This window comes from Arthrobacter sp. AQ5-05 (assembly GCF_003287975.1).
Classification (GTDB): domain Bacteria; phylum Actinomycetota; class Actinomycetes; order Actinomycetales; family Micrococcaceae; genus Paeniglutamicibacter.
In genome coordinates, this window is sequence record NZ_QMKQ01000025.1 from 1 (window position 1) to 53,184 (window position 53,184).

Here is a 53,184-nt window from a genome sequence, read left to right on the forward strand (position 1 = left end):
TCATCACCCGGGTGGCCTTCGGATTCAAAGCACCCGAAGCCCTCATCGGCCTGGCGATGCTCAGCCTCGGAGGCCGGAAACCGGTACTCCCGGGACGGGGATGACCCACGGAAGAGTCAGTAGAGCCCAAATTCAGGTCAAGGGGACACTGTTGTCGTACCTGGAAGCAGGGGGCGGAAGTGCCGTTCCGTTGTTTCTGCTGCACGGCACTTTCTGGAGCCGCGCCTGGCTCCCGGTGCTTCCGGGGCTGGCCGCACATTCCAGGTGTGTGGCACTTGACTTGCCGGGGTTCGGTGCCAGCGATGGAGAGCTGGACGTTCACAACGCCACGGTACCGGAGCTGGCCCGGACGGTGCTGGCTGCAGCGGACGCACTGAGCATGGCACGTTTTGACCTGGCCGGCCATGACATTGGCGGAGGAATTGCCCAGCATCTGGCCGCGACGTCCGGCCGCCCGCGCCGAAACTACCCGCAAGGCAGTGGGCAGGCCACTGAGTGAGGATGAGGTAGCCGACTATGTCTCTCCGTGGAAGGACCCGGCCAAGGTCAGGTCCTGGATGGCCATGGCGGCCGCGGCGGATGCCCGTTACACCATGGACCTTGTCCCTGCCCTGAAAGAAGCTGCCATCCCCACCCGCCTGGTCTGGGGCCGCGAGGATGAATTTCAGAAGGTTACGTTCGCCCGCCGCTACACGGCACAAATCCCGGCATCCGACCTCCGGGAAGTCCCAGGCAAACACATTCCGACCGAGGACAGCCCGGAGCAGGTAACCGAAGCCATCCTCGACCACCTGGCAGCGTAAACCGGGCCGTTTTTTGAAAAGCTACGCACCCTGCGCTCTGACGTGCCAGGCTATCGCATCACGCGAGGCCTTTGTCCTTGACCCAGGCAGCTGCAGCACGCCGGGGGTTTGCTTCGCGTCTTCGGAAACCTTTTCGTTGAGCTGCATGAGGTCTGCGGTGCGGGGCATCCGTGAAGCCTTGCGGGGAATGTCCTTGCCCTGGGTCCCGGCCGTGTTGGTGCGGATCAGGGGCAGTACCTGCTGGGCGGCGACGATATCCCCCGGATCTTCAAGGGTGATGAGGTTGTTGCTTGCGATCAGCGGGGGCGTGCTGAAGATATCGGCCGCCCGAACCCGGTCACCGAGCAGCGCCCTGAGAGTGATGGTCCTGCCACCATCGGTGAACGGGACGAGCTCCTTGGGCACGCACCCCTAGGCGGCCTTGGGTCCGGGCGAACCTGATTCCTTTAAGCCCTCCCGAGCGGGTTGATGGTGAATTGCATCCGGCCAGGCCCAGGACGAGCAGGATCCGGGCATGAGAATGGCGGATGGTGCCAAGGGGTTCCTATCAGGTACGTCCTGCTGCCTGTGCTGCTGCTCCGGATGCAGCCGCGCAGGGGGCGGCGGGATGCACCGTGATGCCGGGGCTGGAAACCCGGTCATCAGGGCGCCCCCGGGCTAGGCGCTCAGGGACGGTGCTGCCGGGACGTCAAGTTCCGTCTTGGCGTAGTGGTTGAAGTAGTTCGTGAAGAGGTTCGCGGCGATGTGCGCGAAGGCTTCAGTCAGTTCCTCGTCGGTCCAGCCGGCGTCGAGGGCAACCTGCCAGGCGGCGTCGGAAACATTTCCGGTCCTCGCCGCGACTTCGCGTGCCACCTCAGTGATGGCGGCGAGCTTCGGATCAAAGTCCACCTCCCCTGCGCGCACTGCGAGGATCTGTTCGTCCGTGAGCCCGGACTTGCGTGCCGAGAGCGTATGGGCGGCCTGGCAGTAGTCGCAACCGTTCTGGTTGCCTACGGCCAAGGCGATGGCTTCCTTGGTCTGCGCATCGAACGACCCATGGGCGGCAATGGCCTGCGAGATGCCCTCGTAAGCGCCGAGCACAGCCGGGGAGTGGGCCATGCCGGCATGGATGTTCAGCAATTTTCCCATGCGTTGTTTCAGATGGCCGGCCATTTCCTTGGATCCTTGCGGGGCGCTGTCGAGGGTGTGGGCAGGAATGCGGGGCATAGTGGCTCCTTGTTTTGCGGTTGGTGTGTCGGATCAGTGAAGGCTTTTGCGTTGACGGCGGCCTCGAAGGGTGCACCCTGCCGGGCATTTGTCTTGATTCCCGGTCACGGTCTGCTGCTCGCTGCCGCCGAACGCAGGGCTGCGGGGTTCTGGATCGTGATGCGGCCTCGGCCTTGGCGGATGATTCCCTGGGCCGCGAAGTCTGCCAGTGCTTTGCTGGTGGCCTCCCGGGTGGCACCGAGCAGGCCCGCGATCTGTTCATGGGTGAGCCTTATGGCCCGGCTCTGCCCGAACCGGCCGCCGGGTGCCGAGGCGTCGAGGTTGATCAGGGTAGAGGCCACGCGGGCTGAGAGTGGCCGCAATGCCAGGTCCGTGAGGCGTTCCTCCAGCCGGGCCACCTGCTCCCCGAGCAGCCGGGAGATCCGGATCGCGATGCGGGGGTCAGAAATCAGGTATCTTTCCACGTCCTTGAGTCCCAGCCGGCAGATGACGGAGTCCTCGATGGATTCCGCATAGTTGTCGTACATGCGCTGGCCGACCAGCATCATTTCCCCGAAGACGGCTCCCGGTTCCAGGATGGCCATCGTGAGGGCTTTGCCGTCCTCTGCAACACGGAAGACCCGTATCCGGCCCGACTTGAGGATAAAGAGGGCGGTGACAGGCTGGGACTGGCTGTAGACGAGCTCTCCTCGGCGGAACATCCGGGCCGGGGCCATCATGTCCATCGCGTGCATCTCTTCAGCGGAAAGGTCAGCAAAGAGATCCACTTCGTTCAGGCAAGTGAAGGGGTCCTCCGGGCCTGCCGTGAGTGGATATGGTTCGCGTTGGCCCGGAGACCAAGGCTGGAGGCCGCCCACGGCGGCTTCCAGCCCTTTTTCCCAGTTATCACTCATGTGCGGACTTCAGGATGCGGAAGGCCACCGGGGCCAGGATGACGCCGTAAATCAGGTGGCCCATGAGGGACAGTCCTGCGGCCGCATCAATCATGAACAGGGGCATGCCCAGCATCATGGGCATGATCAGCAGCGGGCCGAGGACCCACCAGAGCGCCCCGTAGGCAAGGCCGATCAGCGCAGCCCGGCCATAGGAGGTCAGGAGACCGGCGAAGGGCACGGTCAGGCCCCAGCCGATCAGCACTGAGATCACGAGGTGGATTCCAAAGCCCACCACGGCAGAATCCGAACCGACCATCGAGGCAATCATGGGCAGCATGCCCATCATGGCCATCAGGACGCCGAAGACGAGACCGCCGGCAATACCGCCGATGGCACCCGCGGCGATGCGCCGGGCAATTTGATGACTGAAGGCGTGTGGCTGGTGTGCCACGGGAGATGTTGCGGACATCGTCTTGCTGCCTTTCGTTGAAACGGAACTGCTTACCCTAGAAAGGTAGGCCTCTGGTCGCTCCTTGTTCTGTGAACGCGGACACATAACGTGCGCCGGTTCTGCTTCTCCCGCCATTTGGGCGCCGGGCTGCTCCCTCCGGTTTCAGTCCACTTTTTCCATGCTGTGTCCGCAGCAGCAGACCGGGTCCTGGTCTCCGCCGTGACCCGGGGCTGCCCCTTTGGTGACCGTTATTTCACACCCGCAGGCGGTATCCGGGCAGCGGTAAACCTCTCCTTCTTGCAGGGCCATGGCCATCTCCTTCACTTCAGTTTTTGGTTGCTGATACTGTCACGCTAAAACCTTCCCGTCGGGGGAAGTCAAGGGCGCACTGCGGTGTTCTGACGTCCCGCCGACTACTGCCAATGCGGGCGTGGGAAGTTGGATACGGATGGCATCCCCTGTGGCGAGGGCGGGGCTGGCGGTGGCTTCTGCATGCAGGTTCACGCCGGCGGCTTCCATGGTGACCAGTTTCCGGGGCCCGCGGGTGCGGATCCGGGTTACCACCGCTAGCAGGCCCGGGCTGTGTTCGTCCAGGAGGATGACGTGTTCCTGGCGGATGACCATCGTGGCGGGTCCTTCCGGCCATTGGTGGTTTCCGGGCAGCGCGTGGGCGCCCAGTGCGGAGTAGTGCACGCCCTCGCGTACCGTCCCGGGGATTTCGTTGGTTCCTCCCAGCAGGCGGCTGACCTGGAGTGAAGCGGGCCGGGTGTACATCTCTTGGACAGTGCTGTGCTGGAGCAGCTTGCCTTCACTGATCAGGGCGAGATGGTCGGCCACTGCCGCAGCCTCGTCCCGGTCGTGGGTGACCATCAGGATCGTGGGGTTCAGTTTCTCCCGCACCTGTGCCAGCAGTTCGTGCATGGCTGAGCGCAGTTCGGGGTCCAGGGCGCTGAAGGGTTCATCCAGAAGCAGCACCTCGGGGCGGGCGGCCAGGCCGCGGGCAATAGCCACCCGCTGTTGCTGGCCTCCGGATAAGTCAGAAACTGCCCGCTTGCCCGTCCCTTCCATCTGGACCAGGTCGAGAAAAGTTTCCGCATCCGTGCGGGCCCGCCGGCGGGGAACACCACGGATTGTCGCGGCGAAAGCCACATTGTCAAGAACATTCAGGTGCGGGAAAAGCAGCGGCCGCTGGAAAACCATCGCCATCCCCCGGCGTTCGGGCCGGACCGCTGCAAGGTTCTGGCCGTCCAGCAGAACACTGCCGCGGTCCGGAATCTCCAGGCCCGCCACCGTCCGCAGGAGCGTGCTCTTACCGGACCCGGACGGCCCCAGTACGGCGGTGCAGGAACCGGGCGCCAGCGAAAGGCTGAACTCCTCGAGTGCGGGCACAGGCGATCCCTTGAACGACTTTGAAAGCCCGTGCAGATCCAATCCCTGCCTCATGACCGGCTTCCCCGCCGTCGTCGTCCTGTCAGACCCAGCAACAGCAACAGTCCCAGCGGGGGCGCCAGCGCCATCACGGACAGCACCGCTACGATACCGTCGTTGCCGGTCCCCGACGCGGCGGATGCCACCAGCAACGGTACTGTCACCAGGGAACCGCCGCCGATCAGAAGGGTGACCAGGTAGTCGCTCCATCCAACCAGGAAGGCCAGGAAAGCTGCCCGAGCCAGGGCCGGTGCGATCAGGGGCAATTGGACCCGGAGGAACACCTGGCCCCGGGTGGCGCCCAGGGTGCAGGCCTCTTCCTCGAAACCGATGTCATGGGCTGCATACGCCAGCCGCATGACGTACGTCGTGTAGGGCAGGGCGTAGACCGTCAGGACAAGGACGACGCCGGCATAGGAGGGAACCTGGAGCCGGACCAGCAGGACATTCAGCCCAAAAACCGCGACGAAGGCCGGCAGTGCCAGCGGAGCGAACAACAGGCCACTGACCGGCGCCGACCACCGGGAAGGGTGGAAGGCCAGGCTCCGGGCGGCCAGGACACCGAGCGGCGTGGCAACGGCACTGACCACAAAGCCAAGGCCCAGTGAGCCGGCAAACGCAATGGCCGCGCCTCGGGACAGGGCGGAGTCAACGTTCTGCAGTCCCCAGTCCTGGGGCAGCGGTGCGGGGTAGGACCAACGGTCCGCGAAGATCCAGAGACCCAGGGGTAGCAGCGGCAGCACAAACCACACCGCAAGGGCCGCGGCAGTTGCCGACCTCAGGATCCGGCCGCCGGCACGGGAACGCGTCAGCCCGTTCTGCGCCGCGTCTTTCGGTAAGGTCTGCTGGTTGAGCCCCGGCGGCAGCGTTATCGCCATAGCGGGATCTTTCGGAGGCAGGCGAGTGCCGCGAGTGCCGCGCTTAGGGACACCACTGCCGTGACGACGGCGACGGCGGCCGCCTCAGGCCGTGAGGTGAGCGTCACCGAGTTATACAGACGCAACGCCATGACGGGCAGCGGCTCGGGATAGGGCCGGCCCAGAAGCCAGGCAACTTCATAGGATCCGAAACTGTAGATGAACGCAATGGTGCCGGAAATAATCAGGGCGGGCAGGCTCAGGGGCAGCAGCACGTGGCGCAAGCGGCGGAGCCTCCCGGCGCCCAGGAGGGCGGCGGTTTCCTCGTAATCCACGGATCGGGTTGCCAGCGTGCCGGCCACGACGAGTCCCACGAACGCTGACTCCTTCCATGCGTATTCAAAAATGACGGCCAGCCACCACTGACCTCCCACGATGTCGGGCCAGCGCTCTGCTGCACCAAAAACCCTGGCCAGCAGCCCGGAATCGGCCAGCAGGAGACCTGCCGTGGCTGCCCCCACAATGTGGGGAACGGGGATGGACAGTGAGCTCATGGCCGCAACGAGTTTCCCGCACCACCTGCCCTGCATCATGATCAGGGCTGCCGTGAACCCGATCAGGCACGCCAGGACAGTGGATGCTCCGGCGATGGCCAGCGAGAGCCCCGCTCCAACCAGGAGGTCACCGCCATGGGCCGTGTAGGCTGCCGTCGAAAGTTCCGGCCGGCCCACCAGCGGCATCAGCCCCAGGCTCTGGGCCGCGACCATAGCTGACCCGCCAACCACCACGAAGGCGACAAGCAGGACCGCGGGGACCGCAAGGAGCGCCCCCAGGACGCGGGCCTTCCTCCCGTGACCAGCCGCCGTCAGCGGCCGGGGCCGGGCTGTCAGGACTTCAGCCGCCGGCAAGGATCTGCCTCCGCCAGGCCTCATCCAGAGCAGGCACCCACTCAGCGGCAAGCTCCGGGTTCGCGTTCTTTGACAGCACTTCATAGCCCGGCACCACGGGGGATGTCGGGAGCTGTTCGAACAGGGCACGCCCTTCAGGGCTGAGTGCGTCGGAATCAAGGACGGGGAACTGTCCCCAGATCCTGGGGTCCGCCTTTGTGGCCTGCTGCTCCTCTGACAAGGCGATATTGGCCACTACCATGGCTCCGGAGCGCTGGCCCGAGGTTGAAGGAATGGCCAGAAAGCTTGCATTGCCGACGGTTCCCTCGTCCAGGGTGAGCACTTTGGTCGTAGCCGGGTAGGTTCCATCCGCCACCAGCTTGGTCAGCGTCGCCGGCCCGTACGTCATGGTGAAATCCACCTGTCCCCCCGCATACAGGGCATCAAGTTCACCGGAAGACTTCGGGTAGGTAGATCCCTGCCGCCAGAGGGATGGTTTCAGGTCTTCCAGTTCGTTCAGGAGGGCGGGACTGAGCCTGTCGAATGCGTCCTGGTCAAAGGCCAGCGGCACGTTGGCGTAGCCTCCGGAGACGCTGTAGAGCACTTCCCGGGTGAAGACGGAGCCAGTGAAGTCCGGCGGCGCCGGGTAGGTGAAGCGCCCCGGGTTCGCACTGACCCACTCCAGCAGGCCGGCGAGGGTGGTCGGAGGCTCGGGGACGGCTGCGGAGTTGTACGCGATGGTAAATTGCGCTTTGCTCCAGGGGGCTTCGCAGCCGTCCACCGGAGTCCCAAAGTCCTCCGAGAGCAGCGGATCGGAAGGGTTGGTGAGTTCCATGTTGGGCAGCAGCGAGGTCCAGCCGCAGGCCCACGCCCTGGCCTCCTTGCCGGTGCCGAAGTTGTTTCCGTTGACCCAGACGAGGTCCACTTCGCCGTCGGTGGTGCCGGACTGGATCTCGGTCAGGACACGGTTGAGGGCGTCCCTGGTGTCGGCTACCGGGACGCGTTCCAGCGTGATGCCTTCATCGGCGGCAGCAGGAATGAGGTGCTCGTCCACGTAGGAATTGCCTTGCGTGTCACCGCCGTACATCCACAGTTTGACTGTCTGTCCCTGCGCTGCGGAGGCGACCTCTTCCCAGCTGTCCGGTTCAGGTTGTTCGGCGGGTCCCGCCGCGCAACTGCTGAGGAACAGCAGTCCGGCGGTGGCCGCCGCGAGCACGTTCCGGCGGCGAATGGGGAGGGCTGGCTTCAAGGTTCTGTCCTGACTTTGGGGCTGAGGGGGAGCAGTTTGCGCAGGCCGGCATTCTCGGCCGGGTCCAGCACCGAATGCTGGACGCAGGCGGGGACCAACTTGCCGGTTTCGGGATGGCTCATGGTGTACATGCACGCGCCCAGCCGTTCCTGGACCTCGCGGGTCTTCGGGTCCTCACTGACCACGCCCTTCTCCATCAGGTCCCAGGCGGGAGCGACGTCGGCTGCATCCATGAAGTTATGGACGACGAAAGTTTTGAGGGACAACCGGCCTGCCCGGGCAGCAGAAATGATGTGGCGCAGGCCGCCGGCGCGCTTGGCCAGACGCCGACCGAAGCGGAGGATCACGGGGACCTCGCGCGGGTGGGCCAGCAGGGCCCTCATGACTTTCAGGGCGACAACCCAGTTAGGGGTCCCGCCGAAGTACATCCCGCCGAAGTGGGCCAGCAGCCGGTCCCGGGCATCGAGATCCTTTTGGTCGGCCGGGTCCAGCAGCGGTGCCTGTTTCTCGCCGGTCCGCAGAACCACAGCGGTCCGGTTGCAGCGTGTGTCACCGAATTGGGTGCCCTGCCAGGGAATCCGTTGCCCGGCGCCCTCCTCGATCCGGTCCCAGACGGCGTCGATGGTGACGTCGGTGAAACCTTTCCCCCATCTCCTGTCATCGCCGATGTACGCGGCGGGCTGGAAGGACAGCATGTCGAAAGGCATGTCCAGCACGGCGGAAGTGACCCCGGCCACCTGGTCGATGTTTGCCGGGGTGACCGTCATGTTGTGGGCGATGTAGGAGCTGACCCCGTGGTCGGTTTTGAGATCGGTGAACATCGCGGCGAACCGTTCACGGAACGGATTCAGCTCAGCCTCGGTCCGGGGTCGGGGCATTCCCCTGCGGCCCCGCATCAGGGAATCAAAATGGGCGGCGAACGATATTTTTCGGAACCGCGGCGTGCCGCCCGGGTCCAGCGCCACGTCGAGCAGGTACTGGTAATCGAAGTCCCCGTGCGTCATCGACATCGGTTCGCGGCCGGCTGCGCGCATGGCGAGCAGGGCCGCTGCATGGTCCTCGGCGGGCAGCAGACTCACTTCGCCGCCGATCAGCTGGGCATGGGCGCGGGGTCCGCGGAGACGGCGGAGGAACGCCAGCTGTTCCTTCACTGTCGTCACGGTGTGGCCGCCGTCGATTCGCACTTTGTTCGCGTCCGCTGAGTGGTAGCACGGTGTGCAGGTCAGGTTGCACTTGGGAAAGACGCCGTGGGTTCCTTCGCATCCCACCGCTGTCCTGCCTAGCAGCTGGGCCGGGGTTTTGACGTGCTCCGGCAGCTCGGACCAGCGCCGGTCCAGCGCTGCACGGCTCTCCGGGTGGACCGGTCTGGTCGCCAGTTCAAGGCTGCGAAGCAGTGCGGCGGTCTTGCCGGCAGCAGCTGCTCCGCGGCGGACGTCCCCACCGGTGCGGTTGCTGAACCAAGGTCTGCGGCGTCGGTGCGGGACGGTGGCTTCCGTGGTCATGGCCCGCCTTTCATCTCGCCGCAGTGATACCGGCAATCCTACGGCCCGCCGCAGCCCGGTTAAGTAATCTGGGGCACACAGGGCGCACTGTTTCGCAAGGGGTCAGGAATAGCCCCTCCGGAGCGTGCCTGCGCGGATCTGCAGATGCCCTGACCGGGCCGAGGCCCGGATGACGTCGGCGCAGTCCTCCTCGACGGCCTGCCAGGGATGTGCTGCTATGTCCGCGCCGCCCAGGGCACACGCGGCCCGTGCCAAGGGAGTGAGCAGCCGGGCCCATCCCACCGGCTCCTGCATGTCCACGACGGCGACCCTGGCATCATCGTTCAGCAGCGCTGTGAGATTTGCCCAGGCTTTCCTCCAGTCCGGCATCAGCGAGAGCGAATAGGTGGCGAGGGCGGCATCGGAGCTCCCGGCTCCTCCCTGCTCCTGGATCGTGGCACGGATGGCTGCCGGGTCCATCAGGACGGCGTCGGCCCGGATGAGGACGACGTTGTCCCATCCCGCCTTGGCGGCACGCCGGCGGGCCTGCCGCAGCATCTGGGCGCTGCGGTCAATTCCTACTATCGTTCCTGAGGGACCTACCCGTTCCCGGAGCAACCTGAAATTGAGCCCGGTTCCGCAGCCCAGGTCCAGTACCTGCTGCCCCGGCCCTGGCTCCAGTGCACTGATTCCCTGGACCCTTCCGGCTCGGTACACCGGATATTCGCCGGAGAGTGCATCGTAGAACGGCGCGAATGCTGTGTACTTGTCAGGGATAACTCGCTCCTTTGATCAGGGAGTCCGCCCGGAGATCCCGGGCGTCCTCCATGGCAGCAGCCGGCAACGACCGTAAGGATCTTCATCATGGCACCCACTGACGGAATTATTGACTTCCTGGTCCTCGGCGGAGGCACGGCGGGAATCGTCGGGGCCAAGACCGCAGCCGGTTTCGGCGCCCGCACCGTCCTGGTGGAGCGGGAGCGCACCGGCGGGGACTGCCTCTGGACCGGCTGTGTTCCCTCCAAGACGCTCCTCTCGGCCGCGGCGCAGGCGAGAACCTTGCGGATGCAGGCCGGCCAGGAACCGGATTTCGCTGCCGTCCGGGAACGCATCGCCACCGCGATCCGGACCATCGAACCTGTGGACACGCCAGAGGCCCTGGAACGGGCCGGCGTCGAAGTCCTCTCAGGGCGGGTGAGCTTCACCGGCCCCGGAACGGCCGATCTGGACGGACGCCCCCTCCGGTTCCGGCAGGCCCTGATAGCCACCGGCGGGCAGCCCGCTGAGCCTGGCATCCCAGGACTGGACCCTGCCCGGACCGTCACCTCCGAAACGGTCTGGGACCTCGCCAGCTTGCCGGACCGGCTTGCCATCGTCGGCGGAGGACCGATTGCCTGTGAACTGGGCCAGGCCTTCGCCCGGCTGGGATCTGACGTCACCATGATCGTCCGCTCCCGGATCCTGGCCAAAGAGATCCCGGAAGCGGTGGACATTGTGCGGGAAAGCCTGAAGGCCGACGGGGTGAAGATCCTGGAGAACTCCAGCATCACGCGTGCAACCAGCCTCGGGGACGCGGTGCGGCTGCAGTTGGCGGACGGAACTGCTGTGGACGTTTCCATCGTGCTGCTGGCAACCGGCCGCATTCCGCGGACCACGGGCCTCGGGCTCGAACACATGGGCGTCAGCCTCGACGAACACGGGCATGTGATCACTGATTCACGTATGCGAACCTCCAATCAGCTGATCTGGGCGGCAGGAGATGTCACCACGCACCCGCAGTTCACGCATCTGGCCGGCGTCCACGCCAGCGTGGCAGCATCCAACGCGGTGCTCGGCCTCCGCCGCCGAATCAGCACCGCGGTCCCGCGGGTCACCTACACCTCACCGGAGATCGCCGCGGTGACCAGCACCGGATCCGAAGAGGACCAGGCAGGGGTGGCCCGCACCGTATGGCATTCCCATCTGGACCGGGCCATCACCGAGGACAGGACCGACGGTTTCACGCGCCTGCTGGTGGGCCGCGGCGGCCGTGTCATCGGAGGTACGATCGTGGGCCCCCGGGCAGGGGAATCCCTTGCCGAGCTGTCCCTGGCCGTACACAAGAAGCTGCGGACCTCAGACATCGCCGGTGCCACCCACGCCTACCCCACGTACTCCGACGGTGTGTGGAACGCCGCCGTTTTGGATGTCCGCGAACGCCTGGCTTCCCCGCTCACGGGCACTGCCATAAAGATATTGAGCAGGATCCGGCGGCTGACCATCGACAGCCGCCGGATCAGCTCAATGCCCGGTACCCCGCCAGGATCCGGTGGGCAGCACTGACCCCCACCAGAAGGGCCCAGACGGCGGCGATCACCCAGGCAAACTCCGGGAAGATCAGCCACAGGCTGTGCACCACCACGGTCTCAGCCCCCTCAGCCAGTCCGCCCAGAAATGACAGTGACCGTCCGTCGTCGATCTGGCGCCCGGTCTTCTCGGCGATTGAGGAGAACGCCAGGAAGACCGCACCGTTGACGTAGTACGCGAAGAGGACCAGCACGAACGGCAGCCACGGGGCGCCGAAGGCTGCCGTGGCCCCTATGCCCACCCCGACGACGGTCGCGCCATAAACAACGAAGTCCGCGCTGATGTCCCAAAATCCGCCCTGACCAGGATCTTCCTGCCCGCTTCGACGTCTCCGGAGCCGGGCAAGCGGCCCGTCCAGTCCGTCCGCCAGGCGGCATAGCAGCCAGGCAGCCAGTGCGGGAAACCACCATTGGGCTGCGGCCAGGCCCGCGCTGGCCAGCCCCAGGATCAGGTTCAGCGCTGTAAGCCGGTCCGGGGTGATCCATGGGCGATCCATTGCAGACGCCATCCGGTCCAGAACGGGGGCTATCCGGGGCCGGAGTGCAGCATCAAACATTTCGGGTCTCCTTCCGTCGCCTGCGGACAGCTGTTATCAGCCCCGCAAGAGTCAGTAGTCCCAGTGCCGCCGCGGCGGCCTGGACCTGCCATCCGAGCTGCATTCCGAAGGCGCCGAGCGTCACGAAGCTGACCGTGCCGGGCAGGATGCCGATGGCGGTCCCGAAGAAGTAAGGCCACCATGCAACTGAGGTCAGACCGGCCAGATAATTGATCGCTGTGAACGGCAGCACCGGTACGAGCCGGACACCGACCACGGCGGCCAATCCCCGCCGTCTGAGCAGTTCATCCAGTTTCTGCACCTTGACTCCGGTGAATTTTTCCACGGCTTCCCGCCCCAGCCAGCGGCCGATCCAGAAGGCTGCGGTGGATCCGAGCAAGGCAGCAGCAATGACGACGCCGATTCCGACAGCGAAGCCAAAGACCGCTCCGGCGCCTATGGACAGGACGTTCTTGGGTACGGGTGAAAGGGTCAGCAGGGCGTATCCAAGGACAAAGACGACTGGACCCCATCGGGTGTTCGTGAAATAGCTCTGCAGTTCTTCAAGGGACGGGAGCGGGAACAACAAGGCAGCAGCGGCCGCAACCGCGATGAAGATTACCAGTGCCGCAAAGCGATATATGGCCCGCCGTTGTTCCTTTGTGACGTCCCCCATACCCTAGCCGTGTGCTCCGCTGGCGCCGGACTTCCCGGCCTGGCGGTCCTGGTCCTCGGCCCGGCTAATCGCCCAGGCAGCGTTGACCAGTCCGATGTGGCTGAACGCCTGCGGGAAGTTCCCCACCAACTCGCCGCTGCCGGCGGCCACCTCTTCAGAAAGAAGGCCCAGCTCTGTAGCAAAACCTGCAGCGCCTTCAAAGACTTCCCGGGCGCGCTCCACGGAGCCCGCAAGGGCAAGGGCGTGGGCGAGCCAGAACGTACACAGCAGGAACGTCCCTTCCCTCCCGTGGAGGCCGTCTTCGCCGACGTACCGGTACACCAGGCCCCGCCCGTCAGTCAGATGCCGCTCGATCGCGTCAATGGTTGCCAGCATACGGGGGTCATCAGCAGGCAGGAATCCCACGATGGAGAGCATCAGTGCTGAAGCATCCAGCTCATCAGAGCCGAGCGCCTGGGTGTAGGAGTTGGCAGTTTCACTCCAGCCCTGGGTCTTTATAGCAGCGGCGATCTGCTCCCGTACGTCCCGCCAATGAGGAACCCTGTCCGTGGCGTCCAGGAGGTCGGCAATGCTGATGGCGCGGTCCACGGCCACCCAGCACATGAGCTTTGAGTACAGGTAGTGGCGGGGCTCGCCGCGGACTTCCCAGATCCCCTGGTCCGGGGACTTCCACCGTGCGGCTGCTGTATCGGCGGCGTCTGCAAGGAATTTGCGGGTGTCCTGATCCATGTCTGCGAGGTATTCCGGCAAGAGTGCTGCAGCGTCCAGCAGTTCCCCGTACACGTCGAGCTGGCGTTGCCGCCATGCAGCGTTCCCCACCCGGACCGGCGCACTTGAACACCACCCCGGAAGGTGGGACAGCTCACGTTCTGAGAGGTCACGTTCACCACCGACCCCGTACATGATCTGCAGCTCTTCACCCTCGCCCAGTTGGCCGGAGCCAGCCGTCGCCAGAAAGCGGAAGAACTTTCCCGCCTCGTCCGGGCACGCGGCAACCCATAGTGCCTGCAGCGTCATGCTTGCATCCCGTACCCATGCATAGCGGTAGTCCCAATTGCGCTCACCTCCGATGACCTCCGGCAGTGACGTGGTGGGCGCCGCCACGATGGCTCCAGTGGGGTAGAACGTCAGTGCCTGCAGCACCCGTCCGCTCAGGGCGACCAGTTCCTGCCAGGGGCCGGTGTAGTTCTGGTGCAGCTTTGACCAGCTACTCCAGCCCTCCAGAGTGTCAGTGAGTCGGCGAAAGATTTCCTCCTGTGACCAGAAGGCCGGCGTGGCCTCCCAGCTGTTCGCGTGTTCAAAGGCGAATCCAAGGCCATCACCAGCGCGCAGAAGCACACGGGCACGGGCGACATCGCCTTCGATGGTAAAAGGAACAGGGGCAGATAATGACAGAACCGCGGCGCCTCCTCTGATCAGCAGCCCGGCTGATCCTGCGTGGACCAAAGGCCGGATCAGCCCGTATTCCGGGCGCGGAACAAAGACGACGTCAAGCTCAACTGTTCCTTGTGTGCAGGAAACCTTCCGCAACAGCGCCCCCGGCGACCCGGCACCGAGGTCATGACCCCTGATCCCGTTTCCAAGAACCAAGGCATCGGTCAAGGTGAACTCCCCCTTGCCGGTGCGGAAAGAGGTTTCAAGGACCATGCTGGGACCGACATATCGGCGGGTGGAGGTAAAGTCAGCAACAGGACGGATCGACCAGAACCCTGCTTCATCACCCAGAAGCCGGCCAAAAACCGAAGGACTGTCGAACCGAGGCAGGCACAGCCAGTCCACAGATCCTTCAGCGCTCACCAACGCCGCAGACCGGCAGTCAGAGAGGAGGGCATAGTCTGCGATAGGGCTACTGGTCATCCTCACAGCCTGACCGAACCGGCCCGTTTCAGCAAGGCGAAGATGCGGTGCTTGCCCTCCAGCCAGGGGCGCCCTTCATCTCGGCTAAACAGCAAGTTGCTGAACGGCATCTTTAGTGGAAAGCACTGCCCCGGCAATGTAGTTGAAGTTAATGAGGGCTGATTCATAACCGTCTCCGAGTTCAGGATGCTGCGCTGCGGCTGTGGCGTCGGCCACGACGGCGACCTCAAAGCCCTGTTCGAGCAGTGCGCGCAGATGGCTTTCAACGCAGAGGTTGGCGGACATGCCAGCAAGGATTACCTTGCTGATACCCCGTTTGCGAAGCTGAAGGATTAGATCATTCTGTTCAGGCCCGTAAACCTTGTGCGGGCTGCAGATGACAGTGCTGCCATCTTCCAGATAGGGCTTATACCGAAGCAGCCAGTCCGCCCCGGAATTCGTGAAACCCGCGAGATCGAGGGGTCCGGAACGGTCAAACATCCCGATCTCATGCATCTTCTTTTCCAGCGTCCCGCCAAACTCCCACTGGTGGTCGTGCGGAAAGTAATAGTGAGGGGACACAAAAACCCCGTAGCCGCCTGACTTGGCTGCCACCAGCAATTGCTCAATGTGATCGACGGTGTGGTTTTCCTCGACGCTTTTCCCCACCAGCTCCCACGTCACGCCGTCGGGGCTCAAGAAATCATTCTGGGGATCAGTCAGGACAAGGGCCGTAGTAGAACTATCAAACTGCACGGGATTCTTCCTCCTTGAAACCGGAAACATGCGAGGCACGCCTGTCGCTTCACCGTAGGCTCACTTAAACCCCTGGTCTGTAATCTGGCGCACAAATATCAGGACCTTCTCCAATCCAGACATTGACCCCCCCCCCCCCCCACACCTGGACGGACCAGATCGAGTACGAAGCACCCACCGACCACAAGACCGCTGCCGAACATGCCGGGTCATTTTTCATCCAGAAGGGAATCAAGAAAGAAAGAAAGCTTGGGGAGCGGCACACCGGTCAGGGTATGCCGCACTTTTTTGGCGTGCCAGTGGGGCATGATCAGTCGGGCTTACTGGGACGTTGCGGGATCGCCAATCCTCAGTCGGACCCTGCCCAATGGATACTGGACGGACCAGGGCCTGCTTGCCTTTCGCAAGGCACAAGATTCTCGAATTCGACGTAGTCAAGCGTGGCGACACGAGGTGCCGATCCCGGAATCCCTCATCCGGTTGAAGGTGGACTTCGCCGCGCTCGGCATCCACCGTGATGACCTGCTCACCTATTGACTGTGAATCGCAGCGCTAAGTGGTTCTGGCACGAATTTGGTGAATCAAGAATCAGTATCCAAGAACCGGTTCCGGTAGCAGTTGTGCGCCCGCCGCAACCGCATCCGCAGTCCGGGCGCGGGAATGCACTGTTCGGGCAGGTCCGGGCCGATATACGGGTGGGCACGTCCATGCGGCGCACTTGCTTCACTCTCGGCTTGTCCTGGCGCGGAAACAGCACACAAAGCGACGGTCCGTCACCATTCACGAAATGTGTGCCAGAACCCGCTAAGTGGCACCCTTTTTCACGGCGCTAAATGGCATTCCCTCATGCCCGTATGCCGATCCCTCAGCGCGACACTCAGCGTTCGAAAATCCGACAACTAAAAAGTGTGAATCGCAGCGCTAAATGGCGGTCTTTTCGCGGCGCTAAATAGCATTCCCGGATGCCTGTATGCCGATCTCCCACTGCGACGACTCACACCCTAAAACCTGACATCTAAATACAGTATTGATCCGTGGTTTTCAACGCCAAATATCGCTCTTTGGCGGAACTAAATGACGCAATGTCAGGTTCCAGATGCCGAAAAATTCCGTGCATCCGGAAAGCAACGGGCTCTTCAACCTACTGCCAATCGCCGGAAGGCTTCCGGCGATTGGCAGCATTGAGATGATGTCATGGAGCGACGAACTAACAATGTCCTGATTAATGACGTCAAATACGACTGTCGACATCTTGGAAAGCGTAGTCGGTACTTCCAAAGAGTTCTTCCGAAGGTTCAGTGAAAACACGTCCACGACCAATGGCGCGTCGATCTCGGATGTTTCGGCATTCTTTAGGCGCTGCTTTCACGACGGCGCTGATGGTATCCGGCCATGCCACGGCTTCAGATTCCCACGCCGCTGTCGCGGTTTACCGGATCTTCGGCCCACCGCCGTACGCATTCCTTTCATTAGCCGGAAATCGTCATGTCCTGATGCTGCTGTGGGCAGGCTACTTCCGGCCCCGTGCTTTGCCGCCGTGGAGCCCTTGCGGTTTCCCGTCCCGCACCCACAACACGTAGAAAATCCCCGCCACCGCCAGGGAAGCGGCGACGCTGAACAGCGGAAGCCCACGCAGGAGATTCACCACCAGCGTGAACGCCACAATCAGGACCCCGGCACAGTTCAATACCAGATACCCTGTGCGGCCCTCCCGGTGGGAGAAAAACGCCATCGACGTGAGACCAGCCAGAAAGCTCACAAAGACCGCCACAGCGTAGAACAACAGCGTCCCCCAATAAGGGGCGTGGCGGGCGTTCGTACGCCCCAGGGCTTCGGGGAGTGCGCCACCGTTGTCTTCCCCACCCTCCACACCCCGGGCCAGAGCCTTGAGCAGCCCCGGACCAGCCTGAAATGAAGAAGACGCTGCCGAAAGCAGCAACAATGCCGTCACCAACTGGAACACCGCGAAGACACCCGGCGGGGCAACGTACCGGGCCAGCTCCGCGATCTGTGTGCTCTCACCCTGCGGAACGCCTATCCCTAGACGTGCCGCCTCCACCGCCACGCCGATCGTGAGGGTCCCGACAATCCCGAGCATCAGCCACAGGGTCAGCTTGCCAAAGTGTCGCCGCCCGTCGTCATCTAGTTCCTCCAGCTCAGCGATGGCCGTGGATGGCGCTTCCACTCCGGTGGCCAGTGCCATCGCCACCGGAAAGGCCAGCATCACCGGCACAACCCCGCCCGCCCCGCCGAGAGCTCCTTGACCCGGCCCGGAACCGGCAGGAGCCGCGAAGAGCCCAAACACCAAGACAGAGACAGCGGTGACAACGAACGCCACGGAAAAAGCAGCAAAAACAAGCCGACCAAAATGCCCCAACAGGGTCATGCCTGCCACCACCAAGACCAGCCCGACGGCGATCAGGATCCTCCAGGGCGCCAAAGCGGGGAAGAAGGCAATGGCGGCCGAGGCGGCGGCGGCGACGCTAATGGCGATGGTCAAGGTGAAGTCCACCACCAAGGCCCCCACCGGCACGAACGCCCACCCCTCCCCAAAAGCCTCCGCCGCCGCCGCTGGCGCCCCGCCCCCCTCCGGATACCGGTCAATGATCTGCCGGTAATTCAGTACGATCAGGGCGATGATCCCCACCACCAAGACCATGGTGGTAACGAGCAGTCCCAGGTCCCCGTGCAGGGCCCGCAAGGCCGCTTCCACCGCATAGGCAACCGAGGACACCGGGTCTGCCATCACCGCAAAAGCGAACGCCAACAGGAGCAGTGGCCGCGATCCCACGAGCCTAGATGGAAGGTTGGCTTTCCGTCCCCGGACCATCAGCACCGCCGTCCCGCCGATCGGTTCCCTTCCGGATCAGCCTTATTCTCAACATCAACGAACCACTCCTGATCCCATTGACCTCTGCCTCTCTGGGAGCTGTTGGAAGACTCCTAGAACGGGGGCGCGGCCAGGACGATCGCACCACCGACAGGCTGTCGACATGGGTCCCTAAGAATTGGCCTCACCGATCAGGATCCCCCTCAGTCATGTTGAAACTCGACTCGTGCCTCCGTAGCTGCGGCAGGTCGATCATCCGTCCCGGTCCCTTGGAAGACCACACAACCGGGACGTGAAACCGCGAAAGATTCATCGACTCCCACCAACGAACGGGCAATCACCCCAGCAGGGCACCGGACCCTGAAAACGCATGAATCAGTGCCACTCTCTTATCAACTTAGCCTTTCGCGTCCCTGCCCGGCCTCGCTTCATCCCGCTCCGTGTCCTCAGCCTCCACAACATGACCCATTCCAGATATTATCCGGAAGCATCCATATCGAACAGAGCAAGGAACTTCGAAGCCGTCTTCGACCAAGGCGGGGTAAACCCAATGCCGGCGCTCTCTGGCACCAGTTCCGCGCGGCCCACCTGGAAGGTGCTTTACAAAGGGAACCTTAACCGAGTGCTGTGGATTTCAGCGCTCGGTGGCGGCTTTCTGTGATCAGTCCGTGTCGCAGTGCTGGTTTCTCACTTGTCTTTCGTCGCATGGGCCGCGAGGCGTCTCATCGGATGCCAGTCTGACTACGACTGTTAATTTCGTTTGGTGGCTGATTCACCGTCCCGAACGGTTAGGGACGAATACCGTTCCCAGCAAGTAGCCAGAGGTCAGGGCGAGGGGAACCGCAGCAGCACTCGGTTCGTGGCCGCGTGAACCTGGTCGTACAGGTGAGGATGTGCTGCCACTTGAGGTGCGTGCCACCAGCGGGACCCGGGAATGTGGTTTTTTCCGCGGATAGTCCGATATCCCAGCGATTTTTATCCCTGGGTAGGTTGGTTTTCAATGGCCAGGATGCTGATGTCAATGCTCCCGGCTCCCACCCCGGTGTTGCAAATGCCTTGGCGTACTCGCTCACGCACCGCATCGCTGACCGCCAACGCCCTATGGGCGATGTCCGTGGCTATTTCCAGGTGCACGTGGGCAATGCCCCCATTGATCTCGGCCCAAACGCTATCGCGTCTACAGCCTCCCAATTCATTGGCTGGATCAGGTGTAGGTTCCATTGCGGCGAGACGCAGCCTGGAAAGGACATCGTTGAGGGTGGATTCAAGCCGGAGAACCCCGGGAGTTTCCAGCGCCGCACGTGCCGCCAGTGATGCGATGAACTGGCTGGTTATCGCTGCAGCGGGGGTAACTTCTTCAGTCATCGTATAGGTCCTCAACGGTGATGTTGATGGTTACGGGGTAGATGCCAACGCTTCTGGCGATGGATATCCCGATCTGGTGGCGCAAGACAGAAACCGTGTGTGGAATGTGGATTTTCGGCGCGGCGGCGACCCGAAGGTCGATAACCATTGGGTGCAGGGAACCACCAGTGGCGTCATGGGTGCCCATGGTGGGAGATGGCTTCTCGGCGGTGGAAACATCGATGCGGCAGCGCCGGGCTTGGATTCCCGGGACGCCGGCCGCGGCGAAGCGGACGACCGTGGACAATGCCTGTTCGCTGATCTCCGTGGTTCCGCCGTCGTGGTCCTGCACAGCTAGCAGCCGGCTGCGACGGGCCTCGGTGCGGGCAATATCCATGATCGAATCCCTCACGCTGCGGCGCGGGGTGAAGGCGGGATCGTTGGCTTCGGCATCCTTCAAGGCCGCGGTTGCCTGGCGCAATTGGATCATTCTTGCGCGGGCATCGCGGCAATGCGCGCAGTGTTCCTCGTGTTCTCCGGCGGGCGCATCCAGGGTGGACCAGAGGTGGTCGATGCTACGTCCGCATCCAAGCCGGGGGGTATCTTCTAGCGCCATGGGCTCATTCTTTCTGCTATCTCATGCCGAGCCCGGGCAAGTCTGCCGCGCACTGCCGTGGTCGGTACCTTCAGTATGGCACCGATCTCCGCATAGCTTCGATCGTGGATTTCGCGCAGTAGCCAGCAGGCGCGTTGTTCGGGTGAAAGCATTCGCAGGGCCTCCGTGAGGCCTTGGGCCCGGAATTCGCGCTCCGTGGTTTCAACCGGGTCGGATTCCTGTGCATTCCCGGTCCAGACGACCTCCCCGGCGCAGTGGAGATCTTGGGGGTCGGTGATGTCCTCGGGATGGGTGGAGCGTTGGCGCAGGATATCCAGGCATCGGTTGGTGGCAAGCCTATAGATCCATCCGCCAAAGGTGTTGACATCACGGAGCAGGGGCAACTGGCGCCAGCTTGCCAAGAGGACATCCTGGACGACGTCTTCTGCTTGGCCGCGGTCATTGAGCATCCTCAGGGCCAGACGAAAGAGCTTGTCCTGATAAGCGAGGAGCAATTCCTCGAAGGCCTCCGGGTCCCTATCCTGGGCGCGGGCGACTTTGCTGGCTTCGTCGGTCCTGGCACTCGTGTCACCAGTGAATTCGTTATCCATGCATCGTCCATTCCACCTGGGTTCGGGCCGTGCGCACTGTGCCTCATGCTACACAATGCACACGGCGCACCGCAGCAGGTCGATCCGGGAACGGCGGCACAAAGCACATCTGGGAAGAGGTGGTGGGAGGGCGCCGGAAAAGAAACTTGGGATAACTGCATGACGTTCCGGCTGGGGGCACGTCTTTAATGTTGCAAGCAAGATCCATACCTTGTTGAAGGAGACGTTTTTCATGTCAGAGGCATCAACAACCCAGTCCGGTTCCGCCGCAGTCAAATCCACTCCCGAGGAACTGAAGCACAGCGCTCCTGCGGAAACGCCCAGGCCCTACGATGCGCTGCACACCGCGCACGGGGACACCATGATCGAGGAAACGGTCGTGCAGAAGCTTGCCGGCATGGCCACCCGCGAAATCCCCGGGGTTTACGCCATGGGCAGCGCAGGACGACGCGCCTTCAGCGCCTTGGCCGAGCGGATCCCCGGCTCCCAGACCAACGTCAGCGGCGGGGTGAGCGTGGAGAAGGGCGAACGCCAGACGGCCATCGATGTGTCCATCGTGGTGGAATACGGGGTTTCCGTGGTGGAGGTCAGCCAGTCGATCCGACGCAACGTGATCCAGTCCGTGGAGCATTCCACCGGCTTGGAAGTCATTGAGGTCAACATCAATGTCACCGACGTACACCTACCCGAGGAAGAGCACTCCGACCTGCCGCAGGAACAGAAGCTGGAACTCCAATAGGCCTATCGGGCCGTACAGCTCGATCACCGAAGACGGATGAGGATAAAGGGATGGCTATGTCTACTTCACGTTGGTGCCTGACCATTGGTCTGGTGCTCGGAATTGTCTTGGGCTTTGGAGGCTGGTGGGCGTTGCTGTCCGCGGTGATCCTGGGCTTCATCGGTTTGTTGGTCGGGCGCGTCGCTGAGGGAAAGCTCGACATGGCGGCCCTGTTCGGCAGGGCATCAAGCCGATGAACGGGCGGGCCCCCACGGGGTCGGAGGCGAGGGCCGACGCACTGGAATACGGCACCCGGGGGAAAACCGTCCTGGCGGAGAAAGTCATCGAGAAGATCGCCAGCCAAGTGGCCCGGGACGAATCCACTTCCAGCGGGTCAGCCGGGGGATTCATGGGGATCGGTTCCCATGCGGATTCTTCCGCCAGGCCCAGGACCTCGGTGCAGCTCACCGGAAATATCGCCGCACTGAGTGTGGAGGTGGGGTTGCCGTATCCCGCTCCCTTGCGCCAAGGAACACAGTTCTTGCGCGAGCGGATCACCTCCAGGGTCAGCGAAATGACGGGCGTCGAGGTTCGCCAGGTCGATATCAGGGTTTCGTGGTTGACCATGGCCAAGGAACCCGTAGGACGCAGGAGACTGTTATGAGCCTGAACGAGGGGCATTCCACCCCGCTTCGGCACCGGCCGACCAGGACCATTCCCGCTTTGGTGGTGGGCCTGCTCATGCTGGCCTCCGGTGTGACGCTGGTCTGGTTGACCATTTGGCGGTTGGCCAACGGGCATTGGCCGCCGGGCCTGCGCGGGATGCGAAATTGGCTGGCGGCGCTGGACTGGGCTGATCCCGGGATATGGATGATCGGCGCCGGGCTGGTCATGGCGGGAGTCGTGCTCGTGCTGTGCGCCGCCATCCCGGGCGGTTTCGGTGCCCTGAGAGTCGCTGGGGCCGACGGATCGGGAGCGGATGGAATGCCGGATGCTGCCCGAGAAATCGTCATGACCCGACGCGGGGTGGCGCATCTGGCCAAGGCCCAGTGTTTGGACCTCGATGGCGTAGGTTCCGCTTCGACCACGGCCACGGCAAAGCACGTGCAACTGCATATCCGAACCCCGCTGCACGACCAGGGCGACTTGGGAGCACAAGCGGCACAACGCGTGCGGAGCTGCCTCGAATCGGCTGGGCTTCAGCCGGTTCCGCGCGTAAGCGCCACCGTCACTTCCACCCGCTGAGAGCCTCTCCCCCCTCGAGCAAAGGAAAGCAAGCGATGAAACGATCCGTTGGAACCCTCAACCGCACCTGGCTGGGCATTCTTGGTTTCCTGGTCCTCATGACTGGAAGCATCGTAATCCTGCAGGCCGGGGGAATGCTGCAGGGGATCATGAACACGCCTCCGGCCGGTGCCCGGGTCGCCACCGCGGATCTGCATGCAGTTTTTGCGCAGTCCTGGGTACAGGCCGCACTCCTCACCATTGGGGTGATCGTCGGTGTGCTGGGGCTGCTGTGGATGATTGCCCAGATACCGAGGCCCAACAAGGTTGCCGCCTACCGTTTCCACACCGAAGAAAGCGGCGGCCGCACCCTCTGCGATCCCGCTGTCTTGGCACGCGCCGTGGAGGAGCACATCAATACGATCCCAGGCGTTGTTTCCTCGGCCGCCAAGCTGTACGGAACCGCCCGGAGCCCTGAAGTGAGCCTCAAAGCCACGCTCAATGACAGGGCCGACATCCAAGCGGTTCTCCTTGGCATCCAATCCACGGTGTTGCCAACGCTCGGCGCGGCCCTGGAAGCTCCAGTCACTAGCAGCCGAATTCAGATCGATATCAGTGGCAAGGACCAATTTGGCGGAACCTTGCACCCTTCCACGGGCACCGTGCTGCAATAGGCCAACCCCCTGCAGGCACTGGGCGCAGCAAGAAGCCCTCTTTGGATATTTGGACCGTCCATCGTCGAAAATCCACAGCTGAACATGACCGGCGCGGCGCAAGGTCCCTCGCCAGATCCCTCGCCGCACATTCCTGCGTCTCGTAAACCTAAAGCTTTTTGAGACATGGGCACGGGCCTTCATGCCTTGACCCTCTGGAGTGCATCGGCGGGGCCTACCGTGTCTCCAAAGCCGTATTGCCATGAATCCTCGGCCCGGTATCGCAATAAGGATTTTTGAATCAGGAGGTTCGGGAAGATCTTGGAACACACGCGCGGGCGCACGTTGAGCCAGGCGCGCGCCTGGGCGCGATCCCGAAGCTCTGGCGCAAAGCACCCAAGCCCCCGCCGATCTCCTTCAAAGGTCGTCCTACAGGCCGATGCCACACCGCGACACCCGACCACCAAAAAATGCGACAGTTCAATGTGCTGAAAATCCGGGGACATTCTTGGTCTCCCGATTCGCGGATGCCAGCCTGCTGTTCCGCAGGGGAACCCTATGTGGAAGCTTTAGCTGGCGGCTGAGGGACACCGAGGAGGTCCGGGGAGTTCTTGGATAGCGTCAACTCCGATTCCTGCCTTGGTGGCGCGCAGCTGGCGAGCGAGGCAAACTTTGGCACGAACGGCAGAGGGCGGGCTGGTGAGGAATACAGATTCCTCACCAGCCCGCCCCACTGGGTGTTACTGGTACTGCTGTGGCCGTCTCAAGCTGTCCTACGGCCCGGTACTGCAGGTACTACCGGTGTTACTGGTACTGCTGCGGTCGTCTCAAGCTGTCTGACGACCACGCCCTCCGGGGTACTGCTTTACTGATTTACTGCTGGTACTTCTTGAGTGCCGGGGTTGCTGGTTCTGCTGTCCTGCTGTGGTCCTCTCAAGCTGTCGATGACCACGCCCTCCGGCTACTGCTTTATTACTCGGTACTGCTTTACTGCGGGTGTTGCTGTGGTCGTCTCAAGCTGTCCGACGACCGGGTACTTCTTTACTGATTTACTGCGGGTACTTCCTGGATGCCGGGGTTACTGGTTCTGCTGTCCTGCTGCGGTCCTCTCAAACTCTCCGATGACCACGCCCTCCGGCTACTTCTTTACTGCGGTGTTGCTGTGGCCGTCTCAAGCTGTCCAACGACCGGATACTACGGGTACTTCCTTACTGATTTACTGCTGGTACTGCTTTACTGCGGTGTTGCTGGTCGTCTCAAGCTGTCCGACGACCGGATACTACTGTGCGGGGTCCCCCTCAAAGGAAGCAACTACACCTGCCTTAGTAGGGGGAGGAAAGTCGTGCTTCTTCCCGCATGACAAAAAATATAATAGTGCTTCCTGAAAAAATCAAATCCTCACATTTCCCGGGTCTGCGGGTAGGAATGAACACCCTGCCACGCGAGGACACTGGCTTACAGCATGGTCCCATCAATGATGCCCAGGGGTGATCTGGCAGTAGCGGCCCATCGCGTGCTCCCCATCCTTTTCTTGCTGCCGAAAGAGGTTCAACATCCGCTAAGAGGTCCGTCCGGATTGCCATCAGGGAGTTCACTCAGGGCGATATCCGGATAGGAGTGCGCGAGTGTTCAGATCGACAGTGGGCAACCGGTCCGCCCAGCTACACCCCTGGACGTTGTCGACGAACCCTCTGTCCGCTCTCCCCTCTGAGGGAACGATCGCAAAACCTTCGCAAAAGCGTTGAGGAGCAGACACCGAATAACTGACCAGGGGCTGATTTGACAGGGTGCGGAACCCATGAATAGCATATTTTCACTTGCATCCGTTGATGGCCTTGACCGGCCAAGAGGGGAGGGACACGTCGCCGTTAATCTAAACCTAAATCGAGACAGACCACCCCGTTCGTCGAGGGCCCCTCTGGCATAGAGGGGCCCTCCGTTTGCCCGGGCACAAGCCCTCCCGCAAGGTCCCTCCCCCGGTGTCGACGCGCAGTCATCTTCTCGCCGTGGAGAACGCGCCCTTGAAAGAGCAAAGACGTTATCCTCCCCGCCCTGGAAACACCAAACGCCCGGCGTGGAATGCCCCGCCGGGCGCTTGATGCGATTGAATTCTGCTCAAGAATCGTCTGCCAGTTATTTGAACCCTGACAGACCTTCACGTAACTACGACTTCACCCGTGTCGTCAAGATTCCCCGGTTTAGTAGGGGCGGTACTCGTCCACCATCGGGCATTCGAACGGGTCGCGGGCGGAAAGCCCGACCTTATTCAGGTGGCTGATCACCTGCGCGTATGACTGCTTAGGGGTCGCCACCGTGTACGGGACCTTGAGCTCGTCGCAGTACTCGCGGACGATGTGGGCGACGGCGGCGAGGTTGGCTCGGGGCATTGAGGGGAAGAGGTGGTGCTCGACCTGGTAGTTCAGCCCGCCATAGAGAGCAGTGAGAAATACATTGCCCCACGTGGTGCGTGCCATGACGTTGCGGCTGGTGAGCACCTGGCGGGAGAAGAAGTCGATGCGCGAACCCTTGGGGATCATCGGCATGCCCTTGTGGTTGGGCGCGAACGAGGCGCCCATGTACACGCCGAAGACCGCCATCTGCACCCCCAAGAACGCCGCGGCCATGCCCGCGGGCAGGAAGATGAACAACACGGCGAGATAGATACCCAGACGCAACAGGATCGAGGTGATTTCCCGGCCCCGGGCCTTCACCCGCTCACCGGTGAACAGATACACCAGCGAATGCCTGTGCAGGTTGATCCCCTCAAGGGTCAAGAGAGGGAAAAACAGGTAGCCCTGGCGTTCGGTGATCCACTTCAGGAATCCCTTCTGCTTCTGCGCGTCTTCGGTCTGGAAGGAGATGGTGTCCCACTCGATGTCCGGGTCCTTGCCGATGGTGTTGGGCATCGCGTGGTGCTTGCTGTGCTTGTTCATCCACCACTGATAGCTGATGCCGACCACGATGTTGGCTAGGAACTTGCCGAACCTGTCGTTGGCGGGTCCGGAGGTGAAGATCTGCCGGTGTGCGGCCTCGTGGGTCAGGAACGCGAATTGCGTCAAGATGATGCCCAGACCCGCGGCGATCAGCAGCTGGAACCAGCTCTCACCCAAGAGGAAGAAACCTGTCACGGCTGCGCCGAGCAGGACGGTCAGGATCACGGTCAGCATCAGGTAGTGTCCGGTGCGGCGACCCAAAAGGCCAGCGTCGAGCACCCGCCGTTTGAGCTGGCGATAGTTGTGGGATCCGGCATTGCCACGGCTGCCAGGCGCCGTCGCAGGTGTTGCTGGGGAGGGCGGGGGAATCATTGTTGCTCCGTGTTTACTTCCGATGTCGGGGGCTGAAATCCAATTGCAGCAATCGAATATATCAGCCCTCTCCCTTATGCCTATTCCCGCAACTGCCACGCGACCTGAGCCCGAGTGGCAAATTCACCGAATGTGGTGGCGGGTTCTCCGGTGAGGCGCCGGACTGCTCGGTTGGGGAAGGCTGAGATGTTGAAGCGCACGATGCGGTAGATCATCTTTTGGACGGCGATATAGTCCGCGGGCTTGCCCTGTGTACGCAGTCGGGTCAGGTATTCTCTCTCGCTGGTCCGCCGGTAATGGATGCTACGCCCGAGAACGTCGCTGAGGATGGCGGCGACGTGGCGATAGGTGAGAGTCTGCTCTCCGCAGAGGGTGTGCGACCGTCCGATGTGACCGGGTTCGGTGAACACAGCTGCGGCGACTGGGCCGATGTCGCGGGCGTCAATGAACGCGGTGAACGAGCGGCCAGCGGGCACGAAGGCCTCGTCATCATCGCGGATCTCGGCCGCGTGAGTGGTTGAGAGGTTCTGTATGAAGAAGTTCGGGCGCAGCGAAGTGTACGGCGCACCACTGCTCTTCAGATACCGTTCGACGGCGTAGTGAGGAGTGCTGCGGTTGTGCTGCACGCCCTGCAAGGACAAGAACACGATCTGTCGAATCCCGCGACGGCGGGCGGCATCGATAACCGAAAAAAGGAACTTCTCCACATCAACGATCGCGGGAGGCCGCATCAAGAACAGCCGGTCGCACCCCTCCAAGGCGCACAAGAGAAACCCCCGCGACCGCACACCGCATGCAAAACGCCGCACACCGGCGCCATCCAATCCAGAAAGCACAGCACCCGTGAAACCTCACTACCCCAACCCGCTGGAAGCCCTCTCCGTGCGCATCCGGTGGGCGCCACCGTTCTAGAATATTCACATGGGAAAAATCTCCAAGGCGAAGCTGCTTGAAGCATCCCTGCACCACGCAGGCATCCAGCTTCGCGACACCTCAAAACGGGGATTCACAAGGGCCACGACCGCCGGACTGGACCAGGGCCTGCAACAAGTTTTCTCCCAACTCTTCAGGGACCTCGGCGGGCTGGAGGAATCCAACGGGGCCTTCACCGCCGGCGACTGGGACCTCGCTGATGACCATGGCATGTATCTCGAATTCGACGAGGACACTCACTTCCATCGCTACCGCCGCCAAACACTGAACCTTCCCTGGTCCGCGCAACTCCCCTGGACTAACGACTACCGCAGGTACTGCATCGACTTCGAATCCAAGGCACGGGTTTTCGGAGGGTACTGGACCGGAGAGGCGGCCGAACGGCAATTCGGCCCCGCCGCAGCGCGGCGCGACTTCACCGGCAACGGCGGACCCCGCTGGAAGCAACGTGCCCTCTACGACGCCGTGCGCGATGCGGTGGCCCTGCACACCGAGGGCATCGGCCTGATCCGCGTATCCATCCACGACCGGATCGACGGCGTGCCACTGGGCAAGTTGCTGAAACCGGGAAAACCCCTCGCACCGCAACAGCTCCGGAAGCTCATCGCACACAGGACCATTCCCGTCGGCACTATCGCTGCCGACACCACCCCCGTCGGCACCACGGACCAACCACACCCCCGCGCAGCGATGTCCCTGGTGTAGGCCGTTTTGAACCGCTGCCCGGCCATCTTCCTCCGGTGCCCGACTTCGAACCGAACAAAATCCGGTGTCGAGCGGCGAACGGGTTCTCACCCGGTCCCACAAGCCGATGGTTCACCGCGACACCGGGCGTCCAAAAATTCGACAGTTAAAAACTGTGGATCCCAATGATGAATGGTTCTGGCACAAATTTTGTGAATCGGGGATTAATGTTTGGGAGTAAGTATCGGTAACGGCTGGGCGCGCAGCGACACCACACCGTAGTCCGGGTACGGTAATGCACCGTTCACGGGGGCCGGACCGGTACCTCGTCGTCTTGCCCATACGGTGCATCTGGTTCACGAGCGGCGTGTTCACGTACGGGAACACCGCACACAGCGACGATCCGTCGCCGTTCAGGAAGATGTGTGCGGGGTCGGCAGGTTGAACCGGCCGCGGACGCCCAGTGGCGATGTGAATGGCCGTGAATTTTTTTATGTTGGTCCCGGCAGGGAGCACCGTGGTCCTGCGCCCTTGGGTAGGACTGGGCATTTTTTCCAGCAGTCGCCCTTGGTCCCCTTGCGGCGTGAGGACTTGGCAGCCCAGTTCATCGGCGGAATCTACGTCGTCCGGAACTACAGCCGGGCCTTGGTGTTGATGGATCGCGGGTCGGCATGCTGCTCGTTGGCGGGCCCGGCCGGCCGGGCCGCGGGAGCAGACGGCCCGAACCGGCGGCAGCACGGGTGCGAGGGCGAGCAGGGGCTGTCGGTTTAGCCCATGGGGTGTTTTGGTTTCATCGGGTGGGAGGGGGGATGAGGTTCTGCAGGCGCCGGAGGGGGCGGTCGGCCAGGCACCAGAGGAGGCATCCCGTGGCCAGCGCGGCAACCGTTTCGACGACGTCGTTTTCGAAGGCCGACAGCACCATGAACTGGACGAGGTAGATGTAGAGCGACGCGGCCGCCAGCAGGGCGACCAACGGTACCAGCCGGGCGGGGATCCGCATGCGGGGCACCAGGACCAGGACGGCAATCCCGACGATGACCACAGCGTTCCGCATGGGTTGCTCGGGGAAGAACGTCGCGCCGCCGACAATGCCCAGGGCCACGGTGAGCCAGCGGCGCAGGCGGGTGTCGCCGTAGGCCGCGGCCGCGCCGAGGGCCACCAGCCACAGGGTGGTGGGCATAATCGACGGCGCCATCGAGGTGTCCGTCAGCGCCAGGATGACGAAGCGGGGCACCAGGGCGGCCGCGGTGAGCCAGGCGGCGACGCGCCAGGGATCGCGCCGCCAGGCCCGGGCGACGGCCGGGACCGAGAGCACCGCGGTGAGCACCAGGAGGCTGGCGACCATGGCGTCGATGAACCAGTATTCGTTGCGCGTGGACCCCTCGGTCGTGTCGCCGATCAGCCAGTGGCTGAGCAGGATGTTCGACCACCCGTAGCGGCCCGTGGCGAGCATGCCGAACAGCGCGATGAGCATCGTGGGGACGGCCACGCCGACCAGGATCCGGGCGGTGGCCCGCCATCGGCCCGCCACGCTCGGCGCGGAGAGCCCGAAGCGGACCGTGTTGAAGCCGGCCACGGCCAGCAGGAGGTGGGCCCCGCCCAAGACGTCGAACAGGTCCGCGTGGGAGCCGCAAATCGCCACGACGGCCAGCGCGCGCAGGATGACCGAGCTCTCCACGGTGCGCCACCCCCGGCGCCGGCCGCGCACGGGGACACCACCCTCGCCGTGCCCGGCGGCGGCACGCCCGGTGGGGGCCAGGGCCGCGAGCTCGGCCAGGGGCCGATGGTGCCAGCCCTGCGGCAGCGGCCCCACGATGCCCTCAAGTCGGACGGATGCCTGGACGTGGCTCAGGGAGTCGCCGCCGTGCTGGACGAACGTGCGGCGAAGGTCGACGGAGTCGGTACCCAACACCTGGGACACGGCCTTCGCGACATCTGCCGCCCTGGGGTCGGCTCCCGGCATCGCGCCCGCGGTGCCGGGCTCAGCGTCGGTGTTGGCCCGCACGAGCGCCGCGCTGCCGGGCCGGTCAACCTTCCCGTTGGACAGGCGCGGCAGGTTGGTCACTGCGACGGCGACCGCGGCGGGGCCCAGCCCCGAGGCCCGGCCGGCGATCCGCCGGGCCTCGGCGGCGATGGCATCCGTGGGTCCACCGGGCCGCGGTTGGACCGCCACGAGCAGCCGGGCACCGTCCCCGCCCACGCACGCGGGGTAACCGGCCGTCTCCAGGGCCTGCTCGATGACGGCGACGTCGATGCGCACGCCCATGACCTTGACGAAGCCGGAGCGCCGCCCAACGATCCGCAGCAGCCCGTCGGCTCCGATGCGGCCCAGGTCCCCGGTGCGCAGCTCGGTCAGCATCGCACCGAGCGAGAGGTCATCGGGGTGTTCGGCGTAGCCCATCATGACGCCGGGGCCGCGCACGAGGACCTCACCTGTGCCCTGGGCCGCCTCGGGCACGGCCGTGTCAAGATGCAGCGAGGTCCCTGCGACGGGGCGGCCCACGGCGTCGGGGTTCTCAGCCGTTAGCGTCGGATCCAGGACACAGATCCGTGCGGTGGCCTCCGTCTGTCCATACATGACCGAAAGCCCCCAGCCGTGCTCGCGGCCAAGGGCCGCGGTGCGCCGGACGCGGTCCGGGTGCATCCGGCCGCCGGCCTGGAGGATCAGGCGCAGTGAGGAGTGGTCCCGCTCGAGCACGCCGGTGGATTCCATGAGCTCGACCATGTGCGGCACGGCGGCCAGGTGGGTGACGCCGAGGTTGTCGATGGCATCCCAGAGGGCCCCGTCGAGGACCGAACCCTCGTGCAGCACCACGGATCCGCCGGTGATCAGGTGTGAGTGGAGGACGGAGAGTCCGAAACAGTAGTTCAGTGGGAGGCTGGTGATGGCCCGGTCGGCCGCGGTGAGGCGCAGCGCCTTTGCGATGGCGGCGGCGTTGCCGGCCAGGTTCCGGTGGGAGAGCCGGACCAGCTTGGGGGATCCGGTGCTCCCGGAGGTGCTCAGCAGCAGCGCCAGATCGGGGTGCAGGAGATGGCGCGGCGTACGCGAGTCGATTTTGAAGGGATGCTCCGGATCACCGGTCGCCCTCACATCGGGCCGGTAGCGGTCCAGGATCGCCGCCGCCTGCGGCTCGTCCGAGGTCACGAGCGCGACGTGGCCGGCCTCAAGCGTCGCGAGGTAGGCGATGACGCTGTCCAGGTCCGGGCGCAGCGCCAGGTGCACGAGGCGTCGGCCTGTCGCGGCGTCCGGCAGGTGGCCGGTCATCCGTGCAATGGCGGCGCGCAGGTCCCCGTGGGAAAGGATGCCGCCGGAGGCAGTGAGCAGTGCGGGCAGTCCCGCACGGGCGGGCGCGGAAGCGGGCCCCAGCAGGTAATCGGGGCGGGGGGCCGCAGCGGTGAGGAGGTGTGCAGGAAGTTGGGTCACGGGCGTTAAGGTTAGCCTAAGTATGGAACGGAAGGAAAAGGTGGGGTAATTTATGGTGTTCGTATGGTGGTCCTCGCTCACCGCGGCCGGGCACGGGCTCCTGGAGATGCTCGACCCGGCCGAGCGGACCCGGCTGGATTCATTGGACCGCCCGGCGGACCGGGGCAGGTCCATGGTGGGGGCGGCGCTGCTGCGCGTGGCCGTGGCCTCCCACACCGGCATTGCGCCGGCCGACGTCCTTGTCGAGCGCACCTGCGAGGAGTGCGGGGCGCCCCACGGCGCGCCGCGCATCGCGAACCGGGCAATGGCTGCGCCCTGGGTGTCGGTGTCGCACTCCGGGCTGCTCGTCGTGGTGGCGCTGAGCGCGCGTGGTCCGGTCGGCGTGGACGTGCAGCGGGTCTCGGATCTGGCGGACCCGTCTGCGGCCCCGCAGTGGGTCAGGCGCGAGGCGCTGTTCAAGGCGCGGTCCCGGGGGCCCGAGGGCCGCGGTTTGGTGCACGAGCTGGAGGCCCCGTTGGCAGGCTACCTCGCCGCCGTGGCGCTTCCGGCCGATGACGGGCAGGACGTGGTGATCCGGCACTGGCCCGACAGGGGTTGGAGCCTGCGTGGCGAAGGTTCCCAAAAGTGACACCTCCTTAAGCTGCAGTATTTCTTCGGCTGCAGTATTTTGCTTCCCGCGTGTCGCGGCGGGGATCAGCCGGTGCACGACTCGTCCCAGGTCATGATCGGTTCGCAAGTGGACACCGCGCGAACCGGGCCAGGCACAGGCTCGCGGGTTTATTCCGGGGACAGGGCTGGACGAGGCGGCGGTTAATCCGCTGTTCCGCCGGGGAGGGCTTCCGACCGGGACGGATTCCGGGGACATGGCATTCCCGCGTGCCCTGCTGCCGGCGTATTCAAGGTGGCATGAGGGAGGCTGCCGCCGGCGTGTATTGCGCCCGGGGCCGCGAATAATCCTTGCCCCTCAGCTGCCGCTGCACCCAAACCCTTTCAATCAAGCCGCATACCGATCACTCCATTTTGCGGAACGACCGGCTGTCGCCGGACCCATTTGCCAGTCCGTTCCGGCCGGGAGATTTCCGGTGAGAACAAACCACACCGCCCTCGGCCGCCCTCCCAAAGCATTGTCATATATTCATGGTTGCCATGCCTTTACATGACATAGGATAAGTGAGGGATAAATTGTCATTATTTGGTATGCAGGCTCTTCCTGGTCCAGAGTCACGTAAACGGCCGTATAAATGACAAGGGGTTTCAGGGATGCTGATCGGCTACATGCGGGTGTCCAAGACCGACGGATCGCAAAGCACCGACCTGCAGCGCGACGCACTCCTGGCCGCCGGAGTCGAGGCATCGAGTCTCTACGAGGACCACGCCTCGGGGAAGAAAGACGACCGGCCCCAGCTTGCTGCGTGCCTGAAAAGTCTGCGGGCCGGGGACACCTTGTTGGTGTGGAAACTGGACCGGTTGGGTCGGGACCTGCGGCATCTGGTGAACACCGTCCACGACCTCACCGAGCGAGGCATCAGGCTGAAGGTACTCACCGGCGAAGGCGCGGCCATCGACACCACCACCGCCTCGGGCAAGCTCGTCTTCGGGATCTTCGCTGCCCTCGCCGAGTTCGAACGCGAGCTCATCTCCGAGCGCACCAAAGCAGGATTGCTCTCCGCCCGCGCCCGGGGCCGCAAGGGAGGCCGGCCCTACAAGATGACCCCGGCCAAGGTGCGTCTGGCCATGGCCTCCATGGGACACAAGGAAACCAAGATCGGCGCCCTGTGCGAGGAACTCGGCATTACCCGCCAGACCCTCTACCGCCACGTCTCACCCACCGGGGAACTGCGGCCCGACGGCGCGAAGCTCCTGAAGTCCCACTAAACCCCGCAACCAGCGGACGGGCCCCCTCAAGCTCGGATCTGAACCGCCGCGGTGTTTCGTTTCACGCCCAAGCGAAAAGCTCGTTAAGGCTTGGTATCTTGGAGGATGGCGAGCCAGCGCACATTAGGTCGAGCCGCTGCCAGAAAAGTTGCGCCCACTTCTGAGCTGGGCGACGAAGGCGAAACCGCTGTGCTGGATACCGTTGCTGAGCATCCGGTTCATCAAGAAACAGGCTGGAATCGGTGCAGCGAGAAGCACGCCGAGGAACCGCGTGAATGGCCGGACCATAAGTTCGAAACTGCCACCCGCTATGGTGCGGTTGCCCGGTAGACCGATCAATAGCGGGTCAGCATGAGAGTTCGGCGTCTACTCATCACTGGAGTACCAATTCGCACAAACCGAGCTCCCGCAGCATGTCTTCGACAATCTGTCCGGAGGGGAGAGTCGCGTCGATGACGACGAAGGACGGGAAGTTCTCCATCTCCCGGTATGCCGCATCGAATGCCTGCAAGTGCCCGAGCGCCTCGGTGTCCGTGGCTCGACTCTCAATCCTTGCGTGCGCGAGGTCAGCTGGGATATCGAAATAGAAAATAATGTCTGGAGTGGGCAGGATCTTAGACAGGAAAGGAAGAAGCCACCCCGAAAGCAGGCCCCGCGCCCGTCGCAGTGCTACTTGGCAATAAAGGTACCTGTCCATGATCACGATCCCGGGACCGACCGTGGCACGGCAGTGGGAGACCAGTACGTTAACGCAGCGGATCGCCGTTTCGATCGTCTCGAACACCATCATCGGAGGATGGATGTTGAGGCGAGCGGAGCAGGTGGCCAGGCTCCGTCGGCCTGAACGGTTCTTGATGAAGGTTGCAGGGTAGTGCGCCGCATTGAGTCGTTGCGCAAGCAGCCGACCTGTTGTGGTTTTACCAGCCCCATCGATACCGGCGAGAACAATGATCATGACTCACCGCCATGCTCTCCGGACGACGCCGTCAACGATCGGCGTTGGCCGTGCGCAAATGCGCACTGTCCCCTCATCATGGAATATTCCCAGCTCTCATCGGACGCTAGTTCTCTTCTTGATCTTCGTTTTGACTCTCCTGCTGGTCATCGCCTTCTTCTTGGCCATCTTCCACCTGGCCGGTACCTTCGTCCTGATCGTCCTGCTGGTCGGTGCCTTCGTCCTGATCGTCCTGCTGGTCGGTGCCTTCGTCCTGGTTCTCGGCACCATCCTGCTCTTCCACTGATGGTGTTTGTGGGAGTTGCGTGTTATCGCAACTGGTTAGGAAAAGGGCTCCGGATAATAGCAGGGTGGAGCCCAAGACTGCTGTGGCTCGGGTTTTCATGAAGATTCCTTTCGTAGGTGGCTGCCGATAGCGGGGAAGACCCTCAGGAGCGCATCGACCTCTTGATGCGTTGTAGCGGGAGGCCTCCCAGCAAAGCGGATCGCCCAAGTTCCCAATATCTCGTTTAGCTATCCGAGGAGATGATTGCCGGGATGAAAAGGTATGTAGTGCCCACTGCCGACGAATTGGCATCGGGCTCAGCGGCCGAAGAGGTCATCAATTCCCGGCAAGGAGAAATTGGATCCGACATCGTTGAACTGCTCGCCAAGGCCCGAGACGGTTTCACCGGCGTTGGATGCGAACTCTCCCAACCCTCCGGTCAGGCCCTCGAGATCGACGCCGTTGCCCAAGGCCTCGAAGTCAACTCCCATGCCTGATGCCTGTTCCAGGAGCGGTCCGGCCAGCGAACTGACCACGGCTCCTCCAGCGACCGCGGTGAGCACACCTCCTGCCAGCAGCCCTGCCCCTGCCGTAGCGCCTCCGACCATCACACCACGGCCGATGCCGCCGCCCGGACGTGACCCGTTACTCCCGGCGCGGGCGAGCATGCCCCGCAAGAAACCCGGCCGCCCGGCCTCCGCGCGGGCCGCGGTTCGCGCCAAGTCATCGGCACCCGAGGTTCGGGGATGGTCCTCGGTGGGAAGTTCCGTGCGTATCCGCTGCTGGATTTGATCCCGCTGGGCCGGGGTCAGGCGTTCGAAGGATTCGCGGTGCATCTGCTCTATCTGGTGCGGATCGGCGGTCTCCAGGAGGTAATCGTAGCGCGCGATGGCTGCCCGGTCAGCCTTGCTGATCTCCTCGGATGGAACACGCGAATCGGAGTGGTGCGACCGGGCTCGATACGTCTCGGCGGAAACTGGCTGGCGGCCGGCAGAAGCCTCGGTGGTGCGCCCGTCGCCAGTCAAGGTATCTGCTGCAGTGCGGACGATCGCACGCCAGTCTTTCTGGCCGGCGTTCTTGGGCTGATTCGTCGTACCGGACTTGTCCATGGCTTTCAGGGCGAGACCGGTGAGTTTGGAGAACATGCTCATTTGGAGTAATCCTTCGTGATGGAGGGGTCGCCCGGTGCGGGTGCACTGGGACGTTTTTGGTTGCCGCGGGTCTTGAACAGACTCGCGACGGTGGCCACGGTGATCGTGGCGGCAATAAAGAGCAGGGAGAAGGAGATCGGGATCTCGGGGATCCACAACAGCGGCTGCCCGCCGTTGATGAAGGCAAGTTCATTGACGTGCAGTGCGTGGAAGACGAGCTTCACCCCGATGAAAGCCAAGATGACGGCAAGGCCTTGGGAGAGATAGACCAGTCGCTCCAGCAAGCCACCGATGAGAAAGAACAACTGTCGTAGCCCCATCAGTGCGAAGACGTTCGCCGTGAAGACGATGTAGGCCTGGTCGGTGAGCCCGTAGATGGCGGGGATCGAGTCGACAGCGAAGATCAAGTCAACGAAGCCGATAGCGATGATGGTGAGCAGCATCGGGGTAACGAACCGCTTGCCGTCCTTCTTCACGGTGAGCTTGTCTTCGTGGTACTCATCGGTCACCGCTAGGTGACGGCGTACGAAACGCATGAACCGGTTATTGGCCGGATCGCTTTCGTGGTTTGAGAATGCCTGACGGTAGGCCAACAAGAGCAACAGGGCGCCGAAGGCGTAGAAGATCCAGGATAGGTTCTCGATCAGCGTCGCGCCGACGGCAATGAAGATGCCACGCAGTACCAGCGCGATGATGATGCCTACCATCAGTACCTTCTGCTGGTAGATCTTCGGTACGGCGAACGCACCCATGACCAGAAGGAAAACAAAGAGGTTGTCGATCGACAGTGCCTTTTCGGTGAGGTAGCCGGCGAAGTACTCGCCCCCGTACGTCCATCCCGAGAGCGTGCCGATACCGACGCCGAACAGCATTGCGAGGCTGATGTAGAACACCGACCATCGGGCGGATTCACCGATGGAGGGTTCGTGGGGCTTGCGCACGTGGACGAAGAATTCGTAAATGAAGAAGACGATCGTCACTACAATGGTGATGATCCAGATCAGGGGCGTTACCTGCATGAGCGTACTCCAAAGGGATATGGCGTGGATATGACGCCAAGGTCTCCTCCGCTCTGATCAGTTCAGAACCGATGGTCCGGGATGCACTAGTGCATACGTATTGACGGACCGATCGCGGACGGGAGTACTCCCCTTGATATAGATCAGAATACAACATGGCCGACCGGTCGTTGATGCCATGAGTCGAGGATTCAGGATTTACCCAGTGGATTCGTGGCGACTGTGGAGCATTGACATCGTTCAGCGACCCACCAGAAATTTCCCATGGTCCCCATAGGAACCAGCAATTCGGGATGTGGCGCTCCCTAGGACGAGGGCACACGGGACCAGCGCCACCGCACACGCGAGGAAGCCGAATAGGATTGCGTTCTAGCGGTGGTCACCCGAGACGGCGACCGAGAGTCCGACGCCGAGAATGGAAATTCCACCGATGCGCCCCATCGTCGTCATGCGTCGAGGCGAGTTTGCGAGCCAGTTTCTTGCCCGGCCGGCCGACAGTGCCCACGCCGTGTCCGTGACCAAGCCAATGAGCATCGGAATCACCCCTAGGAGGATGATCTGCAGGGCGGTGTTTCCCGCTGCGGGAACGATGAATTGCGGCACGACCGCAGTGAACAAGACGAAGCTTTTGGGATTGGTGAGCCCCACTATGGTCCCCGTGCGAATCGCCGCCCATGAGGAACCAACCCGAAGGTTTGCCGGTGCGTCCTGTTGAGCCGGTGCGGCATGGCGGATCGCTTGGATGCCCAAATACAATAGGAAGAGAATGCCACCCCACTTGATGATCTGAAAAAGCAGGTCGGAGCCTTCGGTCAAGGGACCCAGACCGACGGCGATGACGACACCTACCAGATAGCAGCCCAGGGCATTTCCCACGACACTGGCCAACGCATTCCTGCGCCCGTAGCTCAGTGCCCGTCCCACGACGAACATGACACTGGGGCCAGGTACGGCGATCAGGACGATGCTGGCCAGTGCCAAGGCGAGGGCCTGGGTGAGGGTAACCATCCAAGGATCCTACCGGAACCGAATCGGGCAAATCCCTGGAAGGCAACGCATGTGTGTCCAAAAACGATCGATCCTGGTGGTAGGTGGTGTCCCGAGCTCGGACGACGGGCCCGCCGCAACATGGCAAGGGTCCACCGGAAATCGCTGCCTTGCGACGCGATTGCGTAACCCGGCAAGTACCGCAATTTATACACTGGTTTTCCGGTGGCGATGGGATGGGGCGGTTCATGTTTCCGGGACGCACACCCTCGGTGGGGGATCGCGTAAGTCGATCCCCCACCGCGACACCCGACGTCCAAAATTCCGACAGTTAAAATGGTTGAAGTTTCGCCTTTCCGGATTCTCGGATACCCCGCCCGCACTAATGCCCGGTGAAGGTAACCCAAACGCTACACTTGTTGCATGTCGCCGCATTTGGTCGGGTACGCCCGCGTCTCCACCAACCAACAAGACCTCGCCTCCCAGCAAGCAGGACTCAAGGCGCTCGGCGTTCCCGAGGACCTGGTGTACGTCGACCACGGGCTCACCGGACGCAACCGCGAACGCCCCGGACTGAAACAGGCCCTGGCCGCGTGCCGGGCCGGCGACACCCTGGTGGTCACCAAGCTCGACCGGCTCGCCCGCTCCCTGCCCGACGCCCGGGACATCGTCGAGGACCTCACCCAGCGCAACATCAAGCTGAGCCTGGGCGGGAACGTCCACGACCCCACCGACCCGGTCGGCCGGCTGCTGTTCAACGTCCTGGCGATGGTCGCCGAATTCGAATCGGATTTGATCCGCGCCCGGACCCGCGAGGGCATGCAAATCGCCAAGGCCAAGGGCCGCCTCCGCGGCAAGCAACCCAAGCTCTCCCCCGCCCAGGAAAAACACCTCGTCGCCCTCCACCACGGCGGCAGGCACACCAGCGCCGAAATCGCCGAACTCTTCGGGGTCGCCCGCAGCACGGTGTACCGCATCGTAAAGCGCATGTCTCACATTGATTGAGCGACACCTCTACACGATTGTTACCGCGCGAATGGCCCAGCTCTTCATAATATTTTGCGCATTATGAATGATGGTGCCCTAGCTGTCGCCGGTGCATATGTTGCAGAAATCGGATACGCTCCCACATCAAATGCTTGATAATCTTATGGCCAATCGATTTGTTCGCGCAGGCAAGCTTGGGGAGTCAAAATATTCATGTCTGGATACGAAGATGGCACGATTCATAGCGCGTCCGATAGTTGAACACCACAATGACGACGAGCAACTCCTTGCTAGCCAGCTTGGCAATAATCAAGGCGAATTGGGACCACTCGCAGGGAAGCTTCGTTGATAATTTTCTGCCTTTCTATCTCGACGCAGTAAAGGCCGGGGGCGGCATTGCAGTTTCGGCATCCGATGCAAAGTTGCATATTCGTGAGAGATTCGGAATAGATATCCCGGAAGGCGTGCTGTCAACTCTCAGCCGTCGTGCTGCTCAAAAAAACTACGGCCGCCGGGATAACGGTGCATTCATCCCCGATTTAACCACATTCGATGACTTACGCGACCTCGATCGACAAAAGGCCGATTACCTAAGAAAACAGTCTGCTTTGGTACTCAAGTTGGTTCAGTTCTCGGAAACGCATTTTCAGAGAGAGATGAGCGTTGAAGAGGCAGAAGACGCTCTGCTGAATCACATTGAAGAGCACTCAGTTCCGCTCCTCGGATCCCTCATGAAAGGTGCCCCATACGACGCGCGGGGAGCGTCCACTACGGATCGCGATAGAGAATACGTCGTCAATGCTTTCATAGGTCGCGTTCTTAGCAGTATGCCCGAGTCCTTCGACCATTTAGAGACTGTGGTCAAAGGAAGTATGTTGGCGGTCTCCTTGTACTTACCCAACAACAACGAAATCAGCCAACGATTTGAAGCAACAACTATGTACTTGGATACCCCGGTACTGCTAAAGGCGCTCGGCTACGAAGGAGCTGACGCGAAGGAAGCCGCCCAGGACTTGGTTTCCTTGTGTAGAGCCGCCGGTGCGGAGATTGCCTGCTTCGAGCATAGCGTGGGCGAAGTTAGGGGCATTCTTGATAGGTCTGCTGCCAAGGCGTTAAAAGGTGGACTGTTTGGTAACCAGCGAAGAGCAACAGACACATATTTTGAAAACAATAATTTCGAATCAAGCGACATTCTATTGCTTTCTCAACGCCTAGAAGATGATATCTTAAAGATCGGTATAGTTATACAGGAACGACCTCCCGTAACCGAAAATCTGACAATTGACGAGTTGTCGTTAGAGCAACGTATGGAATCAGAGATTGGATATTCCAGCAGGGATACCCTCCTCAATGACCTTGACAGCCTAACTGCTATCCATCGCCTACGTGGCGGCCGAAGTAGCTCGCGCTTAGAACGGTGCAGAGCGCTTCTCGTCACAACGAATAGCGGATTAGCGCGCGTCGGTCGATCTTTCTTCGTACATGATGGTGATCACGGTTGGCCACCAGCACTGACCGACCATCATCTGGCAACACTCGTTTGGCTCAAAAAACCTAACGCTGCACCCAATCTTCCACGACGTCAAATACTTGCCGACTGTTTCGCAGCGCTCGAACCAGAGGGTCGCATTTGGGACCGCTATCTGGAAGAATCCCAACGTCTTGCCAGTCGTGGACAAGCGTTGCAAAGTGACGTCATGCTCCTAAGATATTCCACCGAAGCGCAACGTACCCTGATGGATAAAACCATGGGCAATGCGGAGAAAGTAACGGCGGAAACCGTCGCCGAGATTCTTCAAACCGTCAAGGGAGAAATTCTGTCCCCAGCCGTAGCCGAAAGAGACGCGGCCCTACGAATAGCTAACGATACCCGAGATGAGTTGAACAGTGCGGAGGACACGATTGCCAAAAACGAAGCTCTCATTAAAGCGGAAAAAGAAGCTAAACTGTTAGCTGAAAACCAAGTCACCGAACTTGAGAGTCGTATCCAAACATTAGAATCCGCTGCAACAAATCGCCGGAAATTTGCACAGTCAAAAGCTAAATCAGTGGCGAAATGCAGGTATATTATTACTTTGTCTATTTGCGGACTCATTTTAGTACTATCAATAATTTTCGGAACGCTTGCACCAACCATTATTCCTTCACCGATAAGACCTTTTGTTCTACCTCTCGCCATATTATCCGCATTGGCTGCAACGGCCACACTAATGTTTGGAGGGAGCATTAAAGGTGTTGCCAGTTCTTTCCGAACCAAGGAAGAGTCAAGGCTCGAAAATAAATACTTCCGCCAGCTGGGCGATTGAATTTTTATAACTATTAAAATGAATTTTTTTGGAATTAAATACTAGGTGCGGATACAGCTCCTCTTTCGCCTAGCTGAATGCGCGCGGGAACATCGGCGGAGAATCTGCGATGCCCGTCTTTGAGGGCTCCAGGTCACAACCCCTTCCTGCGCCATGCTCCCGACGCCGCTCCGTGGGAAATACTGATCATTGAGGGCTTCACCAGACCTTAATGCCGAATCGCCGGGACACGGTCTTTAGGGCCGGGTTGTGGAGGTGGATGGGCGCGCCGTCATTGGAGGCCATCTCCTCGCCTTCCAGGCCGTCATCCCGGCGGCGCAGCCAGTACGCCCAGCAGTCCCCGCCCCCGTGCTTGCTCCTGAACCGGATCCCCAGCGGCAGGCTTCCGTCATCCAGGACCTGCTTCCGGATCCAGGACGCCACCAGGGTCGTTGCGGCGCGGTCCTCCCCGTGCAGGACGCCCAGGGTGAGCTGGGTGAGTCCGCATTCCTGGTGCAGCTGCGCACCGATGCCGGCGCGGATTGCGGCGATGGAGTCGGGGTGTTCGACATCGACCCACCTGCCCCCGCTGTGCAGCGTGAGTTCGTAGATGCTGCGCCGGTCGCGCCAGTGCTTGGGCAGGGCGCCCAGGCCGAGTTGGTTGCCCCATTCGGTGCCCACGGAGCGCAGGTATGCTTCAAGGTCCATGCCCATGAAGTCGGCGTCCTTCTGCAGGGGATGCACGGCGCCGAGTGTCAGGGCATAGCCGGAGAGGACCTCCGCGAAGGCGATCTGCTGGTCGTCGGAGATGTAGACCGTGGAGCCGGGTGTGTCGTAGCGGCTCCAGCCGGCCGGATCGTCCCCGGCCAGTCGTTCGGGCGGGTCCAACGGACCGCGGTGGGTGGTGGCGATCCGGCATCCGGTCCGGAAGCCGTCAATGATCCACAGGCCCGTGGCCTCGCACTTGTGCCCGTTCAAACGTCCTGCCTGTCCTCGAGGAACGCGGTGAGGGCCTGGGCGACTTCCTTGTGCCGGTCTTCGCGGATGGCGGTCAGGGGCGTGTCCTCCTCCAGGAAGGGGTTCCCGCCCACGAACCACGCGCGGGCAATGGCGTCGGTCTCGGCGTCGGCGATGGCGATCCACACGCGGTGCGCCAGCAGCAGCCGCTTCTGGAACGCCGGGCCGGGAACCGAGCCGGCCGGCTTGGCCCACCGGTGGGGGGCCTTGGGGTCCTTGCTGCCAGCCAAAGTGGCCACTAGAAGCGGACCCAGGTGGGAATTCAGGCGCCGGACGACCTCGTGGATATCCAGTCGTGCCGTCTCGGCATGGCCGGCGATGATGATGGTGGATATGCTCATGACACCATGATAACACCCATATAACACCCTAAACCCACCTGGTCTAATGACATGGATTCGAGCAGTTTGGGAGGACCAGTGATTCCGAGGACCGTCGTCATGTTAAAATACGTCCGGACTGAGTATGCGAGAGCGAAGCTCAACACTTCATATTAAGTCCAGGTTGTCGGTACGACAAGGCAAGATGAACCCATGACTAAGTTGAATCGCGAATGGGCCGTCGAAGAGATCGATCAGTTTCTACACGCTACCGATCAGGTCGGCTATGACAACAGTGCTGGCGGTGTTTTTATGATGGGATCACACATCCGCGGTTCGGAAACGGAGGTATCCCAGCACGCGCACGTTGTGGAGCAGATCCTTGACCGAGCACTGCCCTCTTGGAGTAGGGGCCGGCCCAAAGAAGACAGCGAGTTTGAATGGCTCCGTGACCAAGCGTCCCGCGCCAAGGCCGCACTTCAGCGAGCGACAGAGCTCACTGAGAAACTTGGAGACAATGCTCCGGACATGGATGCCGCGAATTTGCACCCCTGGGCGTGGGAGAACGGCAGATCCTATTGGAATACCGGTCACTTCCACCAAGCCGTGATGCAGGCCGCCATCCGGATCAATGCTGAGACCCAAGCAAAGTTGGGACGAATGGATGTTTCCGAGACGGCGCTCTTCAACGAGGCGTTCTCGTTGGACGAGCCGAAGGACAACGCACCACGGCTCAGGTTGATGAAGGACGACGGCGGGAAAACATACCAAAACCTTCACCGGGGCGCCAGGTCCTTCGCGGACGGGCTTTACACGGCAATTCGTAATCCCGGCATGCACATGCCCACGGAGGGCGGTGGAGGCGAGGAGCAAATTGCCCTCGAACAAATGGCTGCGTTCAGCCTGCTGGCTCGCTGGATAGATCAGGCCGAAGTTACGAAGGTTTAGACCCTGAATTCCCCTCGTTCCACTGGACGCCGTCCACATCGGATGTCGGTGACGCGACATTTCTCATGGAGCGCTGGGGCGTTTCTGGAATCAGGCAACGACTAGTGTGTCGGAAAGGTTCGGGGCGCCGCCTTCCACATTCAAGTCAATCGCGGTTCCCTGCTGGAGCACGATCGTAGATGCGTTGTTCAATAGCCACATATCGGCGAGGCCGGCGAACATGCCCCTTGATCAACCAGAGTTAGTCAGGGCGTATCAATCCAGTCGATGGGGATGAGTGCTTCGCCATTGCGCCATCTATGGCGCACCGACGCTTCGAACCAGCTTTCGGGAAGATCTGCATGGTCACAGACAATCAATTGGAAATCCGGCGTGAGCTCGGTGACTACGTCCCTCATGAGTTCGAACATCGCCCGAACAGCAATGCGGTCGGCGTCTTTCTCGGGGAGGCCCGTCTTATTGTCTTTTTCTGATGGGTAATGTGCCTGCGTCGGCTGATCGAGCATCAGGAACCTTGGAACGGGTCGCTTCTGCAGGGTGAGGTAGCGGTGAAGAGCCAAGTGAGTGGCAAGGTGATATCCAACCCAATTCTTTGCGCTGCCGATGCGCGAAAGTGGAGCCGGCCCGGTCGCTGTGTCCGCAACCACAGTTAGTCGGGCCAAGTCGAGACGAACATCCTCTGCACTGTGTTCTAGTTCCAGTCGCTCTGCGTAAGCTTTTATGTCACGACCGATGGCAACTAGCCGGGACGTGAGCTGTTCTCTTCGCATATCGTCGTCGAGTTCGCTTTCGAGTGCCTCTACGACCGCACGCGCCTGTTCCAATTGCTGCCGCAATACCTCAACCGTTATTTCGTCGGTTAGTTCAAGCCGGGCCAAGGTCGCGTCAATGCGACCACGAGTGAAGTCCCGATTGTCAGAGCGTGCTTCATCGGTGACGCGTCGACCTCTATCCAGGTTCCGAAGGGCCACGTCTAGAGCGCGCAACTGCTCTCGTAGTGATTCCGCGCGGGTATCGAGTTCCGTCAGCGCTTGGCGTTGTGCAGGCCGCGCACCGGATAGGTCTCCGATCTGCCTATTTAAGGATTCAAGACTATTTCTAAGGGCACTGGCTGTCGGATCAGGATCTTGCAGATCGCTTCCACAGGCAGGGCAATCGAATTGGAAATGTTCTCCTCGGTCGGTGTGGGGGGTGTCGCTGAGATCGGGGAGCAATTTCAGAGAGGTGAGCCGGGACCGTTGCTTTTCCACCGCAGTTAGGAATCGGCCCGTAGTTTTGGCTTCATTCAATAGCAGGGCTCGATTTTCCATTACCCCCCGAAGTTCCCCGGAGAGAACATCCCGCTGCTCTTCGATGATGCGCCATTGATCTTGCCCGTCGAAACCTGTAGACATCTGGTCGTTTATTCGCTTTACACAGGCGGCTTGCAACGCCCTGACAATTGCCCTCCCATCAGCGGTGTCGACTTCTTCGGCGAGGCCAGCTGCCATGGCTTCGGCATAGAGTGCGCCAAGTTCCACATTGATGGTTCGCGCTGCCAACTGCGCACGTTCGTACTGCGTTCCGGCTCGAACAAGTGCACGCTTGGCGTCGCGTAGTTGCGCGCGCTTGAGCGCTTCATCGGGGGCAACCGCCCCAAGAAAATATGGAATCGTATCTCTCAAGGCTTGGTCGATCCCGGGCTCACCCATCCGATGAAACAACACTGACTGGCTGGCAATCTCGGATTGGGATTGCAGGCAGAGCAGTGCCGCGTGTCCCAGATTGGCTTCAAAAGGATGCCGTAACGACCAGGGGTCGGGGTCAGTCTCGTTTTCTTCGATGCCTACACGCCGCCCAAGTTGCTGGCGCAACTGCTTCGTATCAATATTCGTTCGTAGGTCTTCGAGCGATGGGGCTTCCAAATTGACGCCAAATTCCAACATTGCACTTGACGTAGTTGCATTTTGACCTGCTGGTTTTGGTCGGGCCACAAAGGCACGGCTCCCATTTTCATCGAGCTGCCACAGCGCACCGTACCATTGGACGGTGTCCGTGATCGGGCCAACAGGAACTAAGTTCGTGTCACGGCCCAGACAATATTCGACAATGGTGAGCAAGGCGCTTTTGCCCGTTCCGGATTCACCCGTGACTATGTTCAGTGCTCCTGGCACGAAGTGGAGTTGGCGCATGCGGCCATCGGCGTTGTAAAGGATCAGCGAGAGTAGTTGCACGAGTCTAGGGTGCCACACCGAGGAGAACGAATGCGGTCGCCGGCTGCTCCACCTTGGTCAACCATTTGCCCACGAAGCCGGCTTTTGACACGATTTCCTGTACTTCACTCTTCGGTTCCAAGGTGTGCCCACGGCCGCGTGCCAGATTACCCAAGACATGCCCTTCGTTATCGATTTCGAGTATTCGATTGGTGATTCCAAAACGCAGCCCTTCTCGGACAGGATCTCTCAGAGAAAGAGCGCGAAGCCCAAAGCCGGCGTGCTCTACGGGATGATCCGCAATCCATGCTCCAAGATTCGTTCTCATGCTCCTGGGGAGTGCCTCGCGGGTGCCGCGGTGGAGAACGAAGGGCGCAACCAAGAAAGCCAGAGGCCACGTCATCTCGCTTCCACCATAATTACGGTATTGAGAGGCTGCATTAGCTACTACTACTGCCAACAAGGCTGGGTTCAACATTGTCGCCTCTGCCCGGGAACGCTCATGCCATGCAGTCATAAGACTGATCTTGCCAGCATCAGAGAGTTAAGTGCGATTCTTCACCCTAGTGTGAGCGTCAGCGACTCCGAATTTTAGGGATTAAGCGTCGATGACCAATGCATCGATTCGGCCCATGAAGTCCGGATGCCACCCAATTCTCTGAGTGTCGTCCTCATGACCAGCCAGTTCATGCCTCTTTCCACGAGCATAAAAGCCTTCGTTATAGTGTGTCCGGACCGTGACAGCGGTCGACTTCAATAAATAGTTGAGCAACTGACGGCCAGCTCGGCTCTTTGCCTTCTCGGCTTCAACTGGTGGAAGGTTTGCAACGTCGAGGTCGTAGACCATGCTGTCGAATTCCCTCTCCCATTCGAACCTCAGTTCCGCTTGAAAATCCTGAAGCTCACGCCGCCCGAGCAGGCTATCGCTTAACCAGTCTGTTTCCTGCGTGACGGCACGGTGATAGTCAATGATGGCGCTTCGAAGAGAGCGACCTGAATAATCAACCAGCTTCAACTGCTCCACGAAGCGTGAGGCGCTGTAACCTGCAATGTTCTCTTCAGATACCGACGAAAGGGACACAGTTGTCGGTAAGTTTTCGCTAGTGTATGTATCACGCAGCTCCCGTACAAAAGCAAGAACTTCACTGACGCTAACGACGGCTCGTCTCCCGGCGAGCATCGATACTGCCATTTGGGCCCACCATAGCCAAACTTGGGCAACAAACCGGTCTTCACTCTGGCGATGTGAAGGCAATCCATAGGCCAGTAGCTCCCGCAATGAACTATCCAGGTCGTGCGGCTGCAATGCACCATCAAGCACACGAACTCGATTGATTAAGTTACGGCGTCCTGCAGCTCCAAGCTTGAGGAACTGTCTGCGGGAGTCTTCCGTCTCGGTGTTCGTGGCATCCTTGGCGGCCCGTACAAGCAATCGGACTGCGGCCGCCACGTCTCGGGGCCGCGCACCACCTGAATCGCTGGGACAAAGGACAAAGGCTGCGGTTCCAGGGCTGGCTACCGAGGTCGTGACGAGGGCGAGATCCGGTCCCTGAGGATCAGTCGCATCTGACCGGTCCATCCATACTTTGAGGGTCTTCCAAATATCCACGGCTTTGTCACCAAGACCGGCGGCTCGCGCGGTCGTGTGAAGCTTTATCTGGAGAAGTTCCCTTGCGTCCCCCTCATCGGTTTCGTCAGTCCACGCCACATCGTCGTGGAGTTCGATACTGATTGCTTGGTCGGGCCTGGAGCTAGCCTTGCGCAAAAGTTCAACAAGAGCCCAATTCGTTTGGAAGAGATATCCTGCCGCAGATGCGGCAGCGTTGTGCCCGGCCATCTCATTTCCTTCCTCGAACAGTTACAAAGTCGGCCAATCAAAAAGCAGCCTGCTTCCTAGCCGATCATAATGTGAATAGTGTGATCTTGCCTTTTGGGGCCGTAGGTTTGTAACTCATCCGCGGGTGCCTCGAAGGTTGAAGTTCCTTAGTTGACGCGAAGTATCGACCGCAGCTTTGCCTGGATACGCGGTGATCAATCCTTAAATCGGCTATTAAGCGTCGACAGGCCGCTCGACCTCCTGGCTCATGGCGGGGTGAGTAGGGCGGCGGGTAGAGATCATCGCCAATCAAGGGCGGCTAGGAGTAGATTTCCCGCTACGGGATGCCGCGAGCTGCGAAGTGGCTCTAGGCGATCGTTAGACTTACACCGCCTTGTGAGCCATGAAATCGGCACCACGACGGGGGTTGGGCTAGATTCAATACAGCTAGACGTTGCCACGGGCAACGGAAACCGTGGGGGAACATATGCAGCGCAGTCGTGCCGAAGTCGTCAAATCGCTGGAGGCTCTTGTCGAGAGCTGGAAGGGCTACACCGGGACCGAAAAGGCCGGGGCACAGACCTTCATCAACCAACTCGTCCAGGCCTACACGGGCGAGGCGGACCCCCGGAAGCTCGACGCCAGCCACGAGGCACACCTTCCGTTGGACGAGGGCAACAAACACGGCTTCATCGACTTCTTCTGGCCCGGTGTGGTGCTGATCGAAATGAAGGGCCCGAAGGAATCCGTCCGGCTGGCCGAACACCGCCCGCAGATGCTGCGCTACTGGAAGTACTGCGCCACCGAGGAATTCCCTGCGCCGCAGTTCACCATCTTGTGTTCCTTCGATCGCTTCGAGGTCTGGGAGCCGGGACGCTACCCGAACGCACCCCGGGACGTGTTCTCTCTGGCCGAGCTGCCCGACTTCGTGGATTCGCTGGCGTTCCTCATGGGCCAGGGAAAGACCCCGAGCTACGGCGGGCCGGGCCAAAAGATCACCATCGAAGCATCGAAGAACATGATCGACCTCTTCGACCGGCTGGGCCGCCGCTTTATCGGCAAGGACGAATACGACCTCACGGAAGACCAGCTTCGCCGCTTCGTCGTCCAATGCACCTGGACGCTGTTTGCCGAAGACCTGGCACTCATCCCGCCCAAAAGGTTCGCCAACCTCCTGAAGTCCCTGGACGACGATGCCCACGGCGCAAAAATGCGGATCCCCGGGCGCGAGATCCAGTCATTCCTTGGCGCGATGAACTCCAAGAATGCCATGGACCGCAGCGAGGGGTTCCTGGCCGGGCTGCCCTACGTCAACGGCGGGCTGCTGGAGGACGTACCGTACATTCCGCTCACCGCCATGGACGTTCGGGACCTGCACAACGCCTCCCGGTTCGACTGGCGGTACGTGAACCCGACGATCTTTGGTTCGCTCTTTGAAGGCTGCCTGGGTGATCGCCGCCGCCAGTTCGGCGCACACTACACCCATGAGCAGGACATCATGCAGATCGTCGAACCGACGATCCTCAAACCGTGGCGCGACCGCATCGCCGCGACCACCAAGTACAAGGACCTCGAGGCACTGCTCCGGGAACTGTGCGATTTCAAGGTCCTGGACCCGGCCTGCGGGTCGGGCAACTTCTTGTATGTGGCCTACCGCGAAATCCGGCGCCTGGAGCACTATCTTAAGGACAGGATCGACGAGGCGACGCAGGCGGCCGGCAAGCACCCGCGGATGCACCTTGATTTCTATCCCATCGACAACCTGCACGGGATCGAAATTGAGCCTTTCGCCGTGCAGATCGCCCGGCTGACCATTTGGATGGGCCACGCCCAGATGTCCCGCGAGCTCAATGTCCAGGGCGATGACCCGCTGCCGCTGCACGACCTGAGCACCATCATTGAAGCAGACGCACTCAAGTCGGACTGGCCGGCAGTGGATGCGATCATCGGCAATCCGCCTTTCATCGGAAGCCAACACATCCGCAAGTCCAACGGGGATGACTACATTGACTTCCTCAAAACCGAGTTCAAGGCCGGCGTGGTCGACCTGTGCGCATATTGGTTCCGCAAGGCCAACGACAGCATGCAAGACGGGCACCGGGCCGGACTGGTGGCCACCAACTCCGTGTCGCAGAACAAGGCCCGCGGGGCCTCCCTTGACTACATCATCGCCAATGGGGCTGTCATCACCGATGCCGTGTCATCACAGGTGTGGCCTGGTGATGCAGCCGTGCATGTTTCGATTGTCAACTGGGTCAAGAGCCCTTCCCTGCCTCCTTCCGGACGGCTCTTGGACAAGATGCCCGTTGAGGAGATCAGTAGTTCCTTGAAAGTCGGGAACGCCAATCCGACGGCGTCCAAGCTGGCTCCCAACAGTGGACTTTCTTTCCAGGGGTGCATTCCGGTGGGCAAGGGATTCCTGTTGGAAGATTCGGAAGCTCAAGCGCTTCTCGCCCTCACGGACGCCAATTATGCAGATGTTGTCCTTCCTCACTTGGGTAGCAATGACATCGCTGACAGCCCGGATCTGGTCCCGTCGGGTTGGATAATCGACTTCGGTCTTCTCGACCTGGACGATGCCATGGCCTATCCGGCCGCTTTGGAGATCATTCGCCAGCGCGTCAAGCCCATCCGCGATGAGAATCGCCGCAAGACAACGCGTGAAAAGTGGTGGCGCCACGGCGAAGCCAGGCCGGCGATGCGTACCGCTCTGGCGCCTCTCTCGCGCTTTATCTCTGTCGGTCGGCATGGAAAGAGGCTGCTTTTCATTTGGGGTGACAAGGCTTGGTGCCCCAGCGATGCAACCAATGTCATTGCTCGGGACGACGACTGGACATTTGGTGTGCTCGCGTCTTTCGCTCACAAGGCCTGGGCCTGGGAGCAATCATCGACCCTCAAATCCGACATCAGATACACCCCCTCAACGACATTCGAAACCTTCCCGTTTCCAAACAGGACGACAAGTACATCGGCTGCCATTGAGATGGCGGTGGCCAGTGTGGTTCTGGAACGATCCAACGCGAGTGCGAAACTGGTTTCTCAGGGAAAGAAGCAGGCAGGGCTGACAGCCGTGTACAACGCGATGGACGAGGGAGCTTTCGCCGCACTTCGATTGGCCCATCAGCGGCTCGACGAAGCGGTCTGCAAGGCCTACGGGTGGTCGGTATCCGTGCTCGATGACAATGAAGAAGTCATGAATCAGCTCTACGACTTGAATGCCTCCCTATCCGCTGACTCAAGCAACTACAACCCCTTCGCCAATGAGTCCTAGGCCGCTCGACCCTCCGAAGACTGAGGGATCTAGCGCTACCGAGCGGCGCTTGGGTCAGTGAGTTGTTTCTGCAAGACGGCGCCGCAGCTGTGTGAGGGGGTCTCCTATCATTGGTGTAAAGGTGATCGAGCTGGCATATCATCCCTGTGCGGCACGGGCCTAGGTCAGTTGTCCCCCAGCGGGGCAGGAATGGGCGAGTCGGCATGCTGCTCTGTCGGACCGAAGATGAAGAATGAGCACATGCCTCATCGTGATTCCCGATCCCGTATTGACATCGGCCCTTTCAGCACGAGCCTGTGGTCGTGATGGACATGAAGATTGATCCGAATTCTGGCGAAGAATGGGCCTACCGCCGCCGGGACGATGCGGCCTCGGAACGCGTCCTCGTGAGGGCCTTGCATCGGCAGGGACAAAAATTCCGCGCAGACATCAGGCATCTGTCCGGGGACAAGGTCGGCCTCGAGGAAAACGTTCCCCGGGGCAGGCTTCACGTCCCGTGGGACGAAGTCGGGGACTACGATGCGCTGATGGAAGGGCTGGGGCGCCTTCGGGCCGAAGCCCTCACCAAGGCCGAGGAAAGCGCCCTGTGGAAAGCCACTGCGCTTCTCCTGCCGCCCGAGGTTGCCGAGCTGTTCGCGTCTCCGGTGGACGAGGCCCTTCTGATCCATGACCAACCCAGGTTCGAGCCACTCATCGGACAGTCCCTCTCCGTTTTGCAGCACGAGTTCGCCTGGATCCTCTATGACGGCAAGACCTGCCTCTCCCCCCGGGGATCGCTTCGTGTGGCGGAACTGCTCTGCCGCAAAAACCCGGCTCCCGTGCTTGAAGTGGTCATGGCCGAGGAAGCCGAAGCCCGGGAAAAATCCAAGCACGGGGGAACCGTAACCAGCTTCGAATCCAATGAACTTCTGCCTACCTCGCCGGATTTGGAATACAAGTTCTACCTCGAACGGCACAAGCCCGTCCATGAGATCCTCCGCCACTGGTGCGGCTATCAGGCCGTCACCGACCATGAGCGGCTCCTGGCCGCGGAGGGGGAAATCCATCGGCTCGATACGCTGCTCGCCAGCGCCCTGACGTCCTTGCGCCACGTCAACAAGCACCAGGCCGATACGTTGGCGGACGAGCACGAGAACGAACGAATCACCCCGTACGCCATTCGTCCGATCCCCGAACGCCCCCTTCAACCGCACGAAATACCGGTCATCAGGATCCCGGCACGACGGCAGTGGTGGCGCTAGGATCGACAAACGATTCCGGATCCGGTCGGCCATGGCGCTGGGCACATGGCACCATGCAGGCCCCTCCGGCCCGAACCTCGGTTCGCTCCCCCGCGATTCATGCACGTTGGTATCCCTGCGCCCGGGTGACCATGCCCCTGCTTGCTGCAGCAGCAGATCTCGCGCCGGGCCGGTGCCGGGAAAGCGGGGGGAACCCCGAAAAGCCCGCTACCTCCAGAACGGTGCATACCGGTGGATGGCCGTGCAAGGATGAACCCATGACAGCAGACCAGCCCGATCCGGAGGAAACCGGCCATTACTGGACGGTCGAATTACACACGACCTCACCCTCTCAGCACGAGTACGGGGCCAGGGAACACCATGCGGAACTCGTCGTGCAACACGACGATCTGGGCAGCCAGCGATCTGCCGGTCGCGCCCATCTGGTCGTGGTTCCTTTTGGCGCATCCGCAGCAGCGTTCCTGGATCGGGCCGACGAGGTGTCGGCCGATCCCATGGCCGCGGCCGAATTCGCCGTAGCGAGCATGGAGTTCCTCGACGCCCCCGGGATGGTGTTCATATCGTCCGTGGAACTGGATGAGGACGTGCGGGGAAACAAGCTCGGCCAGTTCCTGCTGGTCAGTGCCGTCCGGGCGCTGACCGACCTTGCACCCGATGCGCTCGTGGTGCTCGAACCGGCACCCATTAACGCCGACAGCCTCCCGGAGCCCGCGCGTCGAGATGCCATTGACAAGCTGGTTTCCTATTGGGCCTCAGTGGGATTCGAATTCGACGAGTTCGACGAGAATCCCCGGTTCATGTCAGCCCTGGCACGTGGACTGGTGAAGATGGACCCGTATCCGCGCCTCCAGAACGGCATAGCGACCTAGGATTTCCGCGTTGGCGCAGCGGCAACCCGGTGCCCGCGGGGGGGAAGGCGTTGCCTTCAATCGCCGATAACCGCACATCTGTCGTTCAGCTAGGCCCTGTTCGTACATGCCGAATGGTAGATTTTTTGTCTATTTACAGTCTCTATCTGGGTACTTTAGTGTCCATGCAGGGTATTATGGAGGCATAACCGCAGCCATACGGATCAACGGGAAGGGGATACTCCCATGAGCATTGCCACGATCACCGGGGCGGCCCATGCGCGCACGGCCCGGCTGGGG

General features: G+C 61.7%; 48 protein-coding genes. 18 read left to right on the forward strand and 30 right to left on the reverse strand.

The window, feature by feature from the left end:
- The first annotated feature begins 100 nt into the window (after positions 1-100).
- Positions 101-499, forward strand: coding sequence for an alpha/beta fold hydrolase (locus DQ353_RS22645; RefSeq protein WP_353616707.1), 399 nt, complete (start codon positions 101-103; stop codon positions 497-499).
- Positions 405-803, forward strand: a complete 399-nt coding sequence (locus tag DQ353_RS22030; protein WP_220094046.1) for an alpha/beta fold hydrolase — start codon at positions 405-407, stop codon at positions 801-803. Before DQ353_RS22645 ends, DQ353_RS22030 begins: the two co-directional genes overlap by 95 nt.
- A 21-nt stretch (positions 804-824) precedes the next feature.
- Here DQ353_RS22030 and DQ353_RS16910 read toward each other — a convergent pair whose 3' ends face one another.
- From DQ353_RS16910 to DQ353_RS16955, 10 genes are all read right to left on the reverse strand, one after another.
- Positions 825-1,208, reverse strand: coding sequence for a type 2 periplasmic-binding domain-containing protein (locus tag DQ353_RS16910; RefSeq protein ID WP_113764313.1), 384 nt, complete (start codon positions 1,206-1,208; stop codon positions 825-827).
- Positions 1,209-1,460: 252 nt separating this feature from the next.
- Positions 1,461-2,009 carry a carboxymuconolactone decarboxylase family protein gene (locus tag DQ353_RS16915; protein ID WP_113764315.1) on the reverse strand — a complete coding sequence of 183 codons (549 nt, stop codon included), beginning with the start codon at positions 2,007-2,009 and terminating at the stop codon, positions 1,461-1,463.
- 104 nt (positions 2,010-2,113) lie between these two features.
- Positions 2,114-2,776, reverse strand: a complete 663-nt coding sequence (locus DQ353_RS16920; protein ID WP_286166871.1) for a Crp/Fnr family transcriptional regulator — start codon at positions 2,774-2,776, stop codon at positions 2,114-2,116.
- Between the two features lie 118 nt (positions 2,777-2,894).
- Entirely contained in the window at positions 2,895-3,353 is a 459-nt protein-coding gene (locus tag DQ353_RS16925) for a hypothetical protein (RefSeq protein WP_181578458.1), read from the reverse strand.
- Between the two features lie 330 nt (positions 3,354-3,683).
- Complete coding sequence (locus DQ353_RS16930; RefSeq protein WP_113764319.1) at positions 3,684-4,778, reverse strand: ABC transporter ATP-binding protein; 1,095 nt, start codon at positions 4,776-4,778, stop codon at positions 3,684-3,686.
- Positions 4,775-5,641 (reverse strand): ABC transporter permease, encoded by an 867-nt coding sequence (locus tag DQ353_RS16935; RefSeq protein WP_113764321.1) that lies wholly within the window; start codon positions 5,639-5,641, stop codon positions 4,775-4,777. The genes DQ353_RS16930 and DQ353_RS16935 overlap by 4 nt, the downstream gene beginning before the upstream one ends.
- Entirely contained in the window at positions 5,632-6,387 is a 756-nt protein-coding gene (locus tag DQ353_RS16940) for an ABC transporter permease (protein ID WP_286166872.1), read from the reverse strand. Before DQ353_RS16940 ends, DQ353_RS16935 begins: the two co-directional genes overlap by 10 nt.
- 127 nt (positions 6,388-6,514) lie before the next feature.
- Positions 6,515-7,723 carry an ABC transporter substrate-binding protein gene (locus DQ353_RS16945; RefSeq protein ID WP_220094041.1) on the reverse strand — a complete coding sequence of 403 codons (1,209 nt, stop codon included), beginning with the start codon at positions 7,721-7,723 and terminating at the stop codon, positions 6,515-6,517.
- 29 nt (positions 7,724-7,752) lie between these two features.
- Positions 7,753-9,258, reverse strand: coding sequence for a hypothetical protein (locus DQ353_RS16950; protein ID WP_220094042.1), 1,506 nt, complete (start codon positions 9,256-9,258; stop codon positions 7,753-7,755).
- A 102-nt stretch (positions 9,259-9,360) separates the two neighbouring features.
- Entirely contained in the window at positions 9,361-9,954 is a 594-nt protein-coding gene (locus DQ353_RS16955) for a class I SAM-dependent methyltransferase (protein ID WP_286166873.1), read from the reverse strand.
- Positions 9,955-10,101: 147 nt separating this feature from the next.
- Here DQ353_RS16955 and DQ353_RS16960 point away from each other — a divergent pair, with 147 nt between their 5' ends.
- The gene (locus DQ353_RS16960) at positions 10,102-11,559 is read left to right on the forward strand and encodes a dihydrolipoyl dehydrogenase family protein (RefSeq protein WP_113764329.1); all 1,458 of its coding nucleotides are present in this window, start codon (positions 10,102-10,104) and stop codon (positions 11,557-11,559) included.
- On the opposite strand, the gene DQ353_RS16965 is transcribed toward DQ353_RS16960, so the two are convergent.
- From DQ353_RS16965 to DQ353_RS17000, 8 genes are all read right to left on the reverse strand, one after another.
- Entirely contained in the window at positions 11,513-12,079 is a 567-nt protein-coding gene (locus DQ353_RS16965; protein WP_286166874.1) for a CDP-alcohol phosphatidyltransferase family protein, read from the reverse strand. The two genes, DQ353_RS16960 and DQ353_RS16965, sit on opposite strands and share 47 nt — an antisense overlap.
- A gap of 52 nt (positions 12,080-12,131) precedes the next feature.
- On the reverse strand, positions 12,132-12,704 hold the full coding sequence (locus tag DQ353_RS16970) for a TVP38/TMEM64 family protein (protein WP_181578460.1): 573 nt from the start codon (positions 12,702-12,704) through the stop codon (positions 12,132-12,134).
- 93 nt (positions 12,705-12,797) lie between these two features.
- On the reverse strand, positions 12,798-14,651 hold the full coding sequence (locus DQ353_RS16975; RefSeq protein WP_113764336.1) for a glycoside hydrolase family 15 protein: 1,854 nt from the start codon (positions 14,649-14,651) through the stop codon (positions 12,798-12,800).
- An 84-nt stretch (positions 14,652-14,735) separates the two neighbouring features.
- Positions 14,736-15,416, reverse strand: a complete 681-nt coding sequence (locus DQ353_RS16980; RefSeq protein WP_113764338.1) for an isochorismatase family protein — start codon at positions 15,414-15,416, stop codon at positions 14,736-14,738.
- Positions 15,417-16,896: 1,480 nt separating this feature from the next.
- Positions 16,897-18,153 carry an APC family permease gene (locus tag DQ353_RS16985; RefSeq protein WP_220094044.1) on the reverse strand — a complete coding sequence of 419 codons (1,257 nt, stop codon included), beginning with the start codon at positions 18,151-18,153 and terminating at the stop codon, positions 16,897-16,899.
- Between the two features lie 1,038 nt (positions 18,154-19,191).
- Positions 19,192-19,581 carry an Asp23/Gls24 family envelope stress response protein gene (locus tag DQ353_RS21400; RefSeq protein WP_146755303.1) on the reverse strand — a complete coding sequence of 130 codons (390 nt, stop codon included), beginning with the start codon at positions 19,579-19,581 and terminating at the stop codon, positions 19,192-19,194.
- Complete coding sequence (locus DQ353_RS16995; protein ID WP_146755305.1) at positions 19,574-20,176, reverse strand: Asp23/Gls24 family envelope stress response protein; 603 nt, start codon at positions 20,174-20,176, stop codon at positions 19,574-19,576. The genes DQ353_RS21400 and DQ353_RS16995 overlap by 8 nt, the downstream gene beginning before the upstream one ends.
- Entirely contained in the window at positions 20,167-20,766 is a 600-nt protein-coding gene (locus DQ353_RS17000) for an RNA polymerase sigma factor (RefSeq protein WP_113764344.1), read from the reverse strand. Before DQ353_RS17000 ends, DQ353_RS16995 begins: the two co-directional genes overlap by 10 nt.
- A gap of 232 nt (positions 20,767-20,998) precedes the next feature.
- Here DQ353_RS17000 and DQ353_RS17005 point away from each other — a divergent pair, with 232 nt between their 5' ends.
- From DQ353_RS17005 to amaP, 5 genes are read left to right on the forward strand one after another with little or no spacing between them, the layout of a single operon-like run.
- Positions 20,999-21,505 carry an Asp23/Gls24 family envelope stress response protein gene (locus tag DQ353_RS17005; RefSeq protein ID WP_113764346.1) on the forward strand — a complete coding sequence of 169 codons (507 nt, stop codon included), beginning with the start codon at positions 20,999-21,001 and terminating at the stop codon, positions 21,503-21,505.
- 56 nt (positions 21,506-21,561) lie between these two features.
- Positions 21,562-21,741: a hypothetical protein gene (locus DQ353_RS17010; RefSeq protein ID WP_113764401.1), complete on the forward strand. Its 180-nt coding sequence runs from the start codon at positions 21,562-21,564 to the stop codon at positions 21,739-21,741.
- Positions 21,738-22,148, forward strand: coding sequence for an Asp23/Gls24 family envelope stress response protein (locus DQ353_RS17015; protein ID WP_113764348.1), 411 nt, complete (start codon positions 21,738-21,740; stop codon positions 22,146-22,148). Before DQ353_RS17010 ends, DQ353_RS17015 begins: the two co-directional genes overlap by 4 nt.
- Entirely contained in the window at positions 22,145-22,729 is a 585-nt protein-coding gene (locus DQ353_RS21800; RefSeq protein ID WP_181578461.1) for a DUF6286 domain-containing protein, read from the forward strand. Before DQ353_RS17015 ends, DQ353_RS21800 begins: the two co-directional genes overlap by 4 nt.
- 35 nt (positions 22,730-22,764) lie before the next feature.
- Positions 22,765-23,382 (forward strand): alkaline shock response membrane anchor protein AmaP, encoded by a 618-nt coding sequence (amaP, locus tag DQ353_RS21805; protein WP_181578462.1) that lies wholly within the window; start codon positions 22,765-22,767, stop codon positions 23,380-23,382.
- Between the two features lie 2,177 nt (positions 23,383-25,559).
- Here the strand turns inward: amaP and DQ353_RS17025 are convergent.
- The gene (locus DQ353_RS17025; RefSeq protein ID WP_113764360.1) at positions 25,560-26,666 is read right to left on the reverse strand and encodes a fatty acid desaturase family protein; all 1,107 of its coding nucleotides are present in this window, start codon (positions 26,664-26,666) and stop codon (positions 25,560-25,562) included.
- Positions 26,667-26,746: 80 nt separating this feature from the next.
- The gene (locus DQ353_RS17030; RefSeq protein WP_146755307.1) at positions 26,747-27,502 is read right to left on the reverse strand and encodes an NmrA family NAD(P)-binding protein; all 756 of its coding nucleotides are present in this window, start codon (positions 27,500-27,502) and stop codon (positions 26,747-26,749) included.
- Positions 27,503-27,587: 85 nt separating this feature from the next.
- On the opposite strand from DQ353_RS17030, the gene DQ353_RS17035 reads away from it, so the two are divergent.
- Positions 27,588-28,304 carry a DUF7255 family protein gene (locus DQ353_RS17035; protein WP_113764364.1) on the forward strand — a complete coding sequence of 239 codons (717 nt, stop codon included), beginning with the start codon at positions 27,588-27,590 and terminating at the stop codon, positions 28,302-28,304.
- Positions 28,305-29,073: 769 nt separating this feature from the next.
- Here the strand turns inward: DQ353_RS17035 and DQ353_RS17045 are convergent.
- Positions 29,074-31,707, reverse strand: a complete 2,634-nt coding sequence (locus tag DQ353_RS17045; protein ID WP_181578464.1) for an AMP-binding protein — start codon at positions 31,705-31,707, stop codon at positions 29,074-29,076.
- Positions 31,708-31,759: 52 nt separating this feature from the next.
- Between DQ353_RS17045 and DQ353_RS21810 the strand changes: the two genes are divergently transcribed.
- Both DQ353_RS21810 and DQ353_RS17055 read left to right on the forward strand, forming a co-directional pair.
- Positions 31,760-32,335 (forward strand): 4'-phosphopantetheinyl transferase family protein, encoded by a 576-nt coding sequence (locus DQ353_RS21810; RefSeq protein ID WP_181578465.1) that lies wholly within the window; start codon positions 31,760-31,762, stop codon positions 32,333-32,335.
- Positions 32,336-32,967: 632 nt separating this feature from the next.
- Positions 32,968-33,582, forward strand: coding sequence for a recombinase family protein (locus tag DQ353_RS17055; protein WP_113764373.1), 615 nt, complete (start codon positions 32,968-32,970; stop codon positions 33,580-33,582).
- Positions 33,583-33,955: 373 nt separating this feature from the next.
- On the opposite strand, the gene DQ353_RS17060 is transcribed toward DQ353_RS17055, so the two are convergent.
- Positions 33,956-34,537 (reverse strand): dTMP kinase, encoded by a 582-nt coding sequence (locus DQ353_RS17060; RefSeq protein ID WP_113764375.1) that lies wholly within the window; start codon positions 34,535-34,537, stop codon positions 33,956-33,958.
- A 118-nt stretch (positions 34,538-34,655) separates the two neighbouring features.
- On the opposite strand from DQ353_RS17060, the gene DQ353_RS21815 reads away from it, so the two are divergent.
- Positions 34,656-34,823, forward strand: a complete 168-nt coding sequence (locus DQ353_RS21815) for a hypothetical protein (RefSeq protein ID WP_181578466.1) — start codon at positions 34,656-34,658, stop codon at positions 34,821-34,823.
- A 296-nt stretch (positions 34,824-35,119) separates the two neighbouring features.
- Here DQ353_RS21815 and DQ353_RS17065 read toward each other — a convergent pair whose 3' ends face one another.
- From DQ353_RS17065 to DQ353_RS17075, 3 genes are all read right to left on the reverse strand, one after another.
- Complete coding sequence (locus tag DQ353_RS17065) at positions 35,120-35,953, reverse strand: hypothetical protein (RefSeq protein ID WP_113764377.1); 834 nt, start codon at positions 35,951-35,953, stop codon at positions 35,120-35,122.
- Positions 35,950-36,972 carry a TerC family protein gene (locus DQ353_RS17070; protein WP_113764379.1) on the reverse strand — a complete coding sequence of 341 codons (1,023 nt, stop codon included), beginning with the start codon at positions 36,970-36,972 and terminating at the stop codon, positions 35,950-35,952. The genes DQ353_RS17065 and DQ353_RS17070 overlap by 4 nt, the downstream gene beginning before the upstream one ends.
- Positions 36,973-37,341: 369 nt before the next feature.
- On the reverse strand, positions 37,342-37,980 hold the full coding sequence (locus DQ353_RS17075) for a LysE family translocator (protein WP_113764381.1): 639 nt from the start codon (positions 37,978-37,980) through the stop codon (positions 37,342-37,344).
- 402 nt (positions 37,981-38,382) lie between these two features.
- Between DQ353_RS17075 and DQ353_RS17080 the strand changes: the two genes are divergently transcribed.
- Positions 38,383-38,964 carry a recombinase family protein gene (locus DQ353_RS17080; protein ID WP_113764383.1) on the forward strand — a complete coding sequence of 194 codons (582 nt, stop codon included), beginning with the start codon at positions 38,383-38,385 and terminating at the stop codon, positions 38,962-38,964.
- 251 nt (positions 38,965-39,215) lie between these two features.
- A complete protein-coding gene (locus tag DQ353_RS21405; RefSeq protein ID WP_146755309.1) occupies positions 39,216-41,252 on the forward strand; it encodes a hypothetical protein in 2,037 nt (678 codons plus the stop codon).
- Positions 41,253-41,450: 198 nt separating this feature from the next.
- On the opposite strand, the gene DQ353_RS17090 is transcribed toward DQ353_RS21405, so the two are convergent.
- Together DQ353_RS17090 and DQ353_RS17095 are read right to left on the reverse strand one after the other, a co-directional pair.
- A complete protein-coding gene (locus DQ353_RS17090; RefSeq protein WP_113764387.1) occupies positions 41,451-42,209 on the reverse strand; it encodes an RES domain-containing protein in 759 nt (252 codons plus the stop codon).
- Positions 42,206-42,589, reverse strand: a complete 384-nt coding sequence (locus tag DQ353_RS17095; RefSeq protein ID WP_113764389.1) for a hypothetical protein — start codon at positions 42,587-42,589, stop codon at positions 42,206-42,208. Before DQ353_RS17095 ends, DQ353_RS17090 begins: the two co-directional genes overlap by 4 nt.
- A 192-nt stretch (positions 42,590-42,781) precedes the next feature.
- Here DQ353_RS17095 and DQ353_RS17100 point away from each other — a divergent pair, with 192 nt between their 5' ends.
- Entirely contained in the window at positions 42,782-43,516 is a 735-nt protein-coding gene (locus DQ353_RS17100; RefSeq protein ID WP_113764391.1) for a TIGR02391 family protein, read from the forward strand.
- Positions 43,517-43,761: 245 nt separating this feature from the next.
- Here DQ353_RS17100 and DQ353_RS17105 read toward each other — a convergent pair whose 3' ends face one another.
- The 3 genes from DQ353_RS17105 to DQ353_RS17110 all read right to left on the reverse strand — a co-directional run bounded on the left by DQ353_RS17105 (position 43,762) and on the right by DQ353_RS17110 (position 47,545).
- Positions 43,762-45,729 carry a DUF3732 domain-containing protein gene (locus DQ353_RS17105; protein ID WP_113764393.1) on the reverse strand — a complete coding sequence of 656 codons (1,968 nt, stop codon included), beginning with the start codon at positions 45,727-45,729 and terminating at the stop codon, positions 43,762-43,764.
- A 4-nt stretch (positions 45,730-45,733) separates the two neighbouring features.
- Positions 45,734-46,225, reverse strand: coding sequence for a three component ABC system middle component (locus DQ353_RS22035; RefSeq protein ID WP_220094045.1), 492 nt, complete (start codon positions 46,223-46,225; stop codon positions 45,734-45,736).
- Positions 46,226-46,306: 81 nt separating this feature from the next.
- Positions 46,307-47,545, reverse strand: a complete 1,239-nt coding sequence (locus DQ353_RS17110; RefSeq protein ID WP_113764394.1) for an ABC-three component system protein — start codon at positions 47,543-47,545, stop codon at positions 46,307-46,309.
- Positions 47,546-47,999: 454 nt separating this feature from the next.
- On the opposite strand from DQ353_RS17110, the gene DQ353_RS17115 reads away from it, so the two are divergent.
- The 3 genes from DQ353_RS17115 (at position 48,000) to DQ353_RS21415 (ending at position 52,905) form a co-directional block, all read left to right on the forward strand.
- The gene (locus DQ353_RS17115) at positions 48,000-50,795 is read left to right on the forward strand and encodes a DNA methyltransferase (RefSeq protein ID WP_181578467.1); all 2,796 of its coding nucleotides are present in this window, start codon (positions 48,000-48,002) and stop codon (positions 50,793-50,795) included.
- A 311-nt stretch (positions 50,796-51,106) separates the two neighbouring features.
- Complete coding sequence (locus DQ353_RS17120; protein WP_146755311.1) at positions 51,107-52,036, forward strand: hypothetical protein; 930 nt, start codon at positions 51,107-51,109, stop codon at positions 52,034-52,036.
- 257 nt (positions 52,037-52,293) lie between these two features.
- Positions 52,294-52,905, forward strand: coding sequence for a hypothetical protein (locus tag DQ353_RS21415; protein ID WP_146755312.1), 612 nt, complete (start codon positions 52,294-52,296; stop codon positions 52,903-52,905).
- Positions 52,906-53,184: the final 279 nt, after the last annotated feature.

Bases quoted from the DNA above. Each gene is read 5' to 3' on its own strand.
- DQ353_RS17005 (WP_113764346.1), top strand. From the start codon at position 20,999: ATGTCAGAGGCATCAACAACCCAGTCCGGTTCCGCCGCAGTCAAATCC.
- DQ353_RS16940 (WP_286166872.1), bottom strand. From the start codon at position 6,387: ATGGTCGCGGCCCAGAGCCTGGGGCTGATGCCGCTGGTGGGCCGGCCG.
- DQ353_RS17095 (WP_113764389.1), bottom strand. From the start codon at position 42,589: ATGAGCATATCCACCATCATCATCGCCGGCCATGCCGAGACGGCACGA.
- DQ353_RS21415 (WP_146755312.1), top strand. From the start codon at position 52,294: ATGACAGCAGACCAGCCCGATCCGGAGGAAACCGGCCATTACTGGACG.
- DQ353_RS17110 (WP_113764394.1), bottom strand. From the start codon at position 47,545: ATGGCCGGGCACAACGCTGCCGCATCTGCGGCAGGATATCTCTTCCAA.
- DQ353_RS17035 (WP_113764364.1), top strand. From the start codon at position 27,588: ATGGGAAAAATCTCCAAGGCGAAGCTGCTTGAAGCATCCCTGCACCAC.
- DQ353_RS17060 (WP_113764375.1), bottom strand. From the start codon at position 34,537: ATGATCATTGTTCTCGCCGGTATCGATGGGGCTGGTAAAACCACAACA.
- DQ353_RS16915 (WP_113764315.1), bottom strand. From the start codon at position 2,009: ATGCCCCGCATTCCTGCCCACACCCTCGACAGCGCCCCGCAAGGATCC.
- DQ353_RS21800 (WP_181578461.1), top strand. From the start codon at position 22,145: ATGAGCCTGAACGAGGGGCATTCCACCCCGCTTCGGCACCGGCCGACC.
- DQ353_RS17000 (WP_113764344.1), bottom strand. From the start codon at position 20,766: ATGGATAACGAATTCACTGGTGACACGAGTGCCAGGACCGACGAAGCC.
- DQ353_RS17075 (WP_113764381.1), bottom strand. From the start codon at position 37,980: ATGGTTACCCTCACCCAGGCCCTCGCCTTGGCACTGGCCAGCATCGTC.
- DQ353_RS21810 (WP_181578465.1), top strand. From the start codon at position 31,760: ATGGTGTTCGTATGGTGGTCCTCGCTCACCGCGGCCGGGCACGGGCTC.
- DQ353_RS16995 (WP_146755305.1), bottom strand. From the start codon at position 20,176: ATGGCGCTAGAAGATACCCCCCGGCTTGGATGCGGACGTAGCATCGAC.
- DQ353_RS17120 (WP_146755311.1), top strand. From the start codon at position 51,107: ATGAAGATTGATCCGAATTCTGGCGAAGAATGGGCCTACCGCCGCCGG.
- DQ353_RS16935 (WP_113764321.1), bottom strand. From the start codon at position 5,641: ATGGCGATAACGCTGCCGCCGGGGCTCAACCAGCAGACCTTACCGAAA.
- DQ353_RS22035 (WP_220094045.1), bottom strand. From the start codon at position 46,225: ATGACTGCATGGCATGAGCGTTCCCGGGCAGAGGCGACAATGTTGAAC.
- DQ353_RS16980 (WP_113764338.1), bottom strand. From the start codon at position 15,416: ATGTTTCCGGTTTCAAGGAGGAAGAATCCCGTGCAGTTTGATAGTTCT.
- DQ353_RS22030 (WP_220094046.1), top strand. From the start codon at position 405: ATGACATTGGCGGAGGAATTGCCCAGCATCTGGCCGCGACGTCCGGCC.
- DQ353_RS17025 (WP_113764360.1), bottom strand. From the start codon at position 26,666: ATGATTCCCCCGCCCTCCCCAGCAACACCTGCGACGGCGCCTGGCAGC.
- DQ353_RS16965 (WP_286166874.1), bottom strand. From the start codon at position 12,079: ATGGATCGCCCATGGATCACCCCGGACCGGCTTACAGCGCTGAACCTG.
- DQ353_RS16930 (WP_113764319.1), bottom strand. From the start codon at position 4,778: ATGAGGCAGGGATTGGATCTGCACGGGCTTTCAAAGTCGTTCAAGGGA.
- DQ353_RS22645 (WP_353616707.1), top strand. From the start codon at position 101: ATGACCCACGGAAGAGTCAGTAGAGCCCAAATTCAGGTCAAGGGGACA.
- DQ353_RS21405 (WP_146755309.1), top strand. From the start codon at position 39,216: ATGACGACGAGCAACTCCTTGCTAGCCAGCTTGGCAATAATCAAGGCG.
- DQ353_RS21400 (WP_146755303.1), bottom strand. From the start codon at position 19,581: ATGACTGAAGAAGTTACCCCCGCTGCAGCGATAACCAGCCAGTTCATC.
- DQ353_RS17010 (WP_113764401.1), top strand. From the start codon at position 21,562: ATGTCTACTTCACGTTGGTGCCTGACCATTGGTCTGGTGCTCGGAATT.
- DQ353_RS16975 (WP_113764336.1), bottom strand. From the start codon at position 14,651: ATGACCAGTAGCCCTATCGCAGACTATGCCCTCCTCTCTGACTGCCGG.
- DQ353_RS17055 (WP_113764373.1), top strand. From the start codon at position 32,968: ATGCTGATCGGCTACATGCGGGTGTCCAAGACCGACGGATCGCAAAGC.
- DQ353_RS17065 (WP_113764377.1), bottom strand. From the start codon at position 35,953: ATGAGCATGTTCTCCAAACTCACCGGTCTCGCCCTGAAAGCCATGGAC.
- DQ353_RS17100 (WP_113764391.1), top strand. From the start codon at position 42,782: ATGACTAAGTTGAATCGCGAATGGGCCGTCGAAGAGATCGATCAGTTT.
- DQ353_RS16925 (WP_181578458.1), bottom strand. From the start codon at position 3,353: ATGTCCGCAACATCTCCCGTGGCACACCAGCCACACGCCTTCAGTCAT.
- DQ353_RS16950 (WP_220094042.1), bottom strand. From the start codon at position 9,258: ATGACCACGGAAGCCACCGTCCCGCACCGACGCCGCAGACCTTGGTTC.
- DQ353_RS17080 (WP_113764383.1), top strand. From the start codon at position 38,383: ATGTCGCCGCATTTGGTCGGGTACGCCCGCGTCTCCACCAACCAACAA.
- DQ353_RS16960 (WP_113764329.1), top strand. From the start codon at position 10,102: ATGGCACCCACTGACGGAATTATTGACTTCCTGGTCCTCGGCGGAGGC.
- DQ353_RS17070 (WP_113764379.1), bottom strand. From the start codon at position 36,972: ATGCAGGTAACGCCCCTGATCTGGATCATCACCATTGTAGTGACGATC.
- amaP (WP_181578462.1), top strand. From the start codon at position 22,765: ATGAAACGATCCGTTGGAACCCTCAACCGCACCTGGCTGGGCATTCTT.
- DQ353_RS17015 (WP_113764348.1), top strand. From the start codon at position 21,738: ATGAACGGGCGGGCCCCCACGGGGTCGGAGGCGAGGGCCGACGCACTG.